We start from the raw sequence: 57,246 nt of genomic DNA, 5'->3' as shown, positions 1-57,246 counted from the left end.
GCTCCGGATGCGGCCGGGGCGGGGACGGTGAGTTCGGTGCGGACCTTGTAACGGTCGCCTCTGTAGACGGAGCGGACGAACTCGAAGGGGCGGTCATCGGCACCGCGGGAGATGCGTTCGAACAGCAGGGCAGGTGAGAGTTCTTCGACGCCGAGATGCTGAGCTTCGCCGGCGTCGAGGAGGGTCGGCTCGATCGTCTGCACACTGTGGTTGAGGCGAATGCCGAAGTTCCGACGCAGCAGATCGTAGAAGGACTGGTCCTCGAGGTCGCCTGCGCTCAGCCCGGGGACGAGAGCCGAGGGCACGTGGAGTTCTTCGAGAGCGATCGGTTCGTCATCGGCCAGGCGCAGACGCAGGATCGCGATGACGTCGTCGTCTTCGGAGATGTGGAGTCGACGAGCGATATGCGCGCCCGCCTCGGCGACGTCGAAACTGAGGATATGGGACCCGGGACGCATTCCGCGGGCGAGCATATCCTCGGTGAAGGAGCTCGCCGCCAGCGGTTGGTCGAGTTTCGGCCCGAGTGCGAAGACGCCCGTGCCGTGACGCCTGCGGACCATGCCCTTGGCGACGAGTTCGTCGATGGCGCGGCGCAGGGTCATCCGCGAGATGCCGAGAGTCTCGGCGAGCTGTCGTTCCGGAGGAAACTGCTCACCGGCGGCCATGTCCTCGAGACGGTCGAAGAGTTGGTCGCGGATGGCATGGAATTTCGTCACACCACCATTGAGGCACAGGACACACCCCTAAATCAAGACCACTGGTCTATTTCGTGTCGCCCATCTCCTCGGTCAGCGGTCTTCGCACGCCTTCGATCAAGCGTTCCCTCACTTTCCAGCGCTCCCTCCCCTCGATCAAGCGTGACCGCGAGTATGGCGTCGTAGACCACGACATGTCTGCGCCCCGGCTGGAACGACGGAGACCGGGCGGACGGAAACCAGGCGGACCGAGACCGGGCGGACGGAGGCCGTGCGGGCTGAAGTCGGGCGAGCGGAGACCCGTCAGACGAAGAGCAGTGAGAGCAGGAAGGCGAAGATCAGCCCGAAGACGCTGACGAGGGTCTGGACCATCATATGAGTCTTCGTCGCCTGACCGATCGTCATGCCGAAGCTCTCCTTGACGAACCAGAATCCCGCATGGTTGACCCAGTTCAGACCGATCGATCCCGAGCCGATCGCAATGACGACCAGAGACACGTATGCCCCCGAGTGATCACCGATGAGAGGGGCGACGATGCCAGTGGCCGAGGTGATTCCCACGGTTGCCGATCCGGTGGCGAACGACAGCAGGATGCCGATGAACCAGCCGAGCAGGATGAGGTTCATCTCCAGATGAGAGGTCGCGCCGACGACGGCGTCGCCGATGCCCGAGTCCTTGAGCACCTCGTTGAAGGCGCCACCGCCGCCGATGATGAGGATGACTCCGGCGATCGACTTGAGGCTGTCGCCGAAGGAGCTGCGGATCCGCTCGCCGCCCATTCCCGAGGTCCAACCGAGCGCAATGGCGGCGAAGATGACTCCGGCCAGCATGGCGATGATCGGGTTGCCGATCACCTCGGCGATGGGTTCGAACGATGACTCCGGTGCCACGAGCTGCACCACGGTGTGCACGAGCATGAGCACGACGGGGACGAGGACGGTGACGAAGGCGAGCCAGACCGGAATCGTTCGCAGTTCCTTCTGGTCCACCTCGGCGCGGGCTCCGGTGTACTGGTCGATGAGGTCGGCGGTCGGTTCGAGTCTGACCCGTGGGGCGATCCAGCGGGCGTAGACCGGGCCGGCGAGGATGACGGTGGGGATCGCACAGACGAGCCCGAGGCCGATGGTCATTCCGACGTTCGCGTCGAGTCCGGACACGGCGATGAGCGGTCCCGGATGGGGCGGAACCATGCCGTGGAGACAGGCGAGCGCGGCGATCGCGGGAACGAGGATGCGCAGGTACCACAGCTTCTTCTGCCCGGTCTTCTTCTCCAGCTGCGAGGCGACCGCGTAGATGACCGGGATGAGGACGACGAGTCCGACCTCGAAGAACATAGGGATGCCGATGATGAAGGCGACACCCGTCATGATCCACGGTGCGGCCTTCGGCGAGGAGTGCTCGATGACGAGGTTCGCGATCCGCTGGATGGCACCGCTGTCGGCCAGAAGCCGTCCGAGCATCGCTCCGAGGGCGACGACGACACCGGTCTCGCCGAGTGTGTCGCCGGCTCCGGCGGCGATCGTCTCCGGAATCTTGCCGATCTCCTCACCGGCGGCCAGTGCCGTCACGGCGGAGGTGATGAGGAGAGCGAGGAACGGATGCAGCTTCGTCTTCCAGTTGATGAGGAGGATGAGCAGCGCGATCGACGCGAAGAGAAGCGTCACGAGGTATGCGGTTGAGCCAATCACTGGGGCAACGTTACGCCCCTGACTGCTGGATCCGGGAACGAGGGGTTCACGCGGGAGGGAGAAGTCCCTAGCATGAAGCCATGACTGCATATACCGGACAGAAGCTGCTCGACGCACTCGACTCCCAAGGGCTCGGCGACTGGCAGGGACTGCCGGACTGCATCGGCGCCCGTTTCCTCACGGGCGACTTCGCAACCGGCCTCGAACTCGTGGCTGAGATCGGGTCCCTCGCCGAGGCGGCCGGCCACCATCCCGATGTCACCCTGACGTTCCCGCACGTCGACATCAGGCTGACCAGCCACGACACAGGGGCTGTGACCGAACGCGACCTCAACCTCGCGGGACAGATCAGCGAGGCGGCCGCCTCGGCGAGGGTGAAGGCGGACCCGACCATCCCGGCACTGCTCGAACTCGGCCTCGACACCGCGAACCAGGATGCCATCGCCCCGTTCTGGGCGGCGCTCCTGACCGGGGATGCGAGCAACGTCTCCGGCCCCGACGTCGTCGACCCTGCCGGACAGATGCCGCTGCTGTGGTTCCAGGACTGCGAGGAACATGAGGTGCCGCACCAGCGTCTGCACGTCGACGTCTCCGTACCTGCGGCGGTCGCGCCGGAGCGCATCAGGGCCGCGGTCGACGCCGGAGGCACGATCGTCGACGAGTCCCAGGCGCCGTCATTCACCGTCCTTGCCGACGCCGACGGCAATCGCGCCTGCGTGTGCACGCTGGCCGCACGGGGCTGAGCGCAAGCACGGCCGTCGCACGCCGGCAGCAGTGCGAGCCCTGCCGAGCCGGGCCGACACCGCACGACATTCGAGCGGCCCTCGCCGCGACCAACGCACTCGCCTAAGCTGAAGGCTGACCCGCACTGATCCAGTTCAGCTCGTCCAACTCAGGGAGTCCGTGTGTACCTAGCCGCCGAGAACCGCTATGACTCGATGACCTATCGTCCCGTCGGCCGATCGGGACTCGTCCTGCCAGCGTTGTCACTGGGACTGTGGCACAACTTCGGCGACGATGTCGCCTTCCAGAACCAGCGCGACATCGTTCGTCGCGCCTTCGACATGGGCATCACGCACTTCGACCTGGCGAACAACTACGGTCCTCCCCCGGGCTCGGCGGAGACGAATTTCGGCCGGCTGCTGCGCGAAGACCTTCACCCCTACCGCGATGAGCTCATCATCTCGACGAAGGCCGGTTGGAACATGCACCCCGGCCCCTATGGAGGACCCGGCGGCAGCCGCAAATACCTTCTGGCCAGCCTCGATGCGTCACTGCGCCGGCTCGGCCTCGACTACGTCGACATCTTCTACTCCCACCGCCCCGATGCTTCGACCCCGCTCGAAGAGACCATCGGCGCGCTCGACACCGCCGTGCGCTCCGGTCGCGCGCTCTACGCCGGGATCTCCTCGTACTCCGCCGCCGATACGGCCCGGGCCTCGCAGATCGCCCGCGACCTGGGCACTCCCCTGCTCATCCACCAGCCTTCGTACTCGATGATCAACCGGTGGATCGAAGACGATGGACTCCTCGACACAACCGCTGACGAAGGGCTTGGCGTCATCTGCTTCTCCCCGCTGGCGCAGGGCCTGCTCACGGAGAAGTACCTCGGCGGAGTGCCCGAAGATTCGCGCGCGGGCAAGGCGAAGCCATCGTTCAAGGACGGGTTCTTGAGCGCCGACAACCTCGCCCGGATTCGGTCGCTGAATGACATCGCTGCCGCCCGCAGTCAGTCGTTGGCACAGCTCGCCCTGGCCTGGGCGCTGCGGGATGAGCGAGTGTCCTCGCTGGTCATCGGGGCCAGCCGTGTCGGACAGCTCGAGCACAATGTCGCGGCTCTCGACGCGGCACCCTTGAGCGGTGAAGAGCTCGCGGCAATCGACGAGTTCGCCGTCGACTCCGGTGTCGATATCTGGGGAGACGCGCGCCGCAGCACCGCGGAGTGAGGTCAGCGGGCCGCCTCGAGCAGCCACCCGATTCGGTCGCTCCACGCGGGCCGGAAAGCGTAGACGCAGGCGAGCCGAATGAGGGTGGCTCGTTCGTACACGCTCACCCTGGCGGGGCCGATCCCCGCCGCCGACGCGACCCGGGCGATCTCATCGATGACCACGGCCGCCTCGGCGGCGGTCCACAGTCCCTGCTCGGTGCGCCACCGGGCATGCGCGCGGAGGTTTCCGAGGTCTAGCGCCCGTTCGCCCCGGCACGCCGTGTCGACGTCGAGCAGACCCGGTCCGGAGATCGGATCCCACATGATCTGTTTGTCGTGCAGGTCCCGGTGGATGAGCCCGATCGATCCGTCCCTCGCCGAGGCGGTCCCGCCGTCGAGTTCGGCCGTGACCTCTGTGACGAGTTCGTCCACGTCGGCGAGCAGAGTCTCCCCTCGCGCAGTCCGCGCGGTCTCGAGCAGGGGACGGGAGCGCTCACGCCATGTTCGGAGCGCCTCGACCTCGTCCGCGGCCCCATGAAACGACACCGCGGTCGCCAGCCTCGTCGCAGCCGCTGCCACGGTACCGGTCGGATGCGACTCTGCCTGAGCCCAGGCGTCGAGGGACTCGGCCCAGGCACGCGACCAATCCGCTCCGAGCCTCGCAGGATCGTGGAGTTCGACTCCGGGCACCACGCTGAGCACGACGGTCGAAGAATCCGAACTGAGCACCTGCGGGAGGGCGAAACCGGGAATGAAACCAACCGCTCGACGCTGTCCCGCGATGACGTCGGAGGCCTTTCCGTCGCGCACGCATTTGGCGAAGCTGCCGTCGCGCATGCGGACGACGGCACGTTTGCCCGGCCTGTGGGAGACCAGCCGACCTCCGTCCGCGAGCAGCCCGGCGAGTCCCGGCAGCTTCGGGTCACGGTCAGCATCGAGGACCGTCACTCCGCGTTCGTCGAGATAGCCGACCCGGATCCCCTGGCCGGGGAGAGAAGCCTCCCACGCGATTCGCCCGTCTCCTGCGGGCCAGGCTCGGCACACGTTCCAGTCCTGACCGCCGATCGTGACTGCGTCGGGGCAATGCAGTGCCGCGCCCCACTTCGTCGCAGCCTGTTCCGTCACTATCTGCTTTGTCGCGACCCGCTTCGCCGCAATCGGCTTCGTCGCGGTCTGTTTCGTAACGGTCTGTTTCGTCACGGTCATGGTGCGACCTCCGTCGTCGGGGCGTTCCCTTCCAGAGCGGAACCCGCGAGGTCGATGATTCGCATCGACTCGTCCCTCCAGGTCTCGGAGCAGCTGCGCCAGGGTTCGAGCGCGGCCACGAGGACCGCCCACGCCGTCCATATGCCCAGGTCGGTCGCCTCGCCGCCGGCGGAACGGTATCCGTCGATGAAGGGTCGCTCGAGCTCGTGCAACCGGGAATCGATGCGGCAGGCCGCGATCCACCGCCCAAGATCCATCCCGACCGGCCCGTACCCTGACCGATCCAGATCGATGATCCGGCACTCGGAATTCGACAGAAGCACCTGGTCGGGGCTGAGGTCCCCGTGGATCTCCCGCAGTTTCCGCTTCGGCCCGAGGCGTCTGCTCAGTCCGGAAAGCAGTCCGAAGATGTCAGCCTCTCGTGCCGGGAGCAGACGAACCAGCGACCGGCTGATGGTCTCGAGCTGGTCGAGCGGTGAGCCGAGCGCGCGGTCTGCCTCCGCCGAAGCGCCTACACTCTCCGCCGGTTCTCCGCCGTTGTCAGGCACACCGCTTCTGTGCAGTTCGGCGATGATCACGCCGACTTCTTCGGCGACTTTCGGATCCGGTCGATCGCTCAGGTCACCGGTCCCCCACCACGGCGAACGCGTGGCGGTCTCACGTCCGCCGACGAACTCGACCGGCAGGCTCGGCAGCTGCGTGCGCTGCCAACGGTCGGCCGCCTCGGCGAGGTGGATCTGGGAGTCGGCGGCGATCCGCACGAATTCCGGCGCCCCATCAGCCGGGGTGTGCTTGAGCAGCAGCCGCCTGGCGGGGTTGTATCCGATGATCCGCAGATCCCCGCCGAGGTGGTCGAGCGTCCGCGAAACATGTGTACCAATCCTGGGATCGGCCAGCACACCGCCGCTCACCAGCACGGCACCGGTCGCACCTGCCGAACGTGGTTCGGCAGCCGCGTGGACGATCAGCTCCTGCCCGTGCCGGGCGGCCCGCCGCCGAGCATTGGCGAGCTTGTCCGGACTCGTCATCACCGCAGTGAATCCCCAATCATCGAACTCGCCGAGTCGACCGGGCTCCTCCCGCTGCCACGCGACGATTGCGCTCTGACCAGGTTTGACACGGATACGCCGGGGCCGGACTGCAAAACCGAGGCGTCGGGAGAGCCCGTCTGCCGATCGCAGTTCGTCGACATAAGGCAGGTGGGAGAATCTCGTGTCCACGAAGTCGTGCACAGGTTCGGAGACCGATGCGGTCATGATGAGGCTCCTGCATAGTTCGGCATGCTGTCGGCTTCGTCGGCCTGCGAACGGATCCACCGGGAGAAGCGCGAGTCCGCAGCCGCGGCCAGCTCGGTCGGCGCTCCGTCTTCGACGATCCGCCCGTCCTCGAGCCACACCACGCGGTCGAGTCCGCGGATCATCGCCACGTCGTGACTGATCACGATGCTTGTCCGCCCCTGTGTCAGCGCGGACACAGAGTCGGCCACCTCGGCGCGGGTCCGCGGATCGAGCCCTGTCGTCGCTTCGTCGAAGACGACGACTGGGGCGTCGCGGACGAGGGCGCGAGCGATGGCCAGCCGCTGCCGCTGCCCGCCGGAGAGAGTGTCCCCGCGGTTGCCGAGCTCGGTGTCGTAGCCGTCGGGAAGAGAACGGATGAACTCATCGGCACGGGCCGCACGGGCGGCGGCGACCACCTCGGGGTCGGTGGCGTCGAGCCTGCCGTAGCGAATGTTCTCGCGCACGCTCGCGGCGAAGAGCACGGACTCCTGGAGGAGGACGGACACGTTCTGCCGCAGTGAGGCGCGGGTGACGTTGTGGGTGTCGTAGCCGTCGAGGTAGATCGATCCGGAATCCGGCTGTGACAACCGCAGCAGGTAGCTCATCAGGGTCGATTTTCCGGCACCGGAGACACCGAGGATACCGACCTTCTGTCCAGCCGGAATGAGCAGGTCCAGCTCGTCGAACAGCGGCCTGCCATGCCCGTCGGCCGAGGTGATGCGGTTGAAGACGACGTCGCCGCAGACCGGGCCCATGGACACTGCGTCGGGGGCGTCGGCGATCTCGACGGGTTCGTCGAGGAGGTCGGCGATCCTCTCCCCCGAGGCGGCCGCGCGGGCGATCCGGCCGGTGTATTTGGCCATGTCCCGCAGCGGCTTCATCGCGATCTTCAAGTAGAGGAGGAAGAGGACGAGATCGCCCGGGGACATCGCCCCGCGCAGCACCTGCCACCCGCCGAAGGCGAGAACGAGAGCCTGCGAGATGCCGACGAGGACATCCGTTGAGCGCTCGAGCCCGGCCGCCAGACGGCGTGCCCGCACCCCGGCCCTGAGTGCGCGTTCGTTGCCGTCGGCGAAATCGCGGGCCACGGTCTTCTCGAGACCGTAGGCCTGGACGACGCGGATGGCACCGAGCGCCTCGGCGGCGGATCCGACCAGTCGGCCCTCACCCTTGCGGGTGGACCGGGAGGCCTTCGTGATCTTCGGGGTCGCCACCTTCGACAGCAGTCCGTAGACCGCCGCCGTGACGAGCACGATGGCGCTGAGCACCGGGTCGAGAACGACCATGACGACGAGCAGGACGGCGAGGGTGATGACATTGCCGACCAAGGGCAGCCCGGCGGTGACGGCGACCTCCTGCAGCCGTCCGATGTCACCGACGAGTCGCTGAGAGGTGTCTCCGATCGAGGCCTTCGAATGGTAGCGCAGCGACAGGGATTGGACGTGATCGAACACGCGTGAGCGCAGTTGGGTGGCCACGCGTGCGCCGACGAGAGCGAAGCAGATCGTCGAGGCGTAGTTCGCCGCGGCCCGTCCGCCGACGATGATGGCCAGGCCGATGGCCACAACCGCAAGAGTCGTACCCACTCCTGCGTCGAGACCGAAGGTCGGGGCGATCTGGGCGCCCAGGGCTGCGGTGACGGCGTCGACGGCGATCTTGATCGGCCAGGGTTCGAGGATGCGGAAGACGACGTCGGCCAGCAGTGCGGCCATCCCGCCGATGACCAGCCACGTGTGCCGGCGCAGGTGCGGGCGGATGATCCGCAGGGTCCGCCGCAGCGCTGAGGCCGAGAGCTTCTTGCCGCTCATGAGATCACCGCCGAGGCGGGGCGCCGTCCCGATACGGACGTTTCCTCGCAGGTGGGTGCGGCATTGGTGTCGCCGGCATCGGTTTCTCCGGCGGCTGTGTCGCCGACGGTTCCCGTCACCGGTGCGAGGATCTGTTGACACCGACGGGTCCAGGAATGGCTGGTCAGGGCCTCTGCGCGGGCGCGTGCTCCCATCGTCGTGCGCAGTTCGGCGTCGTCGATGAGTCTCTGCAGTGCACGGGTGAGGTCCGCGGTGTCGGCCGGGTCGGTGAGGATCGCGGCTCCGGTTCCTGCGAGCACGCCGGGGATCGCGCCGACGCTCGATGCAACGACGGGCAGTCCGGCGGCCAGGTATTCGTAGACCTTGAGTGGCGAGAAGTAGTTCTCCCCTGCCGGGTACGGGGCGACGGCGATATCGAATTCGCGCAGCGCCTCCGGCACTGCTTCGGGTGCCAGAGCTCCGTGGAAGCGCACACGCCCTCCCAACCCGAGCATGCGTACCTGGTTCTCCAGGGCCTCGGATTCGGGGCCGTGGCCGACGACGTCGACGCGGAAGTCCCCGATCAGTCCGGCGCACGCGGCGATGAGCCGATCCGTGCCGTGCCAGGGTTTGAGCGTGCCGACGAACCCGATCCGCACCGGACCGTGAACACTCGGAGGTCCCCCACCGGGGCGGTCCTCCCGTATCGCGTCACCGCTGGGTGCCCTGGTTCCGTCCCCGCCGAGGCTGTCGTGATCTGACCGTGGAGTGATCCGTTCCGTGTTCACTCCGTTCGGGACGACGCTGACGTCGCCGAGGCCGGGATAGTCGGTGCGGACCCAGTCGGCGACGAGTTCGCTCACGCACACGATGCGTTCGGCTCCGGCAAAACTTGCCGCCGTGGCACGGGCAGCGTGTTCGGCATGAACGAGTCCGCGATGGGTCCGCTGCTCTTCGAGCAGAGGCGCATTGACCTCCATGATCAAAGGCACGTCGAGGCGCTGGCTGATCCGGGCACCGGCCGTGGAGAACAGAGAATAGCGTTCGTAGACGAGGTCGAATCCCTGCCCTGAGGCGGCCACCGTGTCCGTGACCAGGTCGGCGAGCATGTCGGAGAGTCGCAGCAGTGCGATCTCACGCTGGGTGCGGTCGAGACCGCGCGGCATCTCGAGTCGGGTGACGTCGATATCGGCGAGGTCGGCGGGCACGTCGTCATCGGTGCGGGTGCAGAAGACACTGACTTCGTGACCGAGTGCTCGGAAGGTGCGCACGACCTCCTGGACGTGGACGCTGGCACCTTTCGTGCCGAAGACTCCGATGCCGGGGTCGAGGAGGACATAGGCGATTCTCATGACACTGACTCCATTTCACGGACGGTCTCAGCCGTTGTGGCCGTGGGCTCGTTCGGAGGGTTCGCGGCACCGACCGCAACAGCGGCACGGTCGTCGACGTGGTCGGTCGCCCGCTCGGCGGCTGCATCGGCCAGTCGGCCGAGCTGCCCGGCCTGGACTGCCGAGTCGTGCAGGCGGCACACCCGGTCACGGGCGGCATCGGTGACGGCACGGATACCGGCGGGATCCGTGCGGAGGGCGGCGGCCACCTCGGCGATGGTCGAGGCGATGTTCGCCCCATCGGAGCCGTCGACGAGCCACCCGGTCCGGCCATGGTCGATGGCCTCGGGCACGGCGGTGACGGCCCCGGCGATGCAGGGAATTCCGGTGGCCATGCCTTCGAGCAGCACGGTGGGCAGGCCGTCGGCGTTGCCGTCGGAGCCGATGACGAACGGGGAGACGAGGATGTCATGGTCGGTGAGCATGTCGCGGACCTCGGCCTGAGTCAGCGCTCCTTGGAAGGTGACGAGATCGTCGAGTCCGAGTGCGTGGGACTGGGACCGCAGCTCCTCCTCGAGGGGGCCGGTGCCCACGAGGTCCAGACGGCAGCTCATGCCTTCGGCCCGGAGGCGGGCGAGCGCGTCGATGAGGTGGGTGAATCCCTTCTTCTCGACGAGGCGTCCGACGGCCAGCAGCGAGGGCGCGGCCCCCGTCGCGCCCTGCTTGGGCCGGTAGGGGAAGCGATCGATTTCGAGGCCGTTGTGCACGACGACGATCCGGTCGGCCAGCTCGGGGCCGAGCACCCGCGACAGGTAGCGGCGGTTGAAATCGCTGATCGCGATCACATGGTCGGCGTCCGCGGTCTTGCGGGCCAGATCGGTGAGCACGACATCCTCGTGGAAGATGTCCTTCGCATGCGTGGTGAAGGAGTACGGGATCCCCGTCAGCGCCGAGGCGGCCCGAGCCACGGTCGTCGACACCGACGCGAAATGCGCGTGCAGGTGGGTGACCTCGTGGTCGAGGGCCAACCGGGCGAGGGTGAGAGCTTGGATCGCATCATCGTGGCCCAATTCCATGAGCTCGCCGAGGTGGCCCGGCACTGCCGCGGCCACGCGCGGTTCCGCTGCCGCCTCGGCGAAGGTCTGCCAGAAGCTGCGGGCACTCGATGGTCGGTCGATGTGGATGACCTCGGCGCGGACGCGGGCGAGTTCGGGGTGGAAGCGGGTGTCCGTGCTCGGGCGCAGAGAGAAGATCACAAGGTCCTCTCCGGCGGCTTCGCGGGCGAGGATCTCGGAGACGATGAAGGTCTCGGAGAACCGCGGGTACATCTTGAGCACGTAGGCGCGGCGACCTGACTGTCGTGCCTTCGGCGTCGTGATCTGTGCGGTTCGAGGTGCCGGAGCTGACGGCGTGGTCGCTGTTGTCGGTGTCGAAATGGTCTGTGTCTGTTCAGACTGCATGGCTGGTCTCCTCCACAGTGATGGCCAGACGGGCGGATGTGGCTGTGCCGGACGCCGCGGTCGGTCGGCCCGCCGCCGACGGTGCGGCTTCGGAGACGAGGACCGGTGCCTCGGCGTCGGTGTCAGCGATGAGTTCGGCGGCCAGACGGGGAACGGTGGCCAATCCGGTGAGGTCGATATGGGACCGGTCGGCGCGCCGTCCGGCATGGCGGGTGAACCAGGCCGTGAGCACCTCGGCGTCGAGGTTGTCGATCGTCAGAGCGTCGACCGCTCCGGCTGCGGCGAGGGCGAATGCCCGCCTGGGCTGTTCGGCCCGGTGCCCCTTGCGGGGGACGACGAGAGCAGGGGTATCGGTGGCCATGAGCTCGGCCAGAGTGTTGTACCCGCCCATGCACACGACCGCCTCGGCGGAGGCCACGAGTCCGGGGATGTCATCGCAGTGACGGATGACAACAGTGACCGCACCGGCACGGGCACGCAGTCGTTCGAACTCCTCGGTGTCCATCTGTGGACCGGTGACGACGAGGTGCCGGTGGCCATCGGGCGGTTCGGCATCCACTGCGATCGAGGCGAGGCCCCCGCCGTCGGATCCCCCGCCGAGGCAGGTGAGTACGAAGGGCCGGGTTCCGCCCCCTGCCGGCTCGACGACTGCCGTCAAGTCTCTCGCGGCCTCGGTGCCTGCCGGCAGAACGCCGCCGTCATCGGGGCGGTCCTGTGACAGGTAGCCGGTGGTCACGGCCCTGGCCGCAAGCGGAGCTGGCACTTCGCCGGTGGCTCGGGGATCGTAGACGTCCGGGTCACCGTAGATCCAGACTGCGTCGAAGGATTCGGCCACCCGTGCGGGCCCTCCGACCTTCTCCCATTCGGCATCGATGACGGACGGGGTGTCGAGGACTTCGCGCAGGCCGAGGACCGTACGGCAACCATAGCCGCGGACCTTGTCGATGGCGCCGGCGAGCTCGCCGCCGATGCCGAAGGGATGCCGGTCGACGATGAAGAGCTCAGGTCGCTGCTGGTCGAGGATCGCCGAGATCGCCGCCGACCGCAGTGCCCTCAGACCCTGCATCGAGGAGGCGAGCGCCCGTGGCACGTAGCCGCCGGGGGCTGGGGTGACTCCGGGCAGGATCACCCAGTCCCAGCCATCCGGCAGGTCGAATCGCGTGGCCTCGGGACTGCTGGCGATGAGCAGACCGGAGACCTCTCGGCCGGTCAGTGCCGGCAGGTCCCGGGCCAGTGCAAATGCCAGAGCCCGGTTGCGGCGGATGTGGCCCAGTCCCAGCGAGTCGTGGGAGAACAGTGCGACTCTCAATCGTCTTCTCATACATCTCAGCCTGTCGGCTGTGATTAAGATGAGATTAAGACGCGGATGAGAAAGATCTTAGGTTCAGTCCACGCGGTATCCGAACCCCCGCACCGTAGTGACGAAATCGGAGCCCAGCTTCTTGCGCAGGTATCCGATGTAGACGTCGACGACGTTCGAGCCGGGGTCGAAGTCGAATCCCCACACGTGGGAGAGCAGCTGTTCGCGGGAGAGGACGTTGCCGCGGTTGCGCAGCAGGATCTCGGCCAGGGACAGTTCCCGAGCCGAGAGTTCGACGAGACGGTCCTTGACCCACACCTGCCTCTTGAGCAGGTCGATGCGCACCTCATCGCGGATGAGCTCCGTGGCTTCCTGTTCCTGCGGGCTCTCCTTGAGTCGCAGGCGAACGCGAGCCAGCAGCTCCGCGAACCGGAAGGGCTTGATCATATAGTCGACCGCCCCGGACTCGAGAGCGTAGATCGTGTCGTCCGGGTTGTCCCGGGCGGTGAGCACGAGCACCGGCAGTTCGGGTCGCCGTTCACGCAGCTGCCCGAGCACGGTGAAACCATCGAGGACGGGCAGACCGATGTCGAGGATGACGAGCGCGAAGTCGCCCGTCAATGCCAGGTCTCGCCCGGTGAGGCCGTCTGCGGCGGTCTGCGGACTGAACCCGGCGGCAGTCAGCCCTTTCGAGATGAAGGCGGAGATCCGCGCCTCGTCCTCGATCACGAGAATGCTCTTCACTTCTGTCCTTTCGGCAGGATCATGCGGAACTGTGCACCGATGGTGGTCCGGTCGAGCACGACCGTGCCTCCGTGCGCCTCGGCGATGGCGGAGATGATCGACAGCCCCAACCCGAACCCGGACCCGTCGGTTGCCCCACGGCAGAAACGGTCGAAGATGTCCTCGGCGATCTCATCGGGTACCCCTTGACCTTCGTCGCGGACCCAGATGTGCACCGATTCGGCATCGTCCCGGGCACCGAAGACGATCTTCTGACCGTCCTCGGTGTGTTCGACGGCGTTGGACGCCAGCTGCAGAAGTGCCTGAGTCAGGCGCTGTCGGTCGCCGCGGAATCTCAGCGATTCGGGGACGTCGAGACCCCATTCCCGGTCTCCCAGTCCTTTGGCCTTCGCCAGGGAATCGGACACGACCCCGCTGAGGTCCACCTCGGCGAAACGCACGAAATCAGGGCGTCGGGCACGCGCAAGCAGGAGCAGCTCCTCGACGAGGCGGCCCATCCGATCCGTCTCATCGAGCAGCATCGCCCGGGTCTCCTCGACATCGCCGACGTCCTCAGCGTTCATCGTCTCGAGGTGACCGCCGAGAATGGTCAGTGGCGTGCGCAGCTCGTGCCCGACGTCGTCGAGGAAGCGCCTCTGAGCTTCGAAAGCCGCCTCGAGGCGATCGAGCATCTCGTTGAAGGTGTGCCCGAGTTCGGCGATGTCGTCATGGCCCTTCGTCTCCAGACGACTGCTGAGGTCACCGCCGGAGATCGACTGAGCGGTCTGCCTCAGCTCGGTCACCGGTGACAGCAGCCGGCGCGCCAGGAGTGAGGAGAGTCCGGCGATGAGCAGAGTGGCGGCGAGCGCGACGACGACATAGATCTGCATGATCTGCACGAGGTCGGCATGGCTGGCCGAGACGTTGTGGACGACCACGAAGGCTCCCGCCCCGTTCGTCGCGGCCGCTCCGCCCGCCACCTCGCCGACGCCCTTCGTCCGGGACGTCGAATCGGTGGGCGCGATCTGGGTGTCCGTGGTCGTGCCCGCTCCCGCCTCGGTGCCGGCGATGGGCAGGACGAAGCCTTCGTATTCGACGTCACCGTCGGTCAGGCGGATCTCCCCGCCTTTCTCGGCCGCCCCGGCTACGGCCTTCTCGAAGTCGCTCGAACTGCCGAGGAGGTCCTTCGGTTCACCCTGATAGAGCACGCGGCCGTCGGTGAGGAACGCGAACAGCACCTCGTCCTCGTCCGGCCTGTTCTGGGCGAGGAAATTGCTGAGGATCTCGTCGACGGAGGCGAATGGTCTGCCGGTCTGCGGATCGATCCCGTTCTCGGAGAACGTCCGCATCTCGTCGACCTCTTGGGACATCGAGGCGGTGGTCCGGCTGGAGACGTTGTTCGACTCCACGGTGTAGAGGATGAGGCCGACGATGGAGAGGGTGAGCACGGACAGTGCGGCAACGGTGATGGTCAACCGGTTCTGAACGGTCAGCCCGACGCGCCGTTCAGTCGTCATCGTCGTCCCCGTCATCGTCATCGTCGCCGTCGTCCCGGTCATCATCGTCGCCGTCGTCGTCCCCGTCATCATCGTCGTCGGGGACTTCACGAGGCGGGTTGGGCACCGGTTCGTAGGAGTGCTCGATCTCATCAGGTTCTCGCGAATCCTCGCCTCCGGAGTCCGCGGCATCTGAGTCCTCGGCAGCCGAGGCGCCGGCATCGGAGGCGCCAGTCGAATCTTCGTCGGCAGAGCTGTCGGCGTCTGCATCCGACGTCTTGGACGTCTCCGTCGGTTCGGGGGTGACTTCCACCGGGCTGAGATCCGGCGGGTCCGTTTGGGTGGTGTTGCGAACGATGAGCACGGTCAGCAGTGCGAGCATGACGACGAGACCGGCCACAATCCAGCCGATGATCTTCGATCGTCCACCCATACCGTCCACATTGCCCAAGGCCTGCGGCAAAGTCGAGCCGGAGGCGATGAGAGTCTTCTTAGGTGGAGTGTTCGGGCGCCTGTGATACCGTAAGCGCCGACCGCCACGACGACCCGCAGGAGCCCACCGATGAGCGACGATCGCGCGGACCACAACGAGGCTGAGCTCGTATCCGCAGACCCCTCATCGACGACGCCCGAGTCCACCGAGCCGGACGATGGTCCCGCGCAGGCAGACGGTTCCGCAACCACTGAGCCGGATACCAGCTCCGAGTCCGAGGCCAAGGAGAATCCGTGGGCGGCGATCAAACCCTGGCAGGGCAAGGCGGCCGGCCTCGACAAGCTGCTGCTGTTCATCATCATCGGCGTCCCGCTCATCTACCTCGGTCTCATGCCGCTGCGACCGTGGATGCTCGTCCATGCCCCGGTCGTCCAGGAATTCATCAACGGCGCGAAGACCTCGATCGTCGCTGCCGCCGCCTATGCCCGGGTCGGTGAGATCCCGCTGTGGCTGGTCATCGTCGCCGGCTTCGTCGGCATGGCCAAACTCGATTGGGCGTTCTGGCTGGCCGGGCGCCGGTGGGGCGACGGTGTGCTGCGGCTCTTCGCACAGAACGAACGCCAGCTCAAGCGCATCAACCAGCTGAAGAAGATCCCGAACTGGGCGCTGTTCCTCATGACGCTGATCTCGCGCTGCCCGGGAATCCCGGGCACCCTCGTCTACCTCGTCGCCGGGTGGACGCGGATGCGGCTGTCGCTGTTCCTCGTCGCCGACCTCCTCGGCTGCCTCATCTTCACGCTCATCTGGACCTTCCTGGGCTATCAGCTCGGAGAGGCCGCGGTCGACATCCTCAAGGTCGTCGACAAGTACGCCCTGTGGCTGACCCTGGCCCTGATCGTCGGTATTTTCGCCATCAGCTTCTTCAAGGAGTACCGAAAGCAGAAGAAAGCCGAAGCCGCAGGCGACACCTCCGAGAACTGACCATTCGCCCCTGACCGGAACCCGCTTCGGATCCCGGTCAGGTGCCTCGGATCAGGAACCGAAGGACAGGAAGGTCTCGCGCATGCGCTGCGGGTCGGCTTTCTGGCCGCTGAAGAGTTCGAATGCGTCGATGGCCTGATTGACCGCCATCCCCGATCCGTCGAGCGTGCGGCAGCCCTTCGCCCTGGCTTCGGCGAGCAGCTGCGTCTCGAGTGGGAAGTACACGACGTCGGCGACCCAGGTCTCCGCCCCGAACACCGAGGTGTCGACAGGGGTACCCGGATACGCCTTCATCCCCACCGGGGTGGCGTTGACGATCCCCTGCGCCGAGGCGGCCGCCCCTTCCAGCTCATCGAGCCCGATCGCGCGCGCCCGAGTTCCGACCGAGGACGTTTCGAGGATGTCCGCGGCGAGTCCTTCGGCACGCTGCACATCGGTGTCGGCGATGATGAGGTCGCCGATTCCGAGTTCCGCAAGGGCGAACCCGACCGCACGGCCGGCTCCGCCCGCACCGATCTGCACGACCGCCTCGGTGGCGGCACCGTCCAGTCCGGCACGGAATCCGGCGGCGAAACCGGTGACATCGGTGTTGTATCCCGTCGTCCGTCCGGCACGGTCGATGACGACGGTGTTGACCGAATTGATGCGCGCGGCCACGAGATCGACCTCATCGAGGAGGCCGATGACCTGCTGCTTGAACGGGTGGGTGATGTTGAGCCCATCGAAACCGAGGCGGATCGCTGCGGTGAGCAGCTCCGTCAGTGTCACCTCGGCGAGGTGGGGGCTGCTGATGTCGATGGTGCGGTAGATCGTGGGGATGGAGTGCGCGGCACCTTCGTTCTCGTGCATCCGCGGGGTGCGGGAGGCGGAGATGCCATCGCCGATGAGGCCGAGGAGGAGGGATGAGGTCATAGTCTCGCTTTCGCGTTCGTGAGGTGGTCGATGAGGATCTCGACCGCGTGGACATAGCCCCTTGCGCCGGCTCCGGCGATGACGGCCGCGGCCACGGGTGAGAGGTAGGAGTGGTGGCGCACGGCTTCCCGCGCATGCGGGTTGCTCAGATGCACCTCGATGATCGGGTGGTCATAGGATTTCAGCGCATCGTGCAGGGCCAGGGAGGTGTGCGTGTACGCTCCGGCGTTGATGATCGCACCGACCGTGGAGCGCCGGGCTGCATGGACGGCATCGATGAGACCACCCTCATGGTTGCTCTGGATGCAGCGAACGTCCAGCCCCGCCTCGGCGGCGGTGTCGGCACACATGGCCTCGATATCGGCCAGCGTAGTGCGACCGTATATCTCCGGTTCGCGCTCCCCGAGGAGGTTGAGGTTGGGTCCGTTGAGGACAAGGATCTCGGGCCGGGGAGTCATTGGGCCAGGTGCAGCTTCGGCAGTGGTTGCGGGCATGGTCACCTCGGGAATCGGGCGGCGATCAAGGCCGCGGTTTCGTTCAGTCGGGGGACGAATTCGATGAGCTCGTCGAGGCTGCGGCGGAAGACCGGAGCGGCGAGCGCGAGCGAGGCCAGCAGTGTGCCGTCGAGGTCGAAGACGGGCACGGCCAGGGCGTTCATGCCGATGTCGTTCTCTTCAGACTGTCCCGCCCAGCCGTCGGCGCGTATCTGTTCGAGACGTGTGCGCATCTGCGCCGGATCGGTGATCGAGTTCGGGGTGCGAGCGACGAGGTCGAGCGCGTCGACGGTGGTGTCAGCCTGTGGCTCATGGGCGAGCAGAGCCTGACCGATCGCCGAGGTATGCAGCGGAGATTCGTCGCCCGGGTCGGTGGTCGTGCGGAACTGCGGGCCGTCGACGGTGAGCACGGTCAGTGCGGCATTGCCGCGGCGGATGGCGAGGATGCTCGATTCGCCGGTGGACTTAGTCAGTTCCTGCAGCAGATCCCTCGTCGCTCCGGACAGTCCCTGCCGGTGCGCGACCTTCTGAGCGAGGCGGAAGACCTCCATCCCGAGAGTGTAGATCTTCGTGCGCGCATCGAAGCTGGCATACCCGGATTCGACGAGCCCGCCGAGGAGGCGATAGGCGGTCGAGAAGGGGTAGCCGGTCGTCTCGGCGGCCTGGGCGGCGCTGATCCCCTCGGGTGATTCGCCGAGGAGTTCGAGCATCTCGAAGGTCTTCGTCACCGAGTTCGAGCCCTTGGGCGGCAAGCTTCGCCTCCTTTCGCTGCTGTGGCAGTTCGGTAGTGCTGGGGCAGGATGTGCAGGTGGTTCGTGAGTCCGGAAAGCAGAATTCCCGCGTTCCACGTTGACAGGCTATGTCATCTCAATCACACTGTAAACCACAATGTAACAACTATTGCCACACTATGGCAATGCAGCATCGGTCCGATGAACGCTCGACAGCGCCGAGGCCGTTGATAAGTCCTGAGAGTGAGAAATGCGAGGAAGCATGAGCAACGCGATCGAGGAAGCTCACCCCACGAAGAAGACACCGCTGCGCGCGGCCCTGTCGAGTTGGACGGGTTCGGCCCTGGAGTACTACGACTTCGCGGTCTACGGGACCGCCGCAGCGCTGGTGCTCAACACTCTGTTCTTCCCCGAGACCACCGCACCGGGGATCGCCATTCTGCTGGCGATGGGTACGGTCGGGGTCGCCTATGTCGTGCGTCCGCTGGGTGCGCTCATCATGGGACCGCTCGGTGACCGCTTCGGTCGCAAGTTCGTCCTCATGCTCACTCTGTTCATGATGGGCGTGTCGACCTTCGTCGTCGGCTGCCTGCCGACCTATGACCAGGTCGGAATGCTCGCTCCGATCCTGCTCGTGCTCTGCCGCATCATCCAGGGCCTGTCGGCTTCGGGTGAACAGGCGAGCGCAATCTCAGTCTCCCTCGAACATTCGGATGAGGAGAAGCGGTCGTGGACGACGAGCTGGACCTTGCACGGCACTCAGGCCGGCACCCTGCTGGCCACAGCCGTGTTCATTCCCTTCACTGCCTTCCTGCCTGACGAAGCACTCTTCAGCTGGGGCTGGCGTGTACCGTTCTGGCTGTCGGCACTGGTCGTGCTCACCGCCTGGCTCATCCGTCGCGGGCTCGAGGAGCCGCCGGCATTCAAGGAGTCGCGGGTTGAGAACCCACCGCTCATGCAGGTCTTCCGGTGGCACAAGGCCGCGGTCGTCCGCGTGGCCGTGTGCGCCATGGTCAACACAGTGAATATGGTCTTCACTGTCTGGTCACTGTCGTTCGCCACGTCGATCGTCGGCCTCGAGCGTTCGACCATGCTGCTCGTCTCGGTCATCGCCAACGGTGTCGCACTCTTCGCGATCCCGGCGGCCGCACTGCTCTCCGACCGATTCGGCCGGAAGCCGGTCTTCATCACCGGTGCCGTCGGATCGGGTCTGATGATGTTCCCGTACCTGGGTGCGGTCTCGGCCGGGAACTGGCCGCTCATCTTCGTCTTCGGCGCCATCATGTCCGGCTGCGCGTACTCGCTGGCCAATTCCATCTGGCCCTCGTTCTACGCCGAGATGTTCCCGACGACGGCACGAGTGACAGGTCTGGCACTGGGCACACAGGTCGGATTCGCGGTCTCCGGCGGTCTGGCTCCGGTCCTCGCTTCCGCCGTCGCCGGCGCCGGAGGAGAGAATTGGGTCTCGGTCGCCGCGTTCACCGCGGGCGTCTGCATCGTCGTCGGCCTGGTCGCCATGACGGCGAAGGAGACAAAGGGACTGAGCCTGGAAGAGATCGATGTCGTCCACGAGGAAAGGTCACGATGAGAACCTCGATTGCCACGGTGTGCCTGTCAGGCACGCTCGAGGAGAAGCTGCAGGCTGCCGCAACGGCAGGATTCGATGGGGTCGAGATCTTCGAGCAGGATCTCGTCGTCTCCCCCAGCTCCCCCGAAGCGACCGCCGCATTGGCCGCAGAGCTCGGACTGAGTCTTGACCTCTATCAGCCCTTCCGTGATTTCGAAGGCGTCGATGAGGAGCAGTTCGCCGCCAATCTGACCCGGGCCGAGGCGAAGTTCCAGCTGATGAGGCGAATGGGCATGACCACGATCCTGCTGTGCTCGAACGTCGCCACCGCAACCATCGACGATGATGCGGTCGTCATCGATCAGCTGCGCCGCCTCGGCGATCTGGCCGAGAGATACGGCATCAATGTCGCCTACGAGGCGTTGGCCTGGGGCCGGTTCGTCTCCCAATACGATCGCGCCTGGGACCTCGTCAAGGCCGCCGACCATCCGCGCATCGGCACCTGCCTCGACAGCTTCCATATCCTCTCCCGCGGCACGGACCTGTCACGCATCGCCGAGATCCCGGGCGAGAAGATCTTCTTCCTCCAGCTCGCCGACGCCCCCGCCCTGTCGATGGACGTGCTCAGCTGGTCCCGTCACCACCGAGTCTTCCCCGGCGAAGGCTCATGGGACCTCACCGACTTCCTCGCTCGCGTCGCCGGGACCGGTTATTCCGGACCGGTGTCGCTCGAAGTCTTCAACGACTCCTTCCGGCAGGCCGACACTAAGCGCACCGCTGTCGACGGGCTGCGCTCCCTGCGGTGGCTCGAGGCCAATGTGTCGGCAGCTCGTGAAGGCAATGCTTCCTCCGCTCGCACGGGACGCGATCGTGTACGGCTGGATCTGCAGCCGCTGCCGCAGGTCGCGCAGCCGCGAGGCATCGACTACGTCGAACTGAACACCGACGACCTGGGCGCGCTCACCCGGCAGATCCATCAGCTCGGCTTCCGGTTCGTCGGCTTCCACCGCACGAAACCACATGTGCAGCTGTGGCGACGCGGTCAGGCTCGAATCGTCGTCACCGAGCCCACCGGACCGGAGAACGCTCCGATCGAGACAACTGATAAATCCACCGTTGCGCTCGCAGTGTCCACTCCGGATGCAGATTCCACTGCGTCCGGTACTTATCTGCGGGGCATCGGATTCGCCGTCGCAGATGCCGATGCCGCAATGAAACGCGCCCTCCTGCTCTCGACGACCGAGGTCCCTCGCGAGCAGGCTCACGACGAGAAGGTGCTGCGTGGTGTCTTCGCGCCCGACGGGTCAGAGGTCTTCTTCGGTGATGGAGATGGTGAGGATCCGCAGTGGACCGACGAGTTCGGCACCGTCCCGGACGATCGGCAATCGGCTATCGACCACATCAACCTCGCTCAGCCGGCCTATCACTACGACGAGGCAGTGCTCTTCTACACCTCCATGCTCGCTCTGACCGCGCTGCCGTCCCAGGATGTCCCAAGCCCCTCCGGCCTTGTGCGCTCCCAAGTGATGTCCAGCGCCGATGGGGCAGTGAGGATGCCGCTCAACGTCTCTCCCGATCACAGCCCCAACGCGTTGAGCCGTGGTGCCGGCTCACCTGCCGCGACTTACCCGGAGCATGTGGCCATCGCCTGCGATGACATCTTCACTGCGGCGACAACTGCGGTCGCGCGAGGCTTGAAGTTCCTGGCAGTGCCGCAGAACTACTATGAGGACCTTGCCGCACGCTTCGACCTCGCACCGGAGCTGCTGGATCGGCTGCGTGAGCACAACATCCTCTACGACCGTGATGACGAGGGCGAGTTCCTCCATTTCTACACGTCGACGATCGGCTCGATCTTCTTCGAGATGGTCGAACGCCGTACCGGCTATCGCGGCTTCGGCGCTCCGAACGCACCGGTACGGCTGGCGGCCCAGCATCGGCGCAATACGGAGAGCTGAAACGGTCAGAAAGGCGCGGCGCTCCCGCGTGGATCGACGTATTCCATACCAGACCAGTCGCTCTAGCTGATCGCCGAACCTTCGAAGCCGAAGGACGACTCCCACGACTCATCGTCGACGTCCTCGCCTGCCTCGAGCTCGAGGCCGTACGGCCAAGGGCACATCTCGCGTCGAGGATTCGGCCGAAGCCGACGGCGCGAGATCTGCCAGACAATTCGCCGGATCTCGTGCTCCTCAACACCGAGGAAGTCGGCGGCAGCGCCGATCAGTTCAAGCACATACTCGTCCGTGGCTATGGGGTACCACCCGACAATCTGATTGAAATAGCCCTTCACCCGGTAGTCGATATCGAAATGAGGCGAGCCTGCGATCATGAGCAGATTGCGCCATGAGAATCCCGATCTCTGACTGGGAAGTGCTCTCCAGGCCTTTGCCACCACATTGGCATGTGGCCCGATACACGGTTCTTCTCTGACCGCTGCGAGCAGGTGCTCAACGGTGTCGATACCGTGATCGGCCATCACTCGAGTGGCGCGGTCGACCACCTCGGCCCTGAGCATGGCGCCCGGCTGCACGTTGGCGGGCTTGACGTTGCAGATCACCTCTCGCGCCCACACCTCGGGCCCGCCGGCCTCTGCGATCGAATACCGCAGTGATTTCGCCCCATCGGATTCACCGTGCCGTTCGATATAGCGATTGGTGACGTTGTCGACCGCCGTCGGGTGCGAACCCGTCGAGTAGAGCGCGTCGAGAATGCACAGAGCGAGACTGCCCGGATAGCTGATTGATCGCGGCTCCCCTCGGTCGTCCAGGAACTCTTCACAGCTCCACGCCAATTCTCTGATGCTGCTGGTCGTGATCTCCATTGTTCTGACCTTCCGTCATGCATCGCACCATGCAATGCGGCGCCCCTGACTCCACTGTCGGAGGCATGATGAAACACTATCCGAAGGCACTGACATACCTTGATCGGAGCAGAATAGAACGAATCATTCATATGAGATCGCGAGAGGCGCATTTCTTTGGACGGCGTCGTGCCACGTACCGTCTCACCAGGGGAAACCGCCACCCTCGTAAGAGTCCCTCTGCCTTGGCACGCCTGACGGGCTCTGGCAAGGTGGAGCCATGAGCACAGAAGAGATCATCATCGACGGCCCCCTGGCACGCGCAACGCGGATCCTCTGCCAGGTCTCGGCCAAGCACGTGGCAGACAAAGCTGAGATCGACAAGTCCGAACTCAAGGACTACGAAAAGGGGACAGCGGACCTGACCGCCGAGCAGGAGCGTCGACTCATCCTCGCCCTCGAACAGTACGGCGCACGGTTCATTCCCGACGGCAAGGATGGCGGCTACGGCATCCGCCTGAAGTTCAGCCGCGCAAAGGTCCGCGCCATCGAACGCTGGGAAGACGAAGGCGGCACCCCCGGCGCCGACGACGTCTGAGCTCCTCGACGAAGACAGCTCTGCGCCGGGGTCTTTTGGGCGCAGGCATGCTCAGTGACGACCAGGCTCCCGGAGCAGCAAAAGGCTGTGGCCTCGAATCCGCGTTGAGCGGATACGAGGCCACAGTTGCATCCGTTGACCCCGAGGAACCACCTCGGCGCCGAAAATGCCGCCGGCGACGAGCGCCGGGAAACATCAGCGGAGAACGTCAGTTCTTGCCGATGAACTCGAGGTTGTCGACGACACGATTGGAGAAGCCCCACTCGTTGTCATACCAGGCAACGACCTTGACGTGGTTGCCGACGACGCGGGTGAGCGCGGAGTCGAAGATCGACGAAGCAGGCTGACCGACGATATCGGAGGAGACGACGGGCTCGGCCTCATAGTCGAGGATGCCCTTGAGCTCGCCCTCGGCGGCCTTCTTGTAGGCGTCGAGCACCTCGTCGCGGGTGACCTCGCGGGAGACGGTCGTGTTGATCTCGACGATCGATCCGACCGGGACGGGCACGCGGATTGCATCGCCGGACAGCTTGCCGTCGAGTTGCGGGAGGACGAGGCCGATGGCTTTGGCCGCCCCTGTCGAGGTGGGGATCATGTTCTCGGCGGCGGCACGGGCACGGCGGGGGTCCTTGTGCGGGCCGTCCTGGACCATCTGGTCACCGGTGTAGGCGTGGACGGTGGTCATGAAGCCCTGCTCGATTCCGGCGAGGTCGTCAAGGACCTTGGCCAGCGGGGCCAGGGCGTTCGTCGTGCAGGAGGCGTTGGATATGACGGTGTGCTCGGGCTTGTACGCCTCGTTGTTCACTCCGTAGGCGAGGGTGACGTCGGCACCCTTCGAGGGAGCGGAGACGAGGACCTTCTTCGCGCCGGCGGTGATGTGGGCGCTGGCCTTTTCGGCCTTGGTGAAGCGGCCGGTCGATTCGAGCGCGATGTCGATGTCGAGCTCGCCCCAGGGCAGTTTGGCCGGATCCTTCTCGGCGAAGACCTCGATGGCCTTGCCGTCGATGACGATCTCATCATCCGTGGCCTCGACGTCATGGTTGAAGCGCCCGAGGGTGGTGTCGAACTTCAGCAGCCGAGCCAGATCGTCCACGGGGCCCAGGTCGTTGATGGCCACGACCTCGAGCTCGCTGCCGCGCTCGATCAGCGCGCGCAGGGTGCTGCGTCCGATGCGACCGAAACCGTTGATGGCGATGCGGGTCAATGTCACTCCTTGTAGATGTTGAACACGGGATTCGTCTTGATATCTCCATCATGGGCGATTTCCACAAACGTCAACAGTGGCCAGGCAGACAATCTACGCAAGGTTCTCGCCAGTCGTATTGCCAAAGGTCGAAAGTTTCTGGCCACCTTTGTCTTCGTGTGATCCGGTTCCCTGAAATGTGCCGAATAATGCGCCAGCTCGGCCCGGAAGTTTCAGATCCTCGCCCTGGCGAGCGCCCGCTTTCAGCCCTGGAAAGAGTGACGGTAGTCGTTCGGGGAGGTCGAGAGGATGCGCTGAAAGTGCATCCGCAGATTCGCACCCGTTCCGAGTCCCACCTGGTCAGCGATCTGTTCGATGCCCAGGTCGGAGTTCTCCAAGAGTTCCCGGGCGACATCGACTCGAGCTCTGAGCACCCACTGCATGGGCGTGTAGCCGGTGTCTTCGACGAAGCGGCGGGAGAAGGTGCGCACGGAGACTCCGGCATTGGCGGCGAGATCCCGCAGGGTGATCTTCTCGCCGATGTGCTGAAGCGCCCATTCGCGGGTGTCGGCGAAGTCGTCGCCGAGCGGGTCAGGCACGCTGCGCGGCACGTACTGCGCCTGGCCGGCGCTGCGATAGGCGGCGGCGACGAGTCGCCGGGCGACCTGGTTGGACAGTCCGACGCCGTGATCGCTGCGGATGAGGTGGAGGCACAGATCGATCGCCGAGGCTGCTCCGGCGGAGGTCAGCAGCTGCCCTTCGTCGATGAAGAGGACGTTTTCGTCGACCTTGATCGAGGGGAACCGTCGGGCGAGCTCCTTCGCCGTCGACCAGTGCGTGGTGGCGCGTCGTCCGACGAGCAGTCCGGTGCGCGCAAGGACGAAGGTGCCGGTGGAGATGGCAGCGATCCGCGCGCCGCGTTCGAATGCCGAGAGGAGCGCTCCGATGACCGAGGCCGGTGGTTCTTCTGCCACCGCCGAGGTGGCACCCGGCAGGATGATCGTGTCCGCGGTCTCCAGGGCGTGAAGTCCCTGGTCGACGGAATAGTCGAGCCCGTCCGAGCCGGTCACCTTTCCTGCGGTGATGCCACAGACCTCTACTTCATAGGGCCAGCTGCCTGCGGGCACGGTCGTCGGCCGTCCGCCGGGCACAGCGGAAGCCGCCTCACCGCTCGGATTCGGCTGGGGGCGTGGGGCCGCCTCGGTGCGGGTGCGGTCTGTGGCTGCGTTCGACTCCCGGCCGAAGACCTGGATGGGGACGCCGAGATCCATGGCAGACACCCCGTCCAGTGCCAGCACGAGGATGCGGTGCGGGCGGGAACGGGGTGTCCTACGCGGAAGGGTGCGGGGCTCGTCACTCATGATCGCCTCTCAGTCTAGGCAATCGGGACTCGCCCCGGGGGCGAACTCAATGCTCGTGGACCCCGGTGAGCTTGAAGCCCAGACGACCGTGGGCATATGCTCCACCTGCGCGGAGAGCCGAGGCAGTCCAGGCAGTCTCTGCCAGTTCGGTCTCCGTGGCGCCGGCCTTGACGGCGGCATTCGAATGCGCATCGATGCAGTAGGCACACTGGGTGGTCAAACCGACGGCGTAGGCGATGAGCTCACGGTATTTCAGCGGGATCTCACGACCTTCGGAAGCGAAGACAGCATTGTTGAACTCGCCGAAGGCCTTGAGGATGTCGGGAGTGGTTTCCTTGTAGGCCCTGTCGTACTTGCGGTCGGTCTCGCGGTCGAAGAAGTCGGTCATGGTCATATCTCCTGTGATCGGTGTCATTCCGATCTTCACGCTACCGAGTCCCCGCATCAATCGCTACGGAATTGTCACCTAAGAGTCGGATCGACAAGTACACAGCTGCGCCGGACGGGACTGCGGCCGGCGTTTCTCCTGTGGGTGGATCCGTTTCGAGTATCCGCGCTGTTTCGCGGTGGATCCGCCCGCAGGAGACACGCGAACCGCTCGATCTCAGTAGAGAGTGTTCTGGCCGATGAGAGGGGCAGCCTGCGCTCCCGGCAGAGGCGGTTCCTGAGGTGCGGCTGCGGCAGGCGCGGCCTCAGGAGGCGCAATCGCTGCTTCGTTCAGCGCAGGCACGGGCGCTGCAGATACAGGGTCTGCAGCTGCTGGGGCTGCCGGAGTCGGGTCGGCGGGAGCAGCTGCGCTCGGCACTGCAGACGAGGTGCCCGGTGCAGCGTTCCGGGGAGCCGACTCGGTGGGTGCAGGGTCTGCAGGCGTCTGACCAGCGGTCGGGACCGCCTCGGCGATGGCTTCGAACATGGCCAGGGCGCCGTGCTGGGCCGCGAGGCTCACCGGTTCCGGGTCGCTCGACAGCTTGACTCCGACGGTCTGCGTGGCGCGGTCGATGTAGAGCATCTGGCCGTGGATGCCGATGCCGATAACGACGTTGCGGTCGGCCGAGGGCATCCAGAACTGGCTGCGATACTTTCCGCCCGGGTAGGAGCGTCCGGACGGGGACGCGGCGAAGACCTTAGCGGAGTCCTCAGCACCGGTGAAGATGTCGTCGACCCATTCCGCCGAAAGCACGCGTTCGCCGTTGTCCGTGGTGCCGCCTCGGGCGATCATTTCACCGAAGCGGGCGAGGTCGCGCAGGGTGGCACTGATGGCACCGTCGGCGATCGATCCGCCCCACCGGTCCTGGCAGACTTGGGCTGCGTGGGCGGCGCCGATGCGCGACCACACGTATTCGCTGGCGACGATGGAGAACGGCTGGCCGGTGACCGCCTCGGCGATCCAGGCGAGCACGTCGGTTTCGCAACTGCGGTAGACGAAGGCAGAGCCGTGTTCGCGGTCGCTGGTCAGCCCGGTGAGAAAGTTCTTGATCCCCTTCGCCGAGGCGGCCGATCGGGGCGCGAAATCGACCGCTTCGAACAGTGCTCGGATCTCGGAGTCCTCCTCGAGGTACTCCTCGGAGAACTTGATTCCCGAACGCATGTCGAGCAGGTCGCGAATGGTGGCTCCCGCATATCCGCTCTCAGCCAGTGCAGGCACATGCGTGGTGACGAGGTCGGTGGGGCGCAGCAGTCCGGCGTCGGCGAGCGCACCGATGACGGTGGCGACGATGGACTTGCTCACGGAGAAGAGCATGTGCTGGCGGGCGGGCTTCATCGGCCAGGCGTATTCCTCGGCCAGCGCCACTCCGTTCCGGGTGACGAGCCAGGCGTCGGTGTGGGTGTCGGCGAGGACGTCGCCGACGGTGGTCCAGTCCTCGTCGGCGGCCGGCCATTTCTCGCGGTCGATGGTCAAGGATCGGAAGTCGTTGTCTTCGGTGACGTATTCGCGCACCGGCCCGATGCCGCGCGGGATGCCGCCGGTCGGGAAGATCTCCTGCATCCGGGTGAGCGCAAAGGCGAAGAACTCCGGCCATTTCCAGGTGTCGAGGTCGATGCTTTCGAGAACCGCTTCCGAAGGGTCGACGATGGCGTCTTCACTCGCCGAGGTGAGTTCCCCGACGTGGGGAAGGGTGATGTCCAACGCCGAGACGTCCGCATCGTCGTCTCCGGGCTGCGCGACTGCGAGACCTTGGGAGACCGGGGGCTGCTGGGAGTCCGCGTCCGCGGATCGACCGGGAGCCGCCTCGGTGGCGGTGTCTGCGGATGTGCTGATGCCCTTGGTATTGCCGGACAGAGCACCGATGCGGCGGTTCGGCGGGGTCACCGGGCGGGGCGGAAACGTCTCGTCTTCGCCTGCCATGTCACCTCCGCTGTCTCGACCTGGACTGCGCTGCGCATGCGCGCGGCCGTCCCGATGTGCAGGGAACAGACTACCGGTATGAGGTGAAACTCCGTAGTCGAGACGAGTCGATTCGGGCGTTGCGGCGCTCTCCGTCCCGAGAGCCTGCGCCTCTCACCTGGTGTGACGATACGGCCGATTACCTATCAGTTATTCATCTGACAGTCGGACAGGACGTCGGTGCGGCCGGTTCGGTTCCGGACCTACCGACGCCCACCCCGGACCACAACGGTGGCCAGGTAGTTCATTTGTCGACCACTGCCCACATCGTCGTCGACTTCTCGCCGGCGACGAGGACTGTGCTGAAGCCCGAGGTCAGCTGATCGTACTCGTCGGCCTTGTGCTCATCGACAAGTCGGCCGGTATCCGTATCGTAGAAGCTCGTCTTCTTGTTGTCGGTGAGCACGACGAGTCCGACGTCTGGCAGTACTCCTTGGCCACCCCATGGTGTGGTCGACCTGTACTTTCCGGTGTTCCAGGCCGTCTTCCCGGTCGCCGCATCGATGGCGACCGCCCCTCCATCTGGACCCGGTGCAAGGACGGCGGCCTTCCCGCTGCTGTCGAATGGAACGGTCTTGGGCGAACCCGTGTAGAGCAGCGTATCGACCGCCATCTCGGGTGCATCCGCGAACCATCCTTCCGGCGACCCGTCCGACCCCTGATACTTGACCGCTGAAGCAAACAGCTGCGCCTGCAGACATGCAGGCTGACCTTCAGGCGTATAGGTGAGGTCGGTTGAGCACACCGGATCGGTTGTGTCCTCCATCTTCGCTCCGTCGAATTGGTCGTCGGAGTCCAATGTCGGTCCGTCGGATTCCTTGAGCCCTGCCGGAACGGTCAGCTCAGCCACTCTGCTGAACGCCTGGCTCATCGGGTCATCGGGGTCCTCGGCTCCGAAGAGGTAGGTCAGCGTAGTCTCATCGCTTGTCGGGAAGACGTCGAAGTGCTCGACTCCGGTGTCGTCGATCGATCGAGCCGCGGTGATGGGAACGGTGACCTGGTGACCTGAATCCAACGAGATCCGGGTGACCATGGAGTCTTCCCCGGACTTCCATGACATGACAGCACTCTTCCGGTCCGGCGCGAGGCGAATCAGAGAGCCGCCGAAGGTCCGGCCGTCATCATCGATCGACAGCGACGGCCAAGCTTCGGCACCTGTCGATGGGTCAAGGGCGAACATCACCGCATTGCCGGCTTCCGAGGTGGGAGCGCAGTCCCCGTCCATTCGCATGCCGCTGTATTCGAGCAGAAGCAGATCGTCCTCGCGAAGGCGATTTCCGAGACCTGTCGACCGGGAGCCGAATCCCGTCTGCTCATGACACGCATCGTCGGGGCCGGGAATGTCGAATGACCAGGCTTCTTCGCCGTCTTCCCAGGTGTAGGCGGTGACCGTTCCCGAGTAGTCGTTGACGATCACCAGGTCTCCCGCGGAATAGGCTTCTGAGCCTCCGCCTTCGTCATTGACGTAGGCGTCGATGCTCCACAGCTCTTTGCCTGCGGGGTCGATCGCCCGCAGCTTCTCTTCGACCCAGTCGGTGACGAGCGCATGCCCGGCACCATCGTCGACGGTCAGCGTGGCGTAGTAGTCGAGTTCGACCGGGTCGGCCAGGGTCGGAGCCGTCGACGGGGAGGGCGCATCAGCGGGCTTCTCGGAGCCGTCGCTGCAGCCGCTCAGCACGACCAAACCGGCGACCATAACCGCCGCCCCACATCCGCTTCATGACGCGTTTCTCCTGCTCATACCCCGATTCATAGCTTGATCATATGCGGCGGCAATCGTATTGGCACTTCGGGTGTGGTGAGTGGCCCATCGGTCACTCATCGAGAACTGTGAATCGCCTCGGCGTGCAATGACTGCGAGAACTGAGACGTCAATCCCGATTCCCTGTTCAACCTGATGAAGACAGAAGTATGAAGATTCTCGCGCACTCTTTCACCGCGGCCCCCACGGATGATCTCTCTGCTGCTGCCTCCTCCCACTTAGCGGGCGGGCGCAATGTCTATTGGCGGCCCGATCCACAGACTGCATAACTAGGAGTCAACGACCGCGCCTGCGTGATAGTCGAAGAGGATCCGGCTGAACGGGCACTTGGGCCAGGTCCGGTGCTGCTGGTCGATGATGTGACGAAGATCGGCTTGGACGACGCCTCCTCGTGGGCTATTTCGCCGATAGAGGTGCGGGTCGGCAACTATGCCGCGTTAGACCGGAAGGGAATCATCGTCCGCTATCTTGATCTTTCAATGCTTGAGGTCAGCATTCCGAGAGCATGGTTCGGACACTCACACGACGCAGCCGATCGCCAGAGAGCAAATAGCCATGGGAATTGATCCGGACATCACGGCCGTTCAGACCGCCGGTTTTACGTTGCAGGTGTACGTGCCGACCGGTGACACCGCCGAAGTGCGATCGTTCTACAGTTCCCTGTTCGGTCGCGAACCGGAGTTCGAGCCGCACGACGATTTCTTCGAGTGGGCACCGATCGCCGGGCAAGAATGCTGGTTTCAGGTGTCAGGGAAAAATCAAGCATCCCCATTGCTCAACAGAGTCCGCTTTCGAGTACAAGATCTGGGCGAGGCGTTGTCGTTTCTCGACTCCTTTGAGATAGAGCACTCCGAGCCGCCGCAGCTGCCTGGTGTAGTCGCCTTTGTCGACTTCGCCGACCACTGGGGCAACAGCTCGGCTACTACCAGGACCTGGTGCCAAGTAGGCAACAGCAGGAATACCGAGGCACCTCGGTCAACGATGAAGCGCAGTTCACTCGGTTCACGAACGAGTAGTTGAGATCAGCAGGTCCAGCCAGCGCGCGAATATAGGTCACCATCGGATACTTTATTCGCTCAGAAGTATCCGATGGTGACCTATATTCGGCTTCAAACATCCGATAGCGACCTAAACTCGGCGGAGGCCGCCAGAAGCGAGGCCTCTACGCCACCGACTGGTCCTCGGCGACGATCCAGATCGGCTGGGATTCCCCGGGCGGGAAATGGTCGGCGAGGACGTCGAGTCCCTGCGCCGATTCGGACTGGACCCTGAACTTCTCGGTCTGGTCGAGACCGATCGAGGACCCGATGAAGCCGGTGGCCATGACACCGAGGATGACGATTCCGGCGCCGAGGTGGAGGCCCGGTTTGCGCACCACCCGTGATGGGCACCATGAGCAGCGCGGCCTGTTTGTCGCCGCTGAGGATCGGTCCCGTGACGGTCTCGGAGGATTCGTCGCCGACGGAATCGCCGAGCGAGCCGCCGAGCTCCTTCAGCTGCGCCTGATCGTCGGCGGAGAGTTCGGATCCGTCCTCGTTCGAGGCCACGACCATGACGGACTGCTTGTCCGCCTCGGGGAACTTGTCGAGGGTCTTCTGTGCTTGAGTCGATTCGGAGTCGGCCGGAGCGGTTTCGTTGGGCCGGTCCTCCCCTGCCCCGGACAGGAGTCCGAAGAGCAGAGCGACGAGGACGACGATTCCGCAGAGTACGAGCCACGAACCGCGCTTCGATGTCAGCGTGTGTGCGGTTTTCGCCAGTGGTGAGTTCATGACTCCAGTCCATCAATCTAAGGAGTCACACACATCGCCTGTGAGTTCGGATTCGATCTGCAACTTTCGATGGAGAAAAATCGCTGAGCTGGGGCGATAGTTCTTCTGAGGGTGGGGGTTCCGCGGAGGGTCGGCGACTCAGACGAGCTCAGCGCCCGCCTTCTCGACCTCCGCTAGGGCGGCCCTGCTCGACTCGTCTCCGACGCCCGCGACGAGGTCGGTGAGCACGCGAACGCTCAGCCCCACGCTCAGCGCGTCGAGGGCGGAAGCGCGTACGCAATGGTCGGTGGCGATGCCGACGACGTCCACCTCGGTGATGGTGAGATCGCCCAGAAGCTCGCCGAGGCGGCTCCCCATGTCCGTGATCCCTTGGAAAGCCGAATAGTCGGGTTTGCCTTGTCCCTTGCGGACCTCGTGGGTGATGGCCTCGGTGTCGAGGAACGGATCGAAAGCCGCACCGTCGGTGTCTGCGACGCAGTGGACGGGCCAGGAATCGACGAAGTCCGGGGAGTCGCTGAAGTGGCCGCCGTTGTCATTGTCGGCATCGTGCCAGTCGCGGGAAGCGATGACGGCATTGTAGTCTCCGGCATGGGCGGAGAGGTGAGCGCTGATGCCTTCGGCGACGGCATCACCGCCGGTCACGCCGAGCGCGCCGCCTTCGGTGAAGTCATTCTGGACATCGACGATGAGGAGTGCCTTGGCCATGCCTTGAGCATAGGCGTTTCTGCGCGGAATTCCAGGGGTGCGGCGGATGGGGACGGAAATCCAGGGGTGTGGCGGACCGGAGGGTAGAGCGATTCGTGTCGGCGCGGCTCAGCCGGTGGGCTTGTCGGCGAACCAGTAGAACTGGGAGAACTGCTGCGAGCGCCCCAGCCCCAGATCGCCCTTGGCGAAGCGACGGACCTCTTTGACCATGCTCCTCTCCCCCGCCGCCCAGACGTACAGTCCGGCGCTATCGAGGTCGAGTCCGCGCAGGTGATCGGCCACGGATCGATCCGTGCGATGCTGCGGGGCCGCCTCGGCGCTCACACCCTGACTCACCCAATGCCACGTCGCGTTGGGGTGCTCCGACCGCGGGAGCCCTGTCACTTCGGCCGGGTCGGCGGTGATCGCCACGGTGATGGCAATGTCGGCGGGGACGGCTTCGCACCAGGAATTGATGGCTGGGAGCGCGGTGAGGTCCCCCACCAGGAGGAGGTGGGAGGTGTCGTCAGGCAGGTCGAGACGGGCCGGGGTGAGGGCGGCTTCGATGGTGTCACCTGGTCGGACATGCGCCGCCCAGCGGGCCGCGGGACCGATCGCGGTGGTGGATTCCGCCTCGATCGGACCTACCGAGGCTGCCGACCCCGACTGGCCCGCAGAAACTGCCGGTTCCGCCGGAATTGCCTGGTTTGCCGGGTCCGCCGGATCGGCGTCGCCGAGGTCACCATGGAGGACGAAGTCGAGGCTGAACGTCCCGGCCTCAAGATCGATGGCCGAGAACGTGTAGCCGCGCTGACTCAGGTGGCCTTCACCCTTCTCCGGGTGCGGGAACCACAGCCGGGTCCACAGCGTCGGGAAGACCTCATCGAGCTGGGCCAGCAGTTCGGGACCGGAGAAGTGGATCCGGCGGTAAGTCGGGGTGAAGTCGGTGACCCCGGTGACGATCACTTCGTGATTCGTGATGCGCATCAGCCGCATCACGCCGCGCTGCCAGTTGACCATTCGCTCCACCCCTCGTTCGCAAGTCTTTGCTTAGCCTACCCTAAGCAAACAGCGACGGGTGTGTGAGTGAGCGGATCAGCCCCATCGGAACTGGTGCATCAGTGGAGTCGATCAGACCCAACCTCGGGCTTCGAAGATGCGGTGGTAGATCTCGCGGACTACGGCCTGCTTGCGGGCGTTGTAGCCCATGACCGTCTCCCCGACCGCGTTTGCTTCCGCGGCCGAGGTGCGCTTCACCGACTCGTAGGCCTCGCGCTCGTCCGCACGCTCTCGCAGCCGATCTCGGAAGAGCCGCATCCGTGCCACTTCCGCGCACCGGGGTCCGAAGACGTGGAGATTGCATCCAGGCTGCCCGGGGTCCGGGTCGCGTCGTTTGAACATCCGATGCTCGTACCAAGCGGGCTCGCGGAGGGTGAGACCGAATCCCGCTTCGGCGAGTGCGGGGACATAGTCATCTTCGGCCGTAGGGTCGGCGACGACGAGGGCGATGTCGATGATCGGTTTCGCGGGCAATCCCGGCACCGAGGTGGACCCGACGTGGTCGATGCCGACGAACGCACCGCTCGGGCTCAGTGCCCGACGGATCCGGTGGGCCGCCTCGGCGAAATGATCGATCCAGGCGGGGTCGTGGTCGACGATGGTGATCACGGTCGGCGGCGTGGTCGGTCGTGTCCAGAGATCGGGATCCTTGACGTCATTGAAGGTGATGATGTCAGCGACCGCGGCTGACATCGGATCGACGGACACACCGCCTGCGGCCTCCTGCGCGGAGGCATCACCGGCGGACAGGTGCGTCATGCCTCAGGCCTGTTTGAGGGCGTGCTTCTCAGCCTTCTTCGCGGCCTTCTTTGCAGCCTTGGCGGCCGCCTTATCGATGGCCTTCTGGTTCTCACCGGCGCCGATAAGGAGCAGAAGTCCCCCGAGCGCGGCGAGGTTCTTCGAGAACTGGGTCTGGTGAGCCTTTGCCTCTCCGCCTTCCATCGCCCAGAAGGAGTGTCCGGCGAGCGTGGTCGGGATGAGGGACCCGGCGAGTGCGAGTGCCGAGAGGCGTGGCTTGATTCCCAGCAGCAGGGTGGTGCCGGCGAGGATCTGAACGCCGCCGTTGATACGCACGAGCAGCTCGTTGTCGTCGGGCAGCCCGGGCACGTATTCGCGGATGGCGTCAAGGGTCGACTCGGCCATCGTTGCTTTGCCTGCCGGATCAGTGATAGCCGAGTATCCGCCGCTGATGAAGATCGGTGCGGTGAATACGCGTCCGGCGGTCTGCAGCAGCGAAGGTCCGAAGGTCATATGAGGCTCCTGTGGGTTTGGGATTCCGGTTGATCGGGTTTTGAGCCTAGCCGACGCCGGGGCCGAGCCTCAAGATTCGCGGCCGGCCTTCTCCTTGATGCCCAGCTCCGGCTGCTTGCGGAACTGGCCGGTGACGATGAGCACTGCGATGACGATTGCTGAGACGGTCCAGCCTGGGACTCCGAGGAACGCGGCAAGCGCCGGATCCGGAGTCGGCGCACCTGCGTCGACGAACAGGCTCAGCAACATGGCCCCGCAGCCGTTGAGTGCGGCATGGGCGAATACGGCCGGCCACACGGATCCGGTGCGCAGGCGCAGCCAGCCGAAGAGGATGCCGACCATGATGCAGCCGCCGACCATGAAACCCACACCGGCGATGTCGGGGCGGCCGAAGTTGTAGCCGAGCAGGATGAGCGGTGAGTGCCACAGCCCCCAGACGACGCCGATGATGAGCAGTGCGGGCCATGTGCCCAGGGGACGCAGACTGGTGAGCAGCCATCCTCGCCAGCCGAATTCCTCGCCGATCGTGACACCGACATTGGCCACCGAGCTGACGAACATGAGCAGCAGGTAGATGGCGATGGCGGCGGCAGTCGGCAATGAGTCCGTGCCGGGAATCGATTCCAGCTGCGCCTTGAACCCGGACAGCCCGTCGAGGTCGAGGGCGAGCCATCCGAAGGCTGCGCTGACCAGATAGCCGAGGACGACGAGCACCATGATCCCGAAGAAGGCGGCGATGGTCATCCCGATGACTCGGCCGAAGCTGCGCAGCGGCCAGAAGCCGAAGTAGCGCGGAGCACTGGCCAGGACCTCTCCCCTGGCGCGGGCGCGGCGGCGCTGGATGATGGAGGCAATGGTGCTCGCGATGAGCGGAGTGAACATCATGGCGCTGCCGCAGGCCAGAAGCAGGGCGGGATCGCCGATCCCCTTCTCGGAGAACCACAGCGGCAGGCATGCAATCCATGCGAGGCCGAAGGCGATGAGAGCGAAGATGCCGATCTCGAGCCATGGGACCCGGGCGGGCACGACGGCGAGAGGTCGCCCTTTCGCGTCGACATCCTCGGTGGGGGTGTGCGATCCGTCCATCGCCGAGGCGGCCGGACCGGGCATGGATTCCGTCGTTCCGGGCGGGTGGGGTTGGATAGCGGGCTGAGGTGATGGCTCGGTCGGTCCGGTCGCCTCGGCGAATCCGGATTGACTGTGCGTCTGCGTGTTCACGGTTCCTCCTCGTTCCTGCACGGGATGCCGATTCGGCGGCGATCCGTGCCTGTGATTCCACGCTATGGCTCGCCGTCGTCGGGTACCTCCGCCGCGAGGATGAAATCGCGCTCAGCCGCCCGGACGAGAACGCTTCCGCAGGTGAGAATCGGAGATACGATGCGAACAGCACAGAATCAACGACGATTCGAATGAAGGAACAACACCATGTCCGAACATCTCCCGGATGCCCACCACCCCGCGGGCGTTCACCACTCCACCGGCAACCGGGCCGGCGACCACCTCTCCGATTCCGACCATCTGGCCGTCCTCGGCTACGAAGACTCCTTCGAGCGGTCGATGAGTCCGTGGGCGAACTTCGCCCTCGGCTTCACCTACCTCTCCCCGCTCGTCGGTGTGTATTCGCTGCTGGCAGTGGCGCTCTCAACCGGTGGTCCGCCCTCTATCTGGTGGATCGTCATCGTCGCCTGCGGGCAGCTGCTCGTCGCCCTCGTCTTCGGCGAAGTCGTCTCCCAGTTCCCCATCGCCGGTGGAATCTACCCATGGGCCAGGCGGCTGTGGAGCAAGCGGTATGCGTGGATGGCCGCATGGATCTACATCTGCGCACTCATCGTCACGATCACCTCGGTGGCGGAGTTCGGTGCCGGATTCCTGGCGAGCCTCTTCGGCCTCGAACTCAGCCGCAACTCCACACTGTTCCTCGGCCTGGCGCTGCTCGTTCTCGCCTTAGCTATCAACTTCTCGGGCACGAAATGGCTGGCCCGCATCGCGCGCATCGGCCTCTTCGCCGAACTCATCGGCGTCATCGGACTCGGCCTGTTCCTGCTCATCTTCGAACGCAAGCACAGCTTCACCGTCTTCTTCGACACCATGGGCACCGCCGGCGACGGCAGCTACCTGCCCGTCTTCATGGGAGCCGCAGTCGCCGGGCTCTTCCTCTTCTACGGATTCGAAGCATGCGGTGACGTCGCCGAGGAAGTGTCGAATCCGGCTCGCGGCATCCCGAAGGCAATGCTCATGACGATCCTCGTCGGAGCAGTCTCGGCCCTGTTCTCCTTCGGCGGGTACGTGCTCGCGGCACCGAATCTCGACGAGATCGTCTCCGGTGAGGTCGCCGACCCGATTCCCGCGATCCTCGAGGGCAGCCTCGGTGCGGTGGGGGCGAAGATCTTCCTCGTCGTCGCTGTCCTCGCGTTCATCTCCTGCGTGCTCAGCCTGCAGGCCGCCGCGTCGAGGCTGATCTTCAGCTTCGCCCGCGACGGGATGATGCCCGGGCACCGGTGGCTGTCGAAAGTCACCGACGGGACGAAGATTCCGCACAATGCGCTCATCGTCGCCTGCACGGCACCCGCACTGATCTGCGTGCTCATCTGGTTCAACGACGGAATCCTCGTCGCCGTGACCTCGTTCGCGATCCTCGGCATCTACCTCGCATTCCAGATGGTCGTCCTCGGTGCCCTGCGGCAGAGGGTGAAGGGGTGGAAGCCGGCGGGGCCGTGGTCGCTGGGCGGCTGGGGCATCGTCGTCAACATCGCGGCCCTGGCCTACGGCGTCTTCGCGATGGTTCTGCTGTCGCTGCCGGGAGACTCCGGGTCGTTCTTCGCCGACTGGATCGTGCTCATCGGGCTGGTCGTCGTGCTGGTCGCCGGCTTCATCTACCTGTTCACGGCACGCCCCGACCGAAAGTCCGACGCTCCCGAAGGTGACGCCATCGCCGTCGCCGAGGCGATCCGCACCCACCGCGCCAAGCTGTAACTCACGCGGGGGCGCCCGCTTCCCCGAATAGTGGTCACAAACGGACACTGTCCTCGAATTCGGGTCACCATCGGATACTTTCTGGCTCGAGAAATGTCCGTTGGTGACCTATTCTCTGGCCCGGAAGTCCGATGGTGACCACTATTTCGCGCACACCCTTTTCCGCCCTGACTGCGCGCCTGGCGGAGTCCACTCGCACACTCACTCCTGTGCAGAGTTTCATTCGAGTCGTCGCCGGGACACCCGAAGCTTCTCCTGGGCGCGCTGACATCGCCTAAGGTCACCCCCAGATCCGCCCTCGACCGGTTGTGGACAAATGACCTGACTCAGGCACATACGGCCTGTGGATGCAGAGCGGTTGCCCACAGTCACCTCAGGCAGGTCTTCCCACACGCTGAGTCCAAGTAGACGATTTGTGCATGAAGCACCCTCTGAACTATGCCGACTATCCAGCCATCGTCTCGGTCTCCGAAGCACGTGCACGCGGCGCCTCCGACTACGACATCCGCTCCGGTCGTAACTTTCCACCAGCTGCCTGGGGAATCCGCTTCGACGGCACCGACCCCACTGAGTTTCCGATTCCGACTTGGGCAGATGATGACTGGATCAAAGATGCTCAGATGTTACTCGCCCTTGCCCACAGACACCCCGGGGTCGTTGCATGCAGCGAAACTGCTGTGCGTCTGTTCGGGTGGCCGTTGCCGCGTTCCAACGGCAAAGTCAGTCTGCATCTGGCAACGTCGGACATCAACAAACGCATCCGCAGAAGAGGCGTGACGCTGCATCGGATGAGAACGCTCAGACGAACCGATTTTCTGGGCCTGCCAGTTCAGAGTCCGATGCAGGTCTTCAGTCAACTTGCCTCCGTCTGCACGGTGGAGTCGCTGGTGAAGATCGGAGATGCGGCGATCGGCGATTGGAAGAGCCCGCCCCAATTCTCATTGGAAGACCTGGACAAGCACATCTCCGGAACGAAACATCTCAGGGCAAGATCGAAGCTGCTTTCCGCCTTCGAACTGATCAGAGAAGATGTCGACTCGCCGATGGAGACTGATCTCCGACTCTGGGCTGTTTCCCGGGACCTTCCTGAACCCGTCGTCCACCCTGCTGTGTACTGCCCGACGATCGATCGGACACTGCATCCCGACCTCGGCTACCCGAAAGTGAAACTCGCATTGGAGTACGAGGGAGACCATCACAGGACATCAGAGGGACAGTGGGCCGCTGATATCGACCGAGTCAACGCACTGAAAGCCGCCGGCTGGACGGTATTGCGAGTAACGAAATCGACCAATCGCCGTCAACTTGAACGCGACATCCGCCGACACCTTGGGCTCCAGTGAGAAATGTAGGTCACCATCGGACAGTTCTGGCGCCGGAAAGTATCCGATGCTGACCTATATTCAGGCGCAAATGTCCGATTGCGACCTACTGTTTCGCGAGATGCCAGCCTCGTGGGCAGACGCAGCGGGCGGAGGCGAAAGGACACAAGCAAACTGGGAGGAGGGGCAGGCCAGTGAGTCCGCGCCTCAGACCCCGAATTCGGGGGCGAAGGCCAGGGCGCCCGCAGGCACCTCGCCGGCCAGCGGCATCGCCATAAGTGCGTCATCGGGGACGTCGACATGCAGGTTGATGCCGAAGCCTGAGGCCGGGGTGAACCCGAAGCGCGGATAGTACTCGGCGTGACCGAGGACGACGGCGAAGGCCTCACCTCTGCGGGCCGCCTCGGCGAGGAGTGCCTCAATCACCGCGGTGCCGGCGCCGGTGCGCTGGTGGTCCGGCCATACGGAACAGGGCGCAAGGCAGGCTCCGGAAACCTCGCCGACGAAGCACCGGGAGAGCATGGCGTGGGCGATGACCTCACCGTCGAGGACGCCGACGAACGACAGACCGTCGATCCTATTGCCGGATGCACGAAGAGCATCGACGAGTTCCGCCTCGTCGACCTGACCGAAGGCGGACGCGGTCAGCTGGTGGATTACTTCGATGTCACCGGGCGTCTCGGGGCGGACGGTGAACTGAGGTGCGGGAGGATTCGTCACCCACTCACGATAGCAATCGGCGGGGCAGCCTCGGCGAGGATTGGGAACGACACTGAGGGCCGGGGCAGCCTCGGCGAGGCTTGGGAACGACACTGAGGGCCGGGACTGTGGGACCGCCTCCGTCCGTAGTGGCGAAGAGTCTGTTTTCGCGTGCCGAATCGGACCTTTCGCCACTATCTACTCCACCAGCCCACTACCTCATTCACATAAAAATACATTCCTATGCATAACAATTCGACAATCGACGGAGACTCACGTTACGCTGGTGACATGTCGAAAGTACTGTCTTCGCTCCCAGTCGGTGAGCACGTTGGAATCGCCTTCTCCGGCGGACTGGACACCTCCTGCGCGGTCGCGTGGATGCGCCACAAGGGCGCCATCCCGTGCACGTACACGGCCGACATCGGCCAGTACGACGAGCCCGACCTGGAGTCGGTGACCGATCGCGCCAAGGAATACGGTGCCGAGATCGCTCGCTTCGTCGACGCCAAGCGCCTGCTCGTCGAGGAGGGCTTCGTCGCTCTGCAGTGCGGTGCGTTCAACGTCCGCTCCGGTGGCAAGACCTACTTCAACACCACTCCCCTCGGCCGCGCCGTCACCGGGACCATGCTGGTCCGCGCGATGAAGGAGGACGGCGTCGACATCTGGGGCGACGGCTCGACCTACAAGGGCAACGACATCGAGCGCTTCTACCGGTACGGCCTCATGGCCAACCCGAAGCTGCGCATCTACAAGCCCTGGCTCGACTCGGAGTTCGTCGACGAGCTCGGCGGCCGACAGGAGATGAGCGAATGGCTCGTCGAACACGGCTACCCCTACCGCGACTCGGCTGAGAAGGCCTACTCGACGGATGCGAACATCTGGGGCGCCACCCACGAGGCGAAGACCCTGGAGTTCCTCGACGCCGGACTCGATATCGTCGAGCCGATCATGGGCGTCGCCGCCTGGCGCGATGACGTCGAGGTCAAGTCGGAAGAGGTCTCGGTCCGCTTCGAGGCTGGCCGCCCAGTCGCCATCAACGGCGAAGTCTTCGACGATCCCGTTGCCCTGGTCTTCAAGGCCAACGAGATCGGCGGTCGCCACGGACTCGGTGTCTCCGACCAGATCGAGAATCGCATCATCGAGGCGAAGTCCCGCGGCATCTACGAGGCCCCGGGCATGGCACTGCTGCATGTGACCTACGAACGCCTGCTCAACGCCATCCACAACGAGGACACCATCGCCCTCTACCACGAAGAGGGCCGTCGCCTCGGTCGCCGGATGTATGAGGGACGCTGGCTCGACCCGCAGTCGCTCATGCTGCGCGAATCCATGCAGCGGTGGGTCGCCTCGGCGATCACCGGCGAGGTCACCCTGCGACTGCGCCGCGGCGACGACTACACGATCGTCAACACCGAGGGCCCGAACCTGTCCTACCACCCGGAGAAGCTGTCGATGGAGCGTGTGGGCGACTCCGCCTTCGGCCCCGAGGACCGCATCGGCCAGATGACAATGCGCAATCTCGACATCGCCGATTCGCGTGCCCGCCTCGAGCAGTACGCGGCCATGGGCATCGTGTCCGGTCCGACCTCGGAGCTCGTGGGCTCGCTGGAGGCCGGCGGCGCCGAGGAGATCGCGAACTCCAACGCCGAGGTGGACGAGGCCAGCGACCTCGCCAACCTCTCCTCGGCCTTCGACGCCGGCACGGACTGAGGTCCTGACCGGACGTAGGGCCCGGAAGGACTGAAGTCACCCCGAACCGAAGGCCCCGAAACTTCCGGAGACACCGCACAGCATGAGACTCGCGGCCTCCGGCTGAGAGCAGAGAACGACCGGCGGGCGCACTCCCCGATCATCGCGATCAAAGGAGTCCGCCTGCCGGCCGTTTCGCATTCACCGCGATTTGCAGTGCCTGTACCCGCAGGTCGCAGGGCCGTGGAAAGATCATTCCATGACTTCCGATTCCCGGAACCGGGCCCACACCCTCGCCGAGCGGGTCGACCGAGATCTGCGCGCCCGTGGCGGCAGCGATCGCGCCCAGAAGGAAAGGGCGTACCTCAAGAGCGAACTCCTCCATTACGGGGTGAGCGTGCCCGACACTCGTGCCGTCGTTCGCGCCGCCCTGGGCACGGCGAAGCTCAGCCACGATGAGGTCATCGAACTTGCCCGAATCCTCTGGGCCGCGCCGACATCGTCGGGCGACTCGACCGGCAGCGCCGAACCGACGGACACGGGCGACGGGTCGACGGGGCACCCCACACCGGTCCACGAACGTCGCGCCGCGGCCACGATGGCGCTCATCCAGTCACAGGACCGCCTCGGCGGCGGGGATGCGGATTTCATCGAGGGCCTGCTCCGCGAGGCGAAGACCTGGGCGCTCGTCGACCCTCTGGCCGGGGACCTCGTCGGGCCGCTGAGCGAACGGGGCGCTGGCTTCGACCCCGTTCTCGAGCGCTGGGCGGCCGACAGAGATTTCTGGATTCGGCGCTCGGCTCTGTTGGCGCACCTGGTTCCGCTGCGGCAGGGCCGCGGCGACTTCGACAGGTTTTCGCGATTCGCCGATGCGATGCTCGAGGAAAAGGAATTCTTCATCCGCAAAGCTATCGGCTGGGTGCTGCGGGATGCATCCAATAAGCGCCCCGACCTCGTGTTCGAATGGATCCTGCCCCGCGCACACCGGGCCTCAGGGGTGACGATCCGGGAGGCCGTCAAACGCCTGTCAACGGAACAGCGTGAGGCCGTTCTCGCCGCCAGATGAGGGGCTGACAGCCAACTCCGCACACACCGGCAACATACCCCAGCCGAGGCCGATCTATAATCGGATTCCATGTCCTGACAAATTGATCGCTAAATTCTCTTTTGACCTGACAAATAAATGTGTAATGTGGTGTCCGCTTCACTACAGAGGCTTCACGCGAGCCTCCCTGCCGTCGGACGCATCACAGCCCGTCGTCCAATACCGACCCCCTGCATTCGAAGGAGAACCATCATGCCGCAGCGCCTCGGAATCGCTGTCATCGGAGCCGGAATGGCCGGTCGAGCCCACGCTTCGGCCTGGCGCGCCGCCCCCACAGTCGGCACCGGCGAACTGCCGGAACTCGAACTCGTCTCCGTCTGCGACCTCGCAGGCGATCTCGCCGCCGCCACGGCCGCCCGATACGGCTTCTCCCGCCACGACACGGACTGGCAGAACATCGTCAATGCTGACGATATCGACATCGTCAGCGTCGTCGTCGCGAACTCACTCCACAAGGAGATCGTCGAGGCGCTGCTCGCAGCCGGCAAGCATGTCCTCTGCGAAAAGCCCCTGACCGACACCGTCGATGACGCTCGCGCCATGGTCGCCGCCGCCGACAGCGCCGCTTCGATCGCCCGCCTCGGCTTCACCTACCGTCGCTCTCCCGGCCTGGCCGCCATCCGAGACCTCATCAATGACGGCACCCTCGGCGAGGTCCACCACGTCAACGCCTGGTACTGGACGGACTATGCCTGCTCCCCCACAGCCCCGATGAGTTGGCGCTACAAAGGCGAGCTCGGCAGCGGCGCACTCGCTGACGTCGGCAGCCACCTGACCGACACCGTCGAATTCCTCGCCGGCCCCATCAGCTCGGTCTCGGGCGGTCGCTTCCACACCGCGATCACCTCCCGCCCGCTGCCGCTCGGCCACGTCGTCGGCCACGACCATGTCGAAGTCAGCGACGAATTCGAGCCTGTCGGCAATGACGACTACGCTGCCTTCGGCGTCGAATTCCCCACCGGATCCGGCGTCCTCCAGGTCTCCCGCATCGCCGCAGGCCATCCCAACAGCCTCGGCGTCGAAGTCTTCTGCACCAACGGCTCGGCCAGCTTCGACTTCCGCTTCCCGGGCCAGATCGTGCTCAACCAGACCGTCGACGGGCACGCCGCGACCGGACTGACGACGATCCAACTCGGCCCCGAACACCCCTATATCGCCGACGGTCTCGCCATGGCCGCTCCCGGTGTCGGTGTCGGCCAGAACGACGGCTTCGTCTTCCAAGCGCGCGCCTTCCTCGACGAGGTCGCTGGTCGCCCTCAGGCTGATTCCCTACCGCGCTGTGCCCACTTCTCGGAGGGCCTGCACGCGCTCCAGGTCCGTGACGCCGTCATCGCTTCGGCTGGCGACAACGGAGCCGCGAAGGAGGTCGCAGCATGAAGTACGGCGTGTACACGGCCATCCTCCACGATCGACCGCTGCCCGAAGCACTCACCGTCATCAAGGAGCTCGGACTCGACGCAGCCGAGATCAACGTCGGCGGGTTCCTCCCGCCCATCCATATGCCCACGATCGACGACATCCTCACCTCGGACGCTGCTCGTGATGACTACCTCGGCGTCTTCGCCGAGGCAGGGGTCGAGCTGGCGGGCCTCAACGCCAACGGCAATCCCCTCCATCCCAATCCGGAGATCGGTCCTCCGACTCTGTCCGACATCGAGCGAGCGATCAAGGTCGCGGATCGTCTCGGGCAGACCCGCGTCGTGACGATGTCGGGACTGCCGGGGGCGGACTCGTCCGCGACGACGCCGAGTTGGATCGTCAACCCCTGGGAGTCTTCTCTCCTCGACATACGCGATGCCCAGTGGGAGGCCGCGGCTCCGGTCTGGCGTGAGCTCGACCGGCTCGCCGCCGACAACGGCGTGCAGATAGCGATCGAGATGCACCCGCACAACCTCGTCTTCAACCCAGCCACGCTCGAACGCCTCGTCGAGACCATCGGCGCGACGAACCTCGGTGCGGAGATGGACCCCTCCCACCTCTTCTGGCAGGGCATCGATCCGGTCGCTGCGGTCGACCACCTCGGCGAGCTCGTCGTCCACGCCGCGGCCAAGGACGTGCGCATCAACGACGCCGCGAGGATCCACGGCGTCCTCGACGACCGCCACACCCGCTTCACCGGAGACCGGATCACGAACATCCGCGGCGGGGCGGCGATCAGCGCATGGCCCGAAGGCTCCGCATGGGATTTCGTGGCGCTCGGCAAAGGCCACGACCAGGACTTCTGGAACCGATTCGTCGCCGCGCTGGCCCGAGTCGATCCGAATATGGCCGTGCACATCGAACACGAGGACGAGTCCCTCGGACGGATCGAAGGACTGCAGACCGCCGCCAAGGTGCTGCTCACGGCCGCGCACAACGTGTGAGTCCGCAGCACAGTCGACCCCAGTGCGACGGGCGATCCCCGCACAGTGCATCACGTCCGAGCGACAGCGATGCGCCCAGTCCGGGGGCGGTGACCCGCGCGGGTCACCGCCCCCGGACCCCGCCTGGCCGAGTAAGCTCGAGTCAGATCCCCCGACGAGGCAGGAGCCTATGGCACGCGAACCCGAGACCGAACTCCCCGCGGAGTTCTTCGGTCCCCTCGACCGCTCCCCCGGAGCCGTGCCGCTCTATGTCCAGATCGCCCGCAAACTCGAGGCAGCGATCGCGACCGGCGAACTTGTGGCCGGAACTCGGTTCGAGAACGAAGTTACGATGGCCAAGCGCATCGGCCTGTCGCGACCGACCATCCGACAGGCCATCCAGGACCTCGTCGACAAAGGGCTGCTTGTGCGCCGGCGCGGCATCGGCACCCAGGTCATCCAGCGACCGGTCGCCCGCCCCGTCGACCTTACGAGCCTCTTCGAAGACCTCGAGAAGTCCGGGAACCCGCCCTCGACCGTCGTTCTGTCCCACCGCGTCGAGGCCGCCGATTCCGACACCGCCGAACGGCTCAGCGTGCCCATCGGCACCCCCAGCCTCCACCTGCGTCGCCTGCGCATTGTCGGAACGACGCCCTTGGCAGTGCTGCACAACGTGCTTCCCGCGCCCTTCACCGACATCACCGCCGACGAACTCGTGAGCACGGGACTATACGCGACCCTGCGCTCGCGCGGCGTCGTATTCTCGATCGCCCAGCAGCGCATCGGCGCGAAGGCTGCGGAGGACACCGAGGCGGAGCTGCTCCAGATCGATCCGGGCTCTCCCCTGCTGACGATGAACCGCACAGCCCTCGATCATTCCGGCAACATCATCGAGTGGGGCGACCACTGCTACCGACCGGACCTCTACTCCTTCGAAACGACTCTCGTCTCACGCTGAGGCGCGCCTGTCTGCATCGCGCTGCCGCGCCGTCACACCCGCGCGTCACCGCCGTACCCACCCCGCGAAAATTTTCGGATCAGAGGGTGACGGCGCCCACGAACAATGCTATTGTCATGACAAATACTTTGTCCTAACAAATAATCGTTACGGCATCGCCGCCGTAGAGAAGGATGGCTCCTCATGACCTCCTCGCCGACCCCGGCACCTCGCACCGAACCGTTCGACCTCATCACCATCGGGCGCATCGGCGTCGATATCTATCCCCTCCAGGACTCCGTCGGCCTCGAGGACGTCGAGTCCTTCGGCAAGTACCTCGGCGGCTCGGCCACGAACGTCGCGGTCGCTGCCGCCAAGCACGGCGTCGACTCCGCCATCATCACCGCTACCGGCGACGATCCCTTCGGCCGGTACCTCCGCAATGAGGTCGCCCGCCTCGGCGTCGACAACCGCTGGGTCACCACGAACCCAGCCTTCAACACCCCTGTGACCTTCTGCGAGATCTTCCCACCCGATGATTTCCCGCTCTACTTCTACCGCGATCCCAAAGCCCCGGACCTCGACCTCACCGAAGCAGACCTCGACCGTGATGCGATCGCCTCGGCGAAGATCTTCTGGGCCACCGTCACCGGGCTGAGCGTCGAACCCAGCCGCGGAACTCACCACGCCGCGTGGGCTGCCCGAGGCCGTGCCGAGCACACCGTCCTCGACCTCGACTACCGCCCGATGTTCTGGGATTCTCCAGAAGTCGCTCACACCGAGGTGGCCCGTGCCCTCGAGCACGTCACCGTGGCCGTCGGCAACCGCGAAGAGTGCGAGATCGCCGTCGGCGAGACAGACCCCGAACGCGCAGCCGATGCCCTGCTCGAGCGCGGGGTCGAACTCGCGATCGTCAAGCAGGGGCCGAAGGGAGTTCTCGCGAAGACCGCAGACGAGCGCGTCGAAGTCCCGCCCTATCCCGTCCAGGTCGTCAACGGCCTCGGCGCCGGAGACGGCTTCGGAGGTGCTCTGTGCCGAGGTCTGCTCGCCGGATGGGACCTCGAGTACCTGCTGCGCTTCGCCAATGTCGCCGGCGCCATCGTCGCCACGCGCCGCGAATGCTCGACCGCGATGCCGACCGCCGAGGAGATCACCGCCGTCATCGGTGAACCCACCGACTCCGCCGCCGTCGGGGCCGGTGCGAAGGGGGACCGCTCGTGACCACCGACGCCACCACCGCACAGACCCCGACCACGGCTTCCGCCTCAACGGCCCCGAGTCCCATCGTGAGCGCCGATGCCGTCGCCGCACTCCGTGAGGCCCGCTTCACCGACCCCGGCGCGATCACCCACGCCTGGCAGTCCCGCTCCCGCCGCACCATCGCCGGCGATGATTCCCGCCTCTTCATCGTCGCCGCCGATCACCCGGCCCGCGGAGCCATGAAGGTCGGCGACGACGCCCTGGCGATGGCCGACCGAGCCGAACTCGTCACCCGCCTGGCCACCGCACTCTCACGCCCCGGCGTCGACGGAGTGCTCGCAACCGCGGAAATCCTCGACGACCTCGCCTTCCTCGGCCACCTCGACGGCAAACTTGCCGTCGGTTCCATGAACCGTGGGGGCCTCGCCGGGTCGTCCTTCGAGATCGACGACCGCTTCACCGGACATTCCGTGGAACAGATGGCTCGCGACGGCATCGACCTCGCGAAGACTCTGCTACGCATCAACCTCGGCGACCCAGCCACCGCCTCGGCGCTCGAAGCGAATGCCCGCGCCGTCGATGCCTGCGCCGAAGCGGGGATTCCCGTCATGCTCGAACCGTTCATGAACGAATGGGTCGACGGAAAGGTGCGCAACCGACTCACCCCCGAAGCGGTCATCAACTCGATCGGCATCGCTCAGGGGCTCGGCGCCACCTCGACTCATACGTGGCTGAAGATCCCCGTCGTCGACGACATGGAAAGGGTCATGGCCGCGACCACGCTGCCGACGCTCCTCCTCGGCGGCGAGCGCTCGGACGACCCCGAGGCGACCTTCCGCAGCTGGGAGAACGCGCTTGCCCTGCCCGGCGTGCGCGGGCTCGTCATCGGTCGTTCGATCATCTATCCCGCCGACGGAGACGTCATCTCGGCCGTCGACCGCGCCGCCGCGCTCGTGCACGGACAGGAGAGGATCTGAGGCATGATCAACGAATGGTTCCACCCTGCCGGCCGCCTCGCTCGCGATGGTTTCGACTCCGTCGTCGACGCCGATATCGACGGCTGGGCTCACACCGGATTCCGGTCCGTGACCTTGGGCGACGTCTCCGCGCTCGCCATCCCGTCCGCACCGCGCGCGGACCTGGCCGCCTCGCCCAATGAGCAGAACCCCACCTCCATCGACCTGCCGGCAGTCGCGGTCGAACGGGTCCTCGTCCCCCTCGCCGGTGAATCCTTCACTGTCGAATACACACTGTCCGACGGCAGCGCCGGCAGCCAGTCGCTGACCGGTCGGGCCTCGGTCTTCCACGGCCCTGCCGACTGCCTCTACCTGCCCACAGGAGCGCGCGCGACCCTGTCCTCGACCGCCGGTCGGATCGCCATCGCCGAGGCGCCCACCACCGAGACTCGCCCTGTCCAGTTATTGCCCGCCGCCGAGGTTCCCGTCGAACTGCGCGGATCGGGGATCTCGAGTCGCCAGGTCCACAACTTCGCGACCCCTGCCGGGCTCGACTGCGTGAAGATCATCGCCTGCGAGGTCATCACTCCCGGCGGCAACTGGTCGTCCTATCCCCCGCACAAGCACGACGAGGCGATCCCGGGCTCCGAGTCCCGACTCGAGGAGATCTACTACTTCGAGACAGCGGTCTCCCGGGGATCGAAAGCTCCGGCAGAGGCCGATCCGTTCTCCCTGTTCTCGACCTACTCGTCGGGCGCGGGAGAGATCACCACCTCGGCGACGGTGCGCACCGGCGATATCGCGCTCGTCCCCTACGGCTACCACGGTCCGCTGGCGGCCGCCCCCGGCTACGACAACTACTACCTCAACGTCATGGCCGGACCCGACGAGGAACGCGTGTGGCTCATCAGCGACGACCCCGCCCACGGCTGGGTGCGCGAGGAGTGGGAGGCGCTCGAATTCGACTCCCGCCTGCCCTACACCAGCGACTCCACCGGATCGGCAGCCGATGACTCTGAGACTTCGAAGGAGAAGTGACATGACCACGATGACGGTCGCCCAGGCTCTCATGACCTTCCTGTCGCGCCAGTACACCGTCGACGGTGACAACCGGCAGCGGGCCATCGCCGGCACCTTCGGCATCTTCGGACACGGCAACGTCGCGGGCATCGGTCAGGCTCTGCGCCAGCTCGGCCACGAGGACCCCATCGCCATGCCCTACCACCAGGGTCGCAACGAACAGGCCATGGTCCACCAAGCAGTGGGCTATGCGCGGATGAATCGCCGTCGCTCGACCTTCGCCGCGGCCGCCTCGGTGGGTCCCGGTGCTGCGAACATGCTCACCGGCGCGGCCCTGGCCACGGCCAACCGCATGCCGGTCCTCCTCCTGCCCTCGGACACCTTCGCCACCCGCGTCGCCGATCCCGTCCTCCAGCAGCTCGAACATCCGCACGACACGTCGCTGCAGGTCACGGACGCGTTCCGGCCGCTCTCGCGCTTCTTCGACCGCGTCGACCGTCCCGAACAGCTCTTCTCCATCGCGCTTGCCGCGATGCGTGTGCTCACCGATCCTGCCGAGACGGGTGCCGTGACCATCGCCCTGCCCGAGGACGTCCAGGCCGAGCTCATCGAGGTCCCCGATGAGTTCCTCACCGAACGCGAATGGCACATCCGCCGCCCACTGCCCGAGCCCGGACCGCTCGACCGTGCGGTCGAGGCAATCCGCAATGCTAAGGAACCGCTCATCATCGCCGGCGGCGGAGTCCTCTACTCCGAGGCCGAGGACGAACTCAGGTCCTTCGCCGAGGCGACCGGCATTCCCGTGGCCACCACCCAGGCCGGGGGCGGAGTCCTCGATCACGATCATCCGCTCAACCTCGGCGGGGTCGGCGCCACGGGATCGGCCGCGGCCAACCGCATCGCCGCCTCGGCGGACGTGATCATCGGCGTGGGCACCCGCTACAGCGATTTCACGACGTCGAGCCGCACGGCCTTCGCCCATCCCGAGGCGAGCTTCGTCAACCTCAACGTCGCGAGCTTCGACGCGTACAAGCACGGCAGCCGCTATCCGATCGTCGCCGATGCCCGATCCGGTCTGCTGGGTCTGGGCGAGCGCCTCGGCGGCTTCCGGGTCAGCACTGCGCACAGCCGGAAGGTCGAAACCGAGAAGGCCGGCTGGGTCGCCGAGGTCGACGCCTCCACCGCTCTCACCGACACGGAGCTGCCGGGCCAACCCGAGATCATCGGGGCCGTCAACCGCGCCACGGGCGCACGCGACGTCGTCGTCCAGGCCGCGGGCTCACTGCCCGGTGACCTGCAGAAACTCTGGCGGACCCGCGATGCGCTCGGCTATCACGTCGAATACGCGTTCTCGTGCATGGGCTACGAGATCGCCGGCGGCCTGGGCGTGCGGCGGGCCATCGACGCCGCTGGCGATGACCGGGACGTCGTCGTCATGGTCGGAGACGGCTCCTACCTTATGCTCCACACTGAGCTCGTCACCGCTGTAGCCGAAGGACTCAAGCTCGTCGTCGTCCTCGTCCAGAACCACGGCTATGCCTCGATCGGGCACCTGTCCGAGACGGTCGGCGCACCGCGGTTCGGCACCTGGTACCGGAAGTACGACGGCGAATCTCCCGAGTTCCGCACCGACGAGATCCTGCCCGTCGACCTCGCCGCGAACGCCCGCTCCTACGGCATCGATGTCGTCGAGATCGACCCCGGGCCGTCCGCGAGCACCCGACTCGCCGAGGCGGTCGAAGCGGCCCGTGCCGCCGAGACCTCGACGCTCATCCACATCAACTCCGACCCTTTGGTCTACGCCCCCAACGGCGAGGGCTGGTGGGACGTGCCCGTCGCCGCCGCCTCGACGATGCCCGAGACCCAGGACGCCCGCGCCGCCTACGAGGAGGAGCGCAGCACACAGCGACCGCTGCTCTGACCGCGTTCAGGTCACCTGCACATCACGCAAGCCGATTCGAGACGCGGCCCCGCCCTCGATTCAGAACAACACCACCGACACCAAGGAATCACCCATGACAACGCCGTCGCTTCGCATCGGCACCGCTCCCGACTCCTGGGGAGTCTGGCTGCCCGACCACTCCGGCCAGGTTCCCTGGCAGCGTTTTCTCGACGAGGTGGTCGAGGCCGGCTACACCTGGATAGAACTCGGCCCCTACGGCTACCTGCCGACAGACCCCGATCAGCTGCGCGAAGAGCTCGGCAGCCGCGGGCTAAAGCTTTCCGGCGGGACCGTGTTCACGGGATTCCACAAGACCGATGACCAGTTCGACCGTGCCTGGAAGCAGGCCGAAGCAGTCGCGGCGCTGACCGCCGGTCTCGGAGGCGAGCACATCGTCGTCATCCCCGACCTGTGGCGCTCGGACACGACCGGTCAGGCCCTCGAGCCTCGCATCCTCGACGACGAACAGTGGTCGCGAATGGCCGCCGGGCACGACGCACTCGGCAAGGCGCTGTACGAAGAATACGGTCTCCATCAGCAGTTCCATTCCCACGCAGACTCCCACGTCGGCACACATTCGGAGGTCGAACGCTTCCTCGAGCTCACTGACGAACGATTCACGAACCTCTGCCTCGACACCGGACACTTCTCCTACTACGGCGGAGACAACCTCAAGCTCATCAACGATCACCCGTCCCGGATCGGGTACCTCCACCTCAAGCAGGTCGACCCGGTGAAGATCTTCGACGTTCTCAAGTCCGATACCCCGTTCGGTGACGCTGTCGCCGAGGGGATCATGGTCGAACCCGACCAGGGGATCCCGCCTCTCGACCCGATCATCGAGGCCGTCGCCGCCCTTGACGAGAATACCTTCGCCATCGTCGAACAGGACATGTTCGGCTGCAGCGTCGACGCTCCGTTCCCGATCGCTCAGCGCACCCTGGAGACCATCCTCGGCTCGACATCAGCCGCGGTCGTCGACCGCTGACCATCAGACCACGAACACACAGGAGTGACAGTGAACGATTCCGCCCAACCACGAGACTTCCGCGTCGGCGTCGTCGGCGCAGGCATGATGGGAGCCGACCACGTCAAGCGCATCACCTCGACGACCAGCGGAGCCAGGGTCTCTGCCATCGTCGACCCCGATGAGGTCAGGCGCGCCTCGGCGCTGGAGGACGCACCAGGTGCCAAGGGATACGCCCGCATCGAAGACGCTCTCGACGAGGGCGCTGTCGACGGAGTTCTCATCGCCACCCCCGGATTCCTCCACGAGCAGGTTCTCCTGCCCTGCCTCTCCGCCGGCCTTCCGATCCTCTGCGAGAAGCCCCTGACGACGGATCCGGAATCGTCCTGGCGGGTCCTCGAGGCTGAACAGACCACCGGCAGTCAGCTCATCCAGGTCGGCTTCATGCGCCGCTTCGACCCCGAATACCGGCAGCTGCGGGAACTCGTCGCGAACGAGCAGGCCGGTGAGCTGCTCATGCTCCGCTGCGCTCACCGCAATCCGGCGGTGCCCGACTCATATCAGCAGGAATCACTCATCAACGACTCCGTCGTCCACGAGTTCGATGTCGTGCCGTGGCTGGCCGGCTCGCCGATCGTCGGCCTCGAGGTCAAACACGCCCGCCGCAATCGACTGACTCCCGAACGGCTCAAGGAGCCGATCCTGGTCCTCATGGAGCTCGAGAACGGAACGCTCGTCGATCTCGAGATGAACGTGAGCATCCAGTTCGGCTACCAGGTGACCACCGAGGCGGTCTTCGACTCCGGCATCGCCCGGATCGGAGAGTCCCACGGTATGCAGCTGTGGCATCAGGGACGGTCCGGTGTTGCCGAGCACGCCGACTTCACCACTCGCTTCGCCACGGCCTACGACAACCAGGTGCAGACATGGGTCGATGCCGCGCGGCAGGGAACCATCGCCGGCCCCTCGGCGTGGGACGGGTACAAAGTGGCCGTGGCCTGCGAGGAGGGCGTCGCCTCACTGCTCGATGGGAAGCCGCGCACTCTCGACATTCCCGACACCCCTGCTTTCTACCGCTGACCGACCGCTCACCTCACCAGATCATCTGGAGCTTTCATGAAGATCGCCTACGATCCCACGCCGCTGCACCATACGCACCGGCTGCTCGACTTCCCAGCCGCGACTGCGGACCTCGGGTTCGAGCACTTGCAGCTGACCCCGCACCCGGACTTCGCCACCCACTTCCGGTACCCGAAGATGGACCGCGATCTCATTCGGCGCTTCAAGCAGGCCGTCGACGCCGCCGGCATCTCCGTCCCGGCGCTGCTGCCGGTGCAGCGGATCGCCTGGCCGGATGAGGCCAAGCGGACCGCGGCGGTGAAGAACTTCCGCCGCGTCATCGAGATCGCCGTCGACCTCGGCGTGAGGACCATCAACACCGAGTTCAGCGGCAGGCCCGAGTCGTTCGAAGACTCCGAGGAGTCGTTCTACAGGTCGATGGACGAGCTGCTGCCGATCATCGAGAAGGAGGGGATGGAGCTCAACTTCGACCCTCACCCCGATGACTTCGTCGAAGACGGGCACGAGGCGTGGCGGGTCCTGCGCGGCCTCGACTCCGACGCCATCGGCTTCGTCTACGTCGCCCCGCACACCTTCCACTACGGTGACTGCCTCGATACTCTCGCGGACGAACTCGGGCCACGGCTCCGCGCGGTCTACATCTCCGATGCCTACGATCACCGGGCCTCACACGGGCTGCGGTACATCGCGAATCCGCCGACCACCTCGGCGAGAGTGCACCAGCATCTCAAGGTCGGAGACGGCGACGTCGACTTCGACGGACTCTTCGCCGCATTGCAGCGGACGGGTTTCCTCGACCTTCCGGAGTCCCTCATCGTGTCCAACGTCTTTGCCGAGAACGAGAACAACGAGTCAGTCAGCCGCTTTCAGAAGCGACGAATCGATGACCTGATCAGAGAGCAGGGAGGTCCGACAGTCTGACAATCGCAGCACCGAGCCGACCCCGCGTCGTCGGGCTGGCTCGTACCCACTGATCGAACCACATAAGCGCACCATCCGCACCACTACTGAATAGCCAACCTCAACCGCACCGCCACGACGTGGTGCGGCTCCCCCGTCGCGCCGCAATTCAGCGCTACCGCGGCGGAACGATTGAGAATCATTCAAAGGAGAGTGAACGCCATGAGCGATCAAGTGAAATCGCTGGTGGAACTTCCGCCCGACACCAGGGGTCCCCACACCTCACGCCTGGGCATCATCGCCGTCGTCGCCACGTTCGGCGGCCTGCTGTTCGGCTACGACACCGGAGTCGTCAACGGCGCCCTCGAACCGCTGACGCACGACTTCGGACTGACTCCGCGGACCGAGGGCCTCGTCGTCAGCTTCCTCACCATCGGAGCCGCCTTCGGCGCAGTCGCCGGCGGACGTCTCTCCGACGCCTTCGGGCGACGATCGAACATCATCCTTCTGGCGATGTTCTTCATCGTCGGAACTCTGGCGTGTTCGTTGGCACCGAACTGGCAGTTCCTCGCTGGAGCCCGGTTCTTCCTCGGCCTGGCGGTCGGCGCGGCTTCGACGACGGTACCGGTCTATCTGGCCGAACTCGCACCGTTTGAGAAACGCGGATCACTCGTGACCCGCAATGAGGTGATGATCGTCGTCGGTCAGTTCGCGGCCTTCGTCATCAATGCGGTCATCTTCAACGTATGGGGTGAACACGATCATGTGTGGCGCTATATGCTCGCCGTCGCCGTGCTGCCGGCAATCGCACTGCTTGTGGGCATGATCTTCCTGCCGGAGAGTCCGCGTTGGCTGATTTCGAAGAAGCGCGATGGTCAGGCGCTCGAGGTCCTCAAACAGGTCCGGTCCGACGAACGTGCCGAGGCCGAAATGAGAGAGGTCGAACTCCTCGCTGAGCAGGAAGAAGTCGCCAAAACCGGTGGGGTGTCGGACCTCGCCTCGAAATGGGTGCTCAGACTCGTCCTCATCGGCGTCGGCCTCGGCGTCGCTCAGCAGCTGACCGGTATCAATTCGGTGATGTACTACGGCACCCAGCTGCTCACCGATGCCGGCTTCTCCGCAGATGCCGCGATCATCGCGAACACGTTCAACGGACTCTTCTCCGTCCTCGGCGTCACCGTCGGGATCATGCTCATCAACCGCCTGCCGAGGCGGTTCATGCTCCTTGGCGGGTTCATCCTCACCAGCTCTTTCCATCTGCTTATCGGCCTCTCGGCCGTGTTCCTGCCTGACGGCACGTTCAAGGCCTACGCGATCCTCGTGTTCGTCATCCTGTTCGTCTTCTCCATGCAGGGAACGCTGGGACCGCTCGTATGGCTCATGCTCGCCGAGATCTTCCCGCTGAAGATCCGCTCGTTCGCCATGGGCATCTGCGTCTTCGCTCTATGGCTCGCCAATGCCGCCGTCGCTCAGTTCTTCCCGAGCGTTGTCAGCGGACTCGGCATCTCGAACACCTTCTTCCTCTTCGCAGGACTCGGTGTTCTGGCACTGCTGTTCATCTACTTCTTCGTCCCCGAGACCAGGAACAAGACGCTCGAAGACCTCGAGGCCGAATTCCGCACGAAGTACGGTGAGTGACGTGGCATCTCCCCACCCGGAACCATCCGTTCCCTTGCAGCTATTCGGTCCGCCGGCACTGTTCCTCCGGTCGTTCACCGCTTCGGCAGCATCGACTACCCCGTCAGACCTCTCCCACGAAGGAGTCCATCATGTCTATCCTCGTCGCCGTCACTGACCGAGCTGAAGGCGCGGCCGCGCTGACCGCCGCCATCGCCGAAGCCGAACTCTTCGACACCGATCTCGTCATCGTCCCGCTCGGCATCGCCGCGTCATTCGACACCTCTGCGCTCGACGAGAGCGGAATCAGCTATACCGTCGTCGCCCGTAAGGGCCGCGGCGATCGTGATCCCGCCGAGGCGGTCCTCGACGAACTCGACGAACGTTCAGATGTCGAACGTCTCGTCATCGGGATGCGCCGCCGGTCTCGGGTCGGCAAGATGCTCATCGGCTCGGTGAGCCAGAGACTGCTCCTCGACTCTCCGGTCCCGGTGCTCGCCGTCAAGGACTGAGCTCACCGTCGACCGCCCGGCAACGCGACCGTCGTTTCAACGAATCGACGGTCGCGTTCCCACATCGCTGTCCTATCGCGACCGCCCGTCCCCGTGGACCGGAGGGTGGCCGGGCAGTTGGCGTGCTGCGTCCTCGGGGTTGCCGGTCAGCTCGACGATTACGCGGTTGAGCGCGGCCTGGGCCAGCTGCGGATATCCCGCCGCCGAGGCGGCCTGAGCGATCACCTCGACCGCCGACCTCGCGGACTGCCGACCTGTCCCTGCAAACCAGATCCACCGGCCGTCGATCGACCGAGGAATCGGGTCGAGGGCCAGCGTGAAACGTCTGCGTCCGCGCCTGGCATCCTCGGCCGAGCAGGCGACGAAGTGGACACCGTTCTTCGTCCACCAGGACGCTCGCAGGGTCGACTGCGCGATCTGTCCCTGGAGTCCGACCTCTTTGAGATATCTGTTCGCGCCGGCGACCCCGGCAATGCTGCCGGGCGTGATCTGCTGATAGGGAATGGCGTAGGGACGAATCCCCGGGGCAATGGAGCCGACAAGGATCCCTCGTTCGCAGACAATGAGCCGCTCACCCGAGAGAAAGAGAAGGATCAGACCGAACATCACCGCGAAGATGACGCCCGGAGCAATCGCCACCAGCGGCGTCTCCCCGGGGTTGATGAATGTCAGAGCTGTGAAGAGCACCCACCCAAGGACGACCCCCGTCACCGTCTTCGGTCCTGGGCGGTCGGCGAACACCTCGATGACCTCACCGAGCTCGTCCCGGTGACGGCGGGCTTTCCTCATCTCAGCACCCAACAGAACCCCAACCTTCAGATCAGTAGTCATGTTCAACCCGGTCCTGCCCTACTGCCTACTGGGCAAGCGGGCCATCCTGTACACACATTCTGGTCATTAACCCATCATCAGCCCATCAGATCGGCCTGACTCCGGGCACACGAAAAAGTCCCTCACCGGCGATTCTGCCAGGTGAGGGACTCTCCTTCTGTGCGCCACGAGGGATTCGAACCCCCAACCTTCTGTTTGGGAGCTTCGTGCAATTTCCGGCGCTCTGATCTCGGATAACGACTCAGTCAACATTCTTCCCCTCCGCCGCGATGCGTCACCACTAGTG

General features: G+C 65.3%; 53 protein-coding genes. 25 read left to right on the top strand and 28 right to left on the bottom strand.

The annotated features are described in order from the left end of the window. The coding region (locus tag D3I60_RS03470) for a GntR family transcriptional regulator (RefSeq protein ID WP_262774758.1) at positions 1-716 on the bottom strand (716 nt) is incomplete at its 3' end. 282 nt (positions 717-998) lie between these two features. Further along, on the bottom strand, positions 999-2,384 hold the full coding sequence (locus D3I60_RS03465; RefSeq protein ID WP_262774757.1) for a GntP family permease: 1,386 nt from the start codon (positions 2,382-2,384) through the stop codon (positions 999-1,001). Positions 2,385-2,464: 80 nt separating this feature from the next. On the opposite strand from D3I60_RS03465, the gene D3I60_RS03460 reads away from it, so the two are divergent. After that, positions 2,465-3,127 (top strand): VOC family protein, encoded by a 663-nt coding sequence (locus D3I60_RS03460; RefSeq protein WP_262774756.1) that lies wholly within the window; start codon positions 2,465-2,467, stop codon positions 3,125-3,127. A 162-nt stretch (positions 3,128-3,289) separates the two neighbouring features. Next, entirely contained in the window at positions 3,290-4,330 is a 1,041-nt protein-coding gene (gene mgrA, locus D3I60_RS03455) for an L-glyceraldehyde 3-phosphate reductase (protein WP_262774755.1), read from the top strand. A 2-nt stretch (positions 4,331-4,332) separates the two neighbouring features. Here mgrA and D3I60_RS03450 read toward each other — a convergent pair whose 3' ends face one another. The 9 genes from D3I60_RS03450 to D3I60_RS03410 all read right to left on the bottom strand — a co-directional run bounded on the left by D3I60_RS03450 (position 4,333) and on the right by D3I60_RS03410 (position 15,324). Further along, on the bottom strand, positions 4,333-5,517 hold the full coding sequence (locus D3I60_RS03450) for an aminoglycoside phosphotransferase family protein (protein WP_262774754.1): 1,185 nt from the start codon (positions 5,515-5,517) through the stop codon (positions 4,333-4,335). Further along, positions 5,514-6,773, bottom strand: coding sequence for a phosphotransferase family protein (locus tag D3I60_RS03445; RefSeq protein ID WP_262774753.1), 1,260 nt, complete (start codon positions 6,771-6,773; stop codon positions 5,514-5,516). Before D3I60_RS03445 ends, D3I60_RS03450 begins: the two co-directional genes overlap by 4 nt. Beyond that, positions 6,770-8,602 (bottom strand): ABC transporter ATP-binding protein, encoded by a 1,833-nt coding sequence (locus D3I60_RS03440; RefSeq protein WP_262774752.1) that lies wholly within the window; start codon positions 8,600-8,602, stop codon positions 6,770-6,772. Before D3I60_RS03440 ends, D3I60_RS03445 begins: the two co-directional genes overlap by 4 nt. Then, the gene (locus tag D3I60_RS03435; protein WP_262774751.1) at positions 8,599-9,933 is read right to left on the bottom strand and encodes a glycosyltransferase family 4 protein; all 1,335 of its coding nucleotides are present in this window, start codon (positions 9,931-9,933) and stop codon (positions 8,599-8,601) included. The genes D3I60_RS03440 and D3I60_RS03435 overlap by 4 nt, the downstream gene beginning before the upstream one ends. Then, complete coding sequence (locus D3I60_RS03430) at positions 9,930-11,240, bottom strand: glycosyltransferase family 4 protein (RefSeq protein WP_440588556.1); 1,311 nt, start codon at positions 11,238-11,240, stop codon at positions 9,930-9,932. The genes D3I60_RS03435 and D3I60_RS03430 overlap by 4 nt, the downstream gene beginning before the upstream one ends. A 121-nt stretch (positions 11,241-11,361) precedes the next feature. Beyond that, positions 11,362-12,693 (bottom strand): glycosyltransferase family protein, encoded by a 1,332-nt coding sequence (locus D3I60_RS03425; protein ID WP_262774749.1) that lies wholly within the window; start codon positions 12,691-12,693, stop codon positions 11,362-11,364. A gap of 63 nt (positions 12,694-12,756) precedes the next feature. Then, positions 12,757-13,416 carry a response regulator transcription factor gene (locus tag D3I60_RS03420; protein ID WP_262774748.1) on the bottom strand — a complete coding sequence of 220 codons (660 nt, stop codon included), beginning with the start codon at positions 13,414-13,416 and terminating at the stop codon, positions 12,757-12,759. Then, entirely contained in the window at positions 13,413-15,002 is a 1,590-nt protein-coding gene (locus D3I60_RS03415; RefSeq protein ID WP_262774747.1) for a sensor histidine kinase, read from the bottom strand. Before D3I60_RS03415 ends, D3I60_RS03420 begins: the two co-directional genes overlap by 4 nt. Next, entirely contained in the window at positions 14,902-15,324 is a 423-nt protein-coding gene (locus D3I60_RS03410) for a hypothetical protein (RefSeq protein WP_262774746.1), read from the bottom strand. The genes D3I60_RS03415 and D3I60_RS03410 overlap by 101 nt, the downstream gene beginning before the upstream one ends. A 129-nt stretch (positions 15,325-15,453) precedes the next feature. Between D3I60_RS03410 and D3I60_RS03405 the strand changes: the two genes are divergently transcribed. Beyond that, complete coding sequence (locus tag D3I60_RS03405; protein ID WP_262774745.1) at positions 15,454-16,305, top strand: DedA family protein; 852 nt, start codon at positions 15,454-15,456, stop codon at positions 16,303-16,305. Between the two features lie 51 nt (positions 16,306-16,356). Here the strand turns inward: D3I60_RS03405 and D3I60_RS03400 are convergent, their stop codons facing one another. From D3I60_RS03400 to D3I60_RS03390, 3 genes are read right to left on the bottom strand one after another with little or no spacing between them, the layout of a single operon-like run. Next, positions 16,357-17,217: a shikimate dehydrogenase gene (locus tag D3I60_RS03400; protein WP_262774744.1), complete on the bottom strand. Its 861-nt coding sequence runs from the start codon at positions 17,215-17,217 to the stop codon at positions 16,357-16,359. Further along, entirely contained in the window at positions 17,214-17,711 is a 498-nt protein-coding gene (aroQ, locus tag D3I60_RS03395; RefSeq protein ID WP_262774743.1) for a type II 3-dehydroquinate dehydratase, read from the bottom strand. Before aroQ ends, D3I60_RS03400 begins: the two co-directional genes overlap by 4 nt. A gap of 2 nt (positions 17,712-17,713) precedes the next feature. Further along, positions 17,714-18,463, bottom strand: coding sequence for an IclR family transcriptional regulator (locus D3I60_RS03390; RefSeq protein ID WP_262774742.1), 750 nt, complete (start codon positions 18,461-18,463; stop codon positions 17,714-17,716). A 241-nt stretch (positions 18,464-18,704) separates the two neighbouring features. On the opposite strand from D3I60_RS03390, the gene D3I60_RS03385 reads away from it, so the two are divergent. Then, positions 18,705-20,030, top strand: a complete 1,326-nt coding sequence (locus D3I60_RS03385) for an MFS transporter (protein WP_262774741.1) — start codon at positions 18,705-18,707, stop codon at positions 20,028-20,030. Further along, the gene (locus D3I60_RS03380) at positions 20,027-21,967 is read left to right on the top strand and encodes a bifunctional sugar phosphate isomerase/epimerase/4-hydroxyphenylpyruvate dioxygenase family protein (protein ID WP_262774740.1); all 1,941 of its coding nucleotides are present in this window, start codon (positions 20,027-20,029) and stop codon (positions 21,965-21,967) included. The genes D3I60_RS03385 and D3I60_RS03380 overlap by 4 nt, the downstream gene beginning before the upstream one ends. Positions 21,968-22,029: 62 nt before the next feature. On the opposite strand, the gene D3I60_RS03375 is transcribed toward D3I60_RS03380, so the two are convergent. Next, a complete protein-coding gene (locus D3I60_RS03375) occupies positions 22,030-22,833 on the bottom strand; it encodes a hypothetical protein (protein WP_262774739.1) in 804 nt (267 codons plus the stop codon). Positions 22,834-23,092: 259 nt separating this feature from the next. Between D3I60_RS03375 and D3I60_RS03370 the strand changes: the two genes are divergently transcribed. Beyond that, on the top strand, positions 23,093-23,410 hold the full coding sequence (locus tag D3I60_RS03370; RefSeq protein WP_262774738.1) for an XRE family transcriptional regulator: 318 nt from the start codon (positions 23,093-23,095) through the stop codon (positions 23,408-23,410). Positions 23,411-23,618: 208 nt separating this feature from the next. On the opposite strand, the gene gap is transcribed toward D3I60_RS03370, so the two are convergent. From gap to D3I60_RS03345, 5 genes are all read right to left on the bottom strand, one after another. Beyond that, positions 23,619-24,614, bottom strand: coding sequence for a type I glyceraldehyde-3-phosphate dehydrogenase (gene gap / locus D3I60_RS03365; RefSeq protein ID WP_262774737.1), 996 nt, complete (start codon positions 24,612-24,614; stop codon positions 23,619-23,621). 242 nt (positions 24,615-24,856) lie between these two features. Beyond that, positions 24,857-25,954: a GlxA family transcriptional regulator gene (locus tag D3I60_RS03360; RefSeq protein WP_262774736.1), complete on the bottom strand. Its 1,098-nt coding sequence runs from the start codon at positions 25,952-25,954 to the stop codon at positions 24,857-24,859. 46 nt (positions 25,955-26,000) lie between these two features. Beyond that, on the bottom strand, positions 26,001-26,348 hold the full coding sequence (locus tag D3I60_RS03355; protein ID WP_262774735.1) for a carboxymuconolactone decarboxylase family protein: 348 nt from the start codon (positions 26,346-26,348) through the stop codon (positions 26,001-26,003). Positions 26,349-26,558: 210 nt separating this feature from the next. After that, positions 26,559-28,301, bottom strand: coding sequence for a serine hydrolase domain-containing protein (locus tag D3I60_RS03350; RefSeq protein WP_262774734.1), 1,743 nt, complete (start codon positions 28,299-28,301; stop codon positions 26,559-26,561). A gap of 283 nt (positions 28,302-28,584) precedes the next feature. Beyond that, positions 28,585-30,036 carry an outer membrane protein assembly factor BamB family protein gene (locus D3I60_RS03345; protein WP_262774733.1) on the bottom strand — a complete coding sequence of 484 codons (1,452 nt, stop codon included), beginning with the start codon at positions 30,034-30,036 and terminating at the stop codon, positions 28,585-28,587. A gap of 407 nt (positions 30,037-30,443) precedes the next feature. On the opposite strand from D3I60_RS03345, the gene D3I60_RS03340 reads away from it, so the two are divergent. Then, positions 30,444-30,668, top strand: coding sequence for a hypothetical protein (locus D3I60_RS03340; protein WP_262774732.1), 225 nt, complete (start codon positions 30,444-30,446; stop codon positions 30,666-30,668). Further along, positions 30,658-31,122, top strand: coding sequence for a hypothetical protein (locus tag D3I60_RS03335; RefSeq protein ID WP_262774731.1), 465 nt, complete (start codon positions 30,658-30,660; stop codon positions 31,120-31,122). The genes D3I60_RS03340 and D3I60_RS03335 overlap by 11 nt, the downstream gene beginning before the upstream one ends. A gap of 142 nt (positions 31,123-31,264) precedes the next feature. Here the strand turns inward: D3I60_RS03335 and D3I60_RS03330 are convergent, their stop codons facing one another. Continuing rightward, positions 31,265-31,480: a hypothetical protein gene (locus D3I60_RS03330; RefSeq protein ID WP_262774730.1), complete on the bottom strand. Its 216-nt coding sequence runs from the start codon at positions 31,478-31,480 to the stop codon at positions 31,265-31,267. Here D3I60_RS03330 and D3I60_RS03325 point away from each other — a divergent pair. After that, the gene (locus D3I60_RS03325) at positions 31,470-31,865 is read left to right on the top strand and encodes a hypothetical protein (protein ID WP_262774729.1); all 396 of its coding nucleotides are present in this window, start codon (positions 31,470-31,472) and stop codon (positions 31,863-31,865) included. The genes D3I60_RS03330 and D3I60_RS03325 overlap by 11 nt on opposite strands. A 144-nt stretch (positions 31,866-32,009) precedes the next feature. Here D3I60_RS03325 and D3I60_RS03320 read toward each other — a convergent pair whose 3' ends face one another. From D3I60_RS03320 to D3I60_RS03300, 5 genes are all read right to left on the bottom strand, one after another. Beyond that, a complete protein-coding gene (locus tag D3I60_RS03320; RefSeq protein WP_262774728.1) occupies positions 32,010-32,576 on the bottom strand; it encodes an isochorismatase family protein in 567 nt (188 codons plus the stop codon). A gap of 108 nt (positions 32,577-32,684) precedes the next feature. After that, the gene (locus D3I60_RS03315) at positions 32,685-33,575 is read right to left on the bottom strand and encodes a siderophore-interacting protein (RefSeq protein WP_262774727.1); all 891 of its coding nucleotides are present in this window, start codon (positions 33,573-33,575) and stop codon (positions 32,685-32,687) included. Positions 33,576-33,686: 111 nt separating this feature from the next. Next, positions 33,687-34,373: a GrpB family protein gene (locus D3I60_RS03310; RefSeq protein WP_262774726.1), complete on the bottom strand. Its 687-nt coding sequence runs from the start codon at positions 34,371-34,373 to the stop codon at positions 33,687-33,689. Positions 34,374-34,376: 3 nt separating this feature from the next. Further along, complete coding sequence (locus D3I60_RS03305) at positions 34,377-34,865, bottom strand: DoxX family protein (RefSeq protein ID WP_262774725.1); 489 nt, start codon at positions 34,863-34,865, stop codon at positions 34,377-34,379. A gap of 69 nt (positions 34,866-34,934) precedes the next feature. Next, positions 34,935-36,083, bottom strand: a complete 1,149-nt coding sequence (locus D3I60_RS03300) for a CPBP family intramembrane glutamic endopeptidase (protein ID WP_262774724.1) — start codon at positions 36,081-36,083, stop codon at positions 34,935-34,937. 207 nt (positions 36,084-36,290) lie between these two features. Between D3I60_RS03300 and D3I60_RS03295 the strand changes: the two genes are divergently transcribed. After that, positions 36,291-37,838, top strand: coding sequence for an APC family permease (locus tag D3I60_RS03295; protein WP_262774723.1), 1,548 nt, complete (start codon positions 36,291-36,293; stop codon positions 37,836-37,838). Between the two features lie 419 nt (positions 37,839-38,257). Continuing rightward, the gene (locus D3I60_RS03290) at positions 38,258-39,181 is read left to right on the top strand and encodes a hypothetical protein (RefSeq protein ID WP_262774722.1); all 924 of its coding nucleotides are present in this window, start codon (positions 38,258-38,260) and stop codon (positions 39,179-39,181) included. A gap of 186 nt (positions 39,182-39,367) precedes the next feature. Here D3I60_RS03290 and D3I60_RS03285 read toward each other — a convergent pair whose 3' ends face one another. Beyond that, positions 39,368-39,880 (bottom strand): GNAT family N-acetyltransferase, encoded by a 513-nt coding sequence (locus D3I60_RS03285; RefSeq protein ID WP_262774721.1) that lies wholly within the window; start codon positions 39,878-39,880, stop codon positions 39,368-39,370. A 270-nt stretch (positions 39,881-40,150) separates the two neighbouring features. Here D3I60_RS03285 and argG point away from each other — a divergent pair, with 270 nt between their 5' ends. The 14 genes from argG (at position 40,151) to D3I60_RS03215 (ending at position 56,129) form a co-directional block, all read left to right on the top strand. Next, positions 40,151-41,572, top strand: coding sequence for an argininosuccinate synthase (gene argG / locus D3I60_RS03280; protein WP_139467983.1), 1,422 nt, complete (start codon positions 40,151-40,153; stop codon positions 41,570-41,572). A gap of 238 nt (positions 41,573-41,810) precedes the next feature. Further along, positions 41,811-42,617 carry a DNA alkylation repair protein gene (locus D3I60_RS03275; protein WP_262774720.1) on the top strand — a complete coding sequence of 269 codons (807 nt, stop codon included), beginning with the start codon at positions 41,811-41,813 and terminating at the stop codon, positions 42,615-42,617. A gap of 231 nt (positions 42,618-42,848) precedes the next feature. After that, a complete protein-coding gene (locus D3I60_RS03270; RefSeq protein WP_262774719.1) occupies positions 42,849-44,033 on the top strand; it encodes a Gfo/Idh/MocA family protein in 1,185 nt (394 codons plus the stop codon). Further along, entirely contained in the window at positions 44,030-45,019 is a 990-nt protein-coding gene (locus D3I60_RS03265) for a sugar phosphate isomerase/epimerase family protein (RefSeq protein ID WP_262774718.1), read from the top strand. Before D3I60_RS03270 ends, D3I60_RS03265 begins: the two co-directional genes overlap by 4 nt. 169 nt (positions 45,020-45,188) lie before the next feature. Then, positions 45,189-45,956: a GntR family transcriptional regulator gene (locus D3I60_RS03260; protein WP_262774717.1), complete on the top strand. Its 768-nt coding sequence runs from the start codon at positions 45,189-45,191 to the stop codon at positions 45,954-45,956. Between the two features lie 183 nt (positions 45,957-46,139). Next, positions 46,140-47,156, top strand: coding sequence for a 5-dehydro-2-deoxygluconokinase (iolC, locus tag D3I60_RS03255; RefSeq protein ID WP_262774716.1), 1,017 nt, complete (start codon positions 46,140-46,142; stop codon positions 47,154-47,156). A gap of 62 nt (positions 47,157-47,218) precedes the next feature. Continuing rightward, a complete protein-coding gene (locus tag D3I60_RS03250) occupies positions 47,219-48,112 on the top strand; it encodes a class I fructose-bisphosphate aldolase (RefSeq protein ID WP_440588555.1) in 894 nt (297 codons plus the stop codon). A 3-nt stretch (positions 48,113-48,115) separates the two neighbouring features. Then, positions 48,116-49,129 (top strand): 5-deoxy-glucuronate isomerase, encoded by a 1,014-nt coding sequence (gene iolB / locus D3I60_RS03245; RefSeq protein WP_262774714.1) that lies wholly within the window; start codon positions 48,116-48,118, stop codon positions 49,127-49,129. Position 49,130: 1 nt separating this feature from the next. Then, positions 49,131-51,032: a 3D-(3,5/4)-trihydroxycyclohexane-1,2-dione acylhydrolase (decyclizing) gene (iolD, locus tag D3I60_RS03240; RefSeq protein WP_262774713.1), complete on the top strand. Its 1,902-nt coding sequence runs from the start codon at positions 49,131-49,133 to the stop codon at positions 51,030-51,032. A 94-nt stretch (positions 51,033-51,126) separates the two neighbouring features. Further along, positions 51,127-52,041 (top strand): sugar phosphate isomerase/epimerase family protein, encoded by a 915-nt coding sequence (locus D3I60_RS03235; RefSeq protein WP_262774712.1) that lies wholly within the window; start codon positions 51,127-51,129, stop codon positions 52,039-52,041. 30 nt (positions 52,042-52,071) lie between these two features. Continuing rightward, entirely contained in the window at positions 52,072-53,100 is a 1,029-nt protein-coding gene (locus D3I60_RS03230) for a Gfo/Idh/MocA family protein (protein WP_262774711.1), read from the top strand. A gap of 36 nt (positions 53,101-53,136) precedes the next feature. After that, positions 53,137-54,021, top strand: coding sequence for a sugar phosphate isomerase/epimerase family protein (locus D3I60_RS03225; RefSeq protein ID WP_262774710.1), 885 nt, complete (start codon positions 53,137-53,139; stop codon positions 54,019-54,021). A gap of 201 nt (positions 54,022-54,222) precedes the next feature. Beyond that, on the top strand, positions 54,223-55,638 hold the full coding sequence (locus D3I60_RS03220; protein WP_262774709.1) for a sugar porter family MFS transporter: 1,416 nt from the start codon (positions 54,223-54,225) through the stop codon (positions 55,636-55,638). 131 nt (positions 55,639-55,769) lie between these two features. Continuing rightward, positions 55,770-56,129 carry a universal stress protein gene (locus tag D3I60_RS03215; RefSeq protein ID WP_262774708.1) on the top strand — a complete coding sequence of 120 codons (360 nt, stop codon included), beginning with the start codon at positions 55,770-55,772 and terminating at the stop codon, positions 56,127-56,129. A 72-nt stretch (positions 56,130-56,201) separates the two neighbouring features. Here D3I60_RS03215 and D3I60_RS03210 read toward each other — a convergent pair whose 3' ends face one another. Then, a complete protein-coding gene (locus D3I60_RS03210) occupies positions 56,202-56,960 on the bottom strand; it encodes a hypothetical protein (RefSeq protein WP_262774707.1) in 759 nt (252 codons plus the stop codon). Between the last annotated feature and the right edge of the window lie 286 nt (positions 56,961-57,246).

This window comes from Brevibacterium permense, from assembly GCF_025506275.1.
GTDB lineage: Bacteria > Actinomycetota > Actinomycetes > Actinomycetales > Brevibacteriaceae > Brevibacterium > Brevibacterium permense_A.
This window is presented reverse-complemented; position numbering and strand designations above follow the sequence as displayed.

What these genes read in the sequence shown, in the direction of transcription:
- D3I60_RS03460 (WP_262774756.1), top strand. Translation starts at nt 2,465, where the DNA reads ATGACTGCATATACCGGACAGAAGCTGCTCGACGCACTCGACTCCCAA.
- D3I60_RS03450 (WP_262774754.1), bottom strand. Translation starts at nt 5,517, where the DNA reads ATGACCGTGACGAAACAGACCGTTACGAAACAGACCGCGACGAAGCCG.
- D3I60_RS03445 (WP_262774753.1), bottom strand. Translation starts at nt 6,773, where the DNA reads ATGACCGCATCGGTCTCCGAACCTGTGCACGACTTCGTGGACACGAGA.
- D3I60_RS03440 (WP_262774752.1), bottom strand. Translation starts at nt 8,602, where the DNA reads ATGAGCGGCAAGAAGCTCTCGGCCTCAGCGCTGCGGCGGACCCTGCGG.
- D3I60_RS03435 (WP_262774751.1), bottom strand. Translation starts at nt 9,933, where the DNA reads ATGAGAATCGCCTATGTCCTCCTCGACCCCGGCATCGGAGTCTTCGGC.
- D3I60_RS03430 (WP_440588556.1), bottom strand. Translation starts at nt 11,240, where the DNA reads ATGTACCCGCGGTTCTCCGAGACCTTCATCGTCTCCGAGATCCTCGCC.
- D3I60_RS03425 (WP_262774749.1), bottom strand. Translation starts at nt 12,693, where the DNA reads ATGAGAAGACGATTGAGAGTCGCACTGTTCTCCCACGACTCGCTGGGA.
- D3I60_RS03410 (WP_262774746.1), bottom strand. Translation starts at nt 15,324, where the DNA reads ATGGGTGGACGATCGAAGATCATCGGCTGGATTGTGGCCGGTCTCGTC.
- D3I60_RS03405 (WP_262774745.1), top strand. Translation starts at nt 15,454, where the DNA reads ATGAGCGACGATCGCGCGGACCACAACGAGGCTGAGCTCGTATCCGCA.
- D3I60_RS03400 (WP_262774744.1), bottom strand. Translation starts at nt 17,217, where the DNA reads ATGACCTCATCCCTCCTCCTCGGCCTCATCGGCGATGGCATCTCCGCC.
- aroQ (WP_262774743.1), bottom strand. Translation starts at nt 17,711, where the DNA reads ATGCCCGCAACCACTGCCGAAGCTGCACCTGGCCCAATGACTCCCCGG.
- D3I60_RS03385 (WP_262774741.1), top strand. Translation starts at nt 18,705, where the DNA reads ATGAGCAACGCGATCGAGGAAGCTCACCCCACGAAGAAGACACCGCTG.
- D3I60_RS03380 (WP_262774740.1), top strand. Translation starts at nt 20,027, where the DNA reads ATGAGAACCTCGATTGCCACGGTGTGCCTGTCAGGCACGCTCGAGGAG.
- D3I60_RS03375 (WP_262774739.1), bottom strand. Translation starts at nt 22,833, where the DNA reads ATGGAGATCACGACCAGCAGCATCAGAGAATTGGCGTGGAGCTGTGAA.
- D3I60_RS03370 (WP_262774738.1), top strand. Translation starts at nt 23,093, where the DNA reads ATGAGCACAGAAGAGATCATCATCGACGGCCCCCTGGCACGCGCAACG.
- D3I60_RS03360 (WP_262774736.1), bottom strand. Translation starts at nt 25,954, where the DNA reads ATGAGTGACGAGCCCCGCACCCTTCCGCGTAGGACACCCCGTTCCCGC.
- D3I60_RS03355 (WP_262774735.1), bottom strand. Translation starts at nt 26,348, where the DNA reads ATGACCATGACCGACTTCTTCGACCGCGAGACCGACCGCAAGTACGAC.
- D3I60_RS03350 (WP_262774734.1), bottom strand. Translation starts at nt 28,301, where the DNA reads ATGGCAGGCGAAGACGAGACGTTTCCGCCCCGCCCGGTGACCCCGCCG.
- D3I60_RS03345 (WP_262774733.1), bottom strand. Translation starts at nt 30,036, where the DNA reads ATGGTCGCCGGTTTGGTCGTGCTGAGCGGCTGCAGCGACGGCTCCGAG.
- D3I60_RS03335 (WP_262774731.1), top strand. Translation starts at nt 30,658, where the DNA reads ATGGGAATTGATCCGGACATCACGGCCGTTCAGACCGCCGGTTTTACG.
- D3I60_RS03320 (WP_262774728.1), bottom strand. Translation starts at nt 32,576, where the DNA reads ATGGCCAAGGCACTCCTCATCGTCGATGTCCAGAATGACTTCACCGAA.
- D3I60_RS03315 (WP_262774727.1), bottom strand. Translation starts at nt 33,575, where the DNA reads ATGGTCAACTGGCAGCGCGGCGTGATGCGGCTGATGCGCATCACGAAT.
- D3I60_RS03310 (WP_262774726.1), bottom strand. Translation starts at nt 34,373, where the DNA reads ATGACGCACCTGTCCGCCGGTGATGCCTCCGCGCAGGAGGCCGCAGGC.
- D3I60_RS03305 (WP_262774725.1), bottom strand. Translation starts at nt 34,865, where the DNA reads ATGACCTTCGGACCTTCGCTGCTGCAGACCGCCGGACGCGTATTCACC.
- D3I60_RS03295 (WP_262774723.1), top strand. Translation starts at nt 36,291, where the DNA reads ATGTCCGAACATCTCCCGGATGCCCACCACCCCGCGGGCGTTCACCAC.
- D3I60_RS03290 (WP_262774722.1), top strand. Translation starts at nt 38,258, where the DNA reads ATGAAGCACCCTCTGAACTATGCCGACTATCCAGCCATCGTCTCGGTC.
- argG (WP_139467983.1), top strand. Translation starts at nt 40,151, where the DNA reads ATGTCGAAAGTACTGTCTTCGCTCCCAGTCGGTGAGCACGTTGGAATC.
- D3I60_RS03275 (WP_262774720.1), top strand. Translation starts at nt 41,811, where the DNA reads ATGACTTCCGATTCCCGGAACCGGGCCCACACCCTCGCCGAGCGGGTC.
- D3I60_RS03270 (WP_262774719.1), top strand. Translation starts at nt 42,849, where the DNA reads ATGCCGCAGCGCCTCGGAATCGCTGTCATCGGAGCCGGAATGGCCGGT.
- D3I60_RS03265 (WP_262774718.1), top strand. Translation starts at nt 44,030, where the DNA reads ATGAAGTACGGCGTGTACACGGCCATCCTCCACGATCGACCGCTGCCC.
- D3I60_RS03260 (WP_262774717.1), top strand. Translation starts at nt 45,189, where the DNA reads ATGGCACGCGAACCCGAGACCGAACTCCCCGCGGAGTTCTTCGGTCCC.
- iolC (WP_262774716.1), top strand. Translation starts at nt 46,140, where the DNA reads ATGACCTCCTCGCCGACCCCGGCACCTCGCACCGAACCGTTCGACCTC.
- iolB (WP_262774714.1), top strand. Translation starts at nt 48,116, where the DNA reads ATGATCAACGAATGGTTCCACCCTGCCGGCCGCCTCGCTCGCGATGGT.
- iolD (WP_262774713.1), top strand. Translation starts at nt 49,131, where the DNA reads ATGACCACGATGACGGTCGCCCAGGCTCTCATGACCTTCCTGTCGCGC.
- D3I60_RS03235 (WP_262774712.1), top strand. Translation starts at nt 51,127, where the DNA reads ATGACAACGCCGTCGCTTCGCATCGGCACCGCTCCCGACTCCTGGGGA.
- D3I60_RS03225 (WP_262774710.1), top strand. Translation starts at nt 53,137, where the DNA reads ATGAAGATCGCCTACGATCCCACGCCGCTGCACCATACGCACCGGCTG.
- D3I60_RS03220 (WP_262774709.1), top strand. Translation starts at nt 54,223, where the DNA reads ATGAGCGATCAAGTGAAATCGCTGGTGGAACTTCCGCCCGACACCAGG.
- D3I60_RS03215 (WP_262774708.1), top strand. Translation starts at nt 55,770, where the DNA reads ATGTCTATCCTCGTCGCCGTCACTGACCGAGCTGAAGGCGCGGCCGCG.
- D3I60_RS03210 (WP_262774707.1), bottom strand. Translation starts at nt 56,960, where the DNA reads ATGACTACTGATCTGAAGGTTGGGGTTCTGTTGGGTGCTGAGATGAGG.